Annotated in this window: 55 protein-coding genes and 3 other annotated features (2 of these 58 running past the window's edge); of the genes, 4 read left to right on the forward strand and 51 right to left on the reverse strand. The window is 45.1% G+C overall.

Going from position 1 to position 57,671, the window contains the following annotated elements; genetic code table 11:
- From uvrC to zapA, 12 genes are all read right to left on the reverse strand, one after another.
- Window positions 1-1,218 carry the 5' portion of an excinuclease ABC subunit UvrC gene (uvrC, locus tag AZ46_RS10890; RefSeq protein ID WP_029279239.1) on the reverse strand. The gene continues 567 nt to the left of window position 1, outside the view, so 1,218 of the gene's 1,785 nt are visible here — the first part of the coding sequence; the start codon lies at window positions 1,216-1,218; its stop codon lies off the left edge, out of view.
- Between the two features lie 281 nt (window positions 1,219-1,499).
- The gene (gene trxA / locus AZ46_RS10895) at window positions 1,500-1,814 is read right to left on the reverse strand and encodes a thioredoxin (protein ID WP_029279237.1); all 315 of its coding nucleotides are present in this window, start codon (window positions 1,812-1,814) and stop codon (window positions 1,500-1,502) included.
- A 164-nt stretch (window positions 1,815-1,978) separates the two neighbouring features.
- The gene (locus AZ46_RS10900) at window positions 1,979-2,956 is read right to left on the reverse strand and encodes an electron transfer flavoprotein subunit alpha/FixB family protein (RefSeq protein WP_029279235.1); all 978 of its coding nucleotides are present in this window, start codon (window positions 2,954-2,956) and stop codon (window positions 1,979-1,981) included.
- A gap of 57 nt (window positions 2,957-3,013) precedes the next feature.
- Window positions 3,014-3,787 carry an electron transfer flavoprotein subunit beta/FixA family protein gene (locus AZ46_RS10905; protein ID WP_029279233.1) on the reverse strand — a complete coding sequence of 258 codons (774 nt, stop codon included), beginning with the start codon at window positions 3,785-3,787 and terminating at the stop codon, window positions 3,014-3,016.
- Window positions 3,788-3,859: 72 nt separating this feature from the next.
- On the reverse strand, window positions 3,860-4,633 hold the full coding sequence (locus AZ46_RS10910; protein ID WP_029279231.1) for an enoyl-CoA hydratase: 774 nt from the start codon (window positions 4,631-4,633) through the stop codon (window positions 3,860-3,862).
- 42 nt (window positions 4,634-4,675) lie between these two features.
- Complete coding sequence (locus AZ46_RS10915; protein WP_029279229.1) at window positions 4,676-5,260, reverse strand: TetR/AcrR family transcriptional regulator; 585 nt, start codon at window positions 5,258-5,260, stop codon at window positions 4,676-4,678.
- A 469-nt stretch (window positions 5,261-5,729) separates the two neighbouring features.
- Window positions 5,730-7,418 carry an AMP-binding protein gene (locus tag AZ46_RS10920; protein WP_029279227.1) on the reverse strand — a complete coding sequence of 563 codons (1,689 nt, stop codon included), beginning with the start codon at window positions 7,416-7,418 and terminating at the stop codon, window positions 5,730-5,732.
- 328 nt (window positions 7,419-7,746) lie between these two features.
- Window positions 7,747-8,151, reverse strand: a complete 405-nt coding sequence (locus AZ46_RS10925) for a DUF350 domain-containing protein (protein ID WP_029279225.1) — start codon at window positions 8,149-8,151, stop codon at window positions 7,747-7,749.
- Between the two features lie 17 nt (window positions 8,152-8,168).
- The gene (locus AZ46_RS10930) at window positions 8,169-10,526 is read right to left on the reverse strand and encodes an endonuclease MutS2 (RefSeq protein WP_029279223.1); all 2,358 of its coding nucleotides are present in this window, start codon (window positions 10,524-10,526) and stop codon (window positions 8,169-8,171) included.
- A 44-nt stretch (window positions 10,527-10,570) separates the two neighbouring features.
- Entirely contained in the window at window positions 10,571-12,295 is a 1,725-nt protein-coding gene (gene polX / locus AZ46_RS10935; RefSeq protein ID WP_029279222.1) for a DNA polymerase/3'-5' exonuclease PolX, read from the reverse strand.
- Window positions 12,296-12,410: 115 nt separating this feature from the next.
- A complete protein-coding gene (locus AZ46_RS10940; RefSeq protein WP_029279220.1) occupies window positions 12,411-12,953 on the reverse strand; it encodes a CvpA family protein in 543 nt (180 codons plus the stop codon).
- Between the two features lie 8 nt (window positions 12,954-12,961).
- Window positions 12,962-13,234: a cell division protein ZapA gene (zapA, locus tag AZ46_RS10945; protein ID WP_035207236.1), complete on the reverse strand. Its 273-nt coding sequence runs from the start codon at window positions 13,232-13,234 to the stop codon at window positions 12,962-12,964.
- A 103-nt stretch (window positions 13,235-13,337) separates the two neighbouring features.
- Between zapA and rnhC the strand changes: the two genes are divergently transcribed.
- On the forward strand, window positions 13,338-14,276 hold the full coding sequence (gene rnhC, locus AZ46_RS10950; protein WP_029279216.1) for a ribonuclease HIII: 939 nt from the start codon (window positions 13,338-13,340) through the stop codon (window positions 14,274-14,276).
- Window positions 14,277-14,330: 54 nt separating this feature from the next.
- Here the strand turns inward: rnhC and pheT are convergent, their stop codons facing one another.
- From pheT to AZ46_RS10965, 3 genes are all read right to left on the reverse strand, one after another.
- Window positions 14,331-16,745, reverse strand: coding sequence for a phenylalanine--tRNA ligase subunit beta (gene pheT, locus AZ46_RS10955; protein WP_029279214.1), 2,415 nt, complete (start codon window positions 16,743-16,745; stop codon window positions 14,331-14,333).
- Window positions 16,746-16,759: 14 nt separating this feature from the next.
- Entirely contained in the window at window positions 16,760-17,794 is a 1,035-nt protein-coding gene (pheS, locus tag AZ46_RS10960; RefSeq protein ID WP_029279212.1) for a phenylalanine--tRNA ligase subunit alpha, read from the reverse strand.
- A gap of 65 nt (window positions 17,795-17,859) precedes the next feature.
- Window positions 17,860-18,103 (reverse strand) — a binding site (T-box leader).
- Between the two features lie 61 nt (window positions 18,104-18,164).
- A complete protein-coding gene (locus AZ46_RS10965) occupies window positions 18,165-18,917 on the reverse strand; it encodes a TrmH family RNA methyltransferase (RefSeq protein ID WP_029279210.1) in 753 nt (250 codons plus the stop codon).
- Window positions 18,918-19,271: 354 nt separating this feature from the next.
- Between AZ46_RS10965 and sspI the strand changes: the two genes are divergently transcribed.
- Window positions 19,272-19,484 carry a small acid-soluble spore protein SspI gene (sspI, locus tag AZ46_RS10970; protein ID WP_029279208.1) on the forward strand — a complete coding sequence of 71 codons (213 nt, stop codon included), beginning with the start codon at window positions 19,272-19,274 and terminating at the stop codon, window positions 19,482-19,484.
- A 47-nt stretch (window positions 19,485-19,531) separates the two neighbouring features.
- On the opposite strand, the gene AZ46_RS10975 is transcribed toward sspI, so the two are convergent.
- Window positions 19,532-20,617 carry a M42 family metallopeptidase gene (locus AZ46_RS10975; protein WP_029279206.1) on the reverse strand — a complete coding sequence of 362 codons (1,086 nt, stop codon included), beginning with the start codon at window positions 20,615-20,617 and terminating at the stop codon, window positions 19,532-19,534.
- 62 nt (window positions 20,618-20,679) lie between these two features.
- Window positions 20,680-21,168, reverse strand: a complete 489-nt coding sequence (locus AZ46_RS10980) for a dUTP diphosphatase (RefSeq protein ID WP_029279204.1) — start codon at window positions 21,166-21,168, stop codon at window positions 20,680-20,682.
- 128 nt (window positions 21,169-21,296) lie between these two features.
- On the opposite strand from AZ46_RS10980, the gene AZ46_RS10985 reads away from it, so the two are divergent.
- Window positions 21,297-21,692, forward strand: coding sequence for a hypothetical protein (locus AZ46_RS10985; protein ID WP_029279202.1), 396 nt, complete (start codon window positions 21,297-21,299; stop codon window positions 21,690-21,692).
- Window positions 21,693-21,714: 22 nt separating this feature from the next.
- Here AZ46_RS10985 and AZ46_RS10990 read toward each other — a convergent pair whose 3' ends face one another.
- The 26 genes from AZ46_RS10990 to AZ46_RS11115 form a co-directional block, all read right to left on the reverse strand.
- Entirely contained in the window at window positions 21,715-22,299 is a 585-nt protein-coding gene (locus AZ46_RS10990) for a TVP38/TMEM64 family protein (protein ID WP_051827309.1), read from the reverse strand.
- 61 nt (window positions 22,300-22,360) lie between these two features.
- On the reverse strand, window positions 22,361-22,630 hold the full coding sequence (locus AZ46_RS10995) for a DUF1294 domain-containing protein (RefSeq protein ID WP_029279199.1): 270 nt from the start codon (window positions 22,628-22,630) through the stop codon (window positions 22,361-22,363).
- Between the two features lie 65 nt (window positions 22,631-22,695).
- Window positions 22,696-23,055 (reverse strand): 50S ribosomal protein L20, encoded by a 360-nt coding sequence (gene rplT / locus AZ46_RS11000; RefSeq protein WP_029279197.1) that lies wholly within the window; start codon window positions 23,053-23,055, stop codon window positions 22,696-22,698.
- A gap of 27 nt (window positions 23,056-23,082) precedes the next feature.
- A complete protein-coding gene (rpmI, locus tag AZ46_RS11005; protein WP_029279195.1) occupies window positions 23,083-23,283 on the reverse strand; it encodes a 50S ribosomal protein L35 in 201 nt (66 codons plus the stop codon).
- Between the two features lie 21 nt (window positions 23,284-23,304).
- The gene (infC, locus tag AZ46_RS11010) at window positions 23,305-23,823 is read right to left on the reverse strand and encodes a translation initiation factor IF-3 (RefSeq protein WP_161781213.1); all 519 of its coding nucleotides are present in this window, start codon (window positions 23,821-23,823) and stop codon (window positions 23,305-23,307) included.
- 49 nt (window positions 23,824-23,872) lie between these two features.
- Window positions 23,873-24,002, reverse strand: a sequence feature (ribosomal protein L20 leader region).
- Window positions 24,003-24,133: 131 nt separating this feature from the next.
- The gene (thrS, locus tag AZ46_RS11015; protein WP_029279191.1) at window positions 24,134-26,062 is read right to left on the reverse strand and encodes a threonine--tRNA ligase; all 1,929 of its coding nucleotides are present in this window, start codon (window positions 26,060-26,062) and stop codon (window positions 24,134-24,136) included.
- 54 nt (window positions 26,063-26,116) lie between these two features.
- Window positions 26,117-26,358, reverse strand: a binding site (T-box leader).
- A 78-nt stretch (window positions 26,359-26,436) separates the two neighbouring features.
- On the reverse strand, window positions 26,437-27,261 hold the full coding sequence (gene ytxC, locus AZ46_RS11020) for a putative sporulation protein YtxC (protein ID WP_029279189.1): 825 nt from the start codon (window positions 27,259-27,261) through the stop codon (window positions 26,437-26,439).
- Between the two features lie 116 nt (window positions 27,262-27,377).
- Window positions 27,378-28,313 (reverse strand): primosomal protein DnaI, encoded by a 936-nt coding sequence (gene dnaI / locus AZ46_RS11025; RefSeq protein ID WP_029279187.1) that lies wholly within the window; start codon window positions 28,311-28,313, stop codon window positions 27,378-27,380.
- 21 nt (window positions 28,314-28,334) lie between these two features.
- Window positions 28,335-29,732, reverse strand: coding sequence for a replication initiation and membrane attachment family protein (locus AZ46_RS11030; RefSeq protein ID WP_029279185.1), 1,398 nt, complete (start codon window positions 29,730-29,732; stop codon window positions 28,335-28,337).
- 84 nt (window positions 29,733-29,816) lie between these two features.
- Window positions 29,817-30,275: a transcriptional regulator NrdR gene (gene nrdR, locus AZ46_RS11035; RefSeq protein ID WP_029279183.1), complete on the reverse strand. Its 459-nt coding sequence runs from the start codon at window positions 30,273-30,275 to the stop codon at window positions 29,817-29,819.
- A 114-nt stretch (window positions 30,276-30,389) separates the two neighbouring features.
- Window positions 30,390-30,788, reverse strand: coding sequence for a hypothetical protein (locus tag AZ46_RS11040; RefSeq protein WP_029279181.1), 399 nt, complete (start codon window positions 30,786-30,788; stop codon window positions 30,390-30,392).
- Between the two features lie 116 nt (window positions 30,789-30,904).
- Window positions 30,905-31,285, reverse strand: a complete 381-nt coding sequence (gene speD / locus AZ46_RS11045) for an adenosylmethionine decarboxylase (RefSeq protein ID WP_029279179.1) — start codon at window positions 31,283-31,285, stop codon at window positions 30,905-30,907.
- A gap of 704 nt (window positions 31,286-31,989) precedes the next feature.
- Window positions 31,990-33,012: a glyceraldehyde-3-phosphate dehydrogenase gene (locus AZ46_RS11050; protein WP_029279177.1), complete on the reverse strand. Its 1,023-nt coding sequence runs from the start codon at window positions 33,010-33,012 to the stop codon at window positions 31,990-31,992.
- 125 nt (window positions 33,013-33,137) lie between these two features.
- Window positions 33,138-33,743, reverse strand: a complete 606-nt coding sequence (coaE, locus tag AZ46_RS11055; protein ID WP_029279175.1) for a dephospho-CoA kinase — start codon at window positions 33,741-33,743, stop codon at window positions 33,138-33,140.
- Between the two features lie 17 nt (window positions 33,744-33,760).
- Window positions 33,761-34,396 (reverse strand): sporulation membrane protein YtaF, encoded by a 636-nt coding sequence (gene ytaF / locus AZ46_RS11060; RefSeq protein ID WP_029279173.1) that lies wholly within the window; start codon window positions 34,394-34,396, stop codon window positions 33,761-33,763.
- 61 nt (window positions 34,397-34,457) lie between these two features.
- A complete protein-coding gene (gene mutM, locus AZ46_RS11065) occupies window positions 34,458-35,282 on the reverse strand; it encodes a DNA-formamidopyrimidine glycosylase (RefSeq protein WP_029279171.1) in 825 nt (274 codons plus the stop codon).
- Window positions 35,283-35,294: 12 nt separating this feature from the next.
- Window positions 35,295-37,925, reverse strand: coding sequence for a DNA polymerase I (gene polA, locus AZ46_RS11070; RefSeq protein ID WP_029279170.1), 2,631 nt, complete (start codon window positions 37,923-37,925; stop codon window positions 35,295-35,297).
- Between the two features lie 101 nt (window positions 37,926-38,026).
- Window positions 38,027-38,962 (reverse strand): protease modulator HflC, encoded by a 936-nt coding sequence (gene hflC / locus AZ46_RS11075; protein ID WP_029279169.1) that lies wholly within the window; start codon window positions 38,960-38,962, stop codon window positions 38,027-38,029.
- The gene (gene hflK, locus AZ46_RS11080) at window positions 38,952-39,929 is read right to left on the reverse strand and encodes an FtsH protease activity modulator HflK (RefSeq protein ID WP_029279167.1); all 978 of its coding nucleotides are present in this window, start codon (window positions 39,927-39,929) and stop codon (window positions 38,952-38,954) included. Before hflK ends, hflC begins: the two co-directional genes overlap by 11 nt.
- A 200-nt stretch (window positions 39,930-40,129) precedes the next feature.
- Window positions 40,130-41,890, reverse strand: a complete 1,761-nt coding sequence (pnpS, locus tag AZ46_RS11085) for a two-component system histidine kinase PnpS (RefSeq protein ID WP_029279165.1) — start codon at window positions 41,888-41,890, stop codon at window positions 40,130-40,132.
- Window positions 41,883-42,602, reverse strand: a complete 720-nt coding sequence (locus AZ46_RS11090; RefSeq protein WP_029279163.1) for a response regulator transcription factor — start codon at window positions 42,600-42,602, stop codon at window positions 41,883-41,885. The genes pnpS and AZ46_RS11090 overlap by 8 nt, the downstream gene beginning before the upstream one ends.
- 216 nt (window positions 42,603-42,818) lie before the next feature.
- Window positions 42,819-43,292, reverse strand: coding sequence for a MaoC/PaaZ C-terminal domain-containing protein (locus AZ46_RS11095; RefSeq protein WP_029279161.1), 474 nt, complete (start codon window positions 43,290-43,292; stop codon window positions 42,819-42,821).
- Window positions 43,293-43,379: 87 nt separating this feature from the next.
- Window positions 43,380-44,318: a malate dehydrogenase gene (gene mdh / locus AZ46_RS11100; protein ID WP_029279159.1), complete on the reverse strand. Its 939-nt coding sequence runs from the start codon at window positions 44,316-44,318 to the stop codon at window positions 43,380-43,382.
- Window positions 44,319-44,397: 79 nt separating this feature from the next.
- Complete coding sequence (icd, locus tag AZ46_RS11105; RefSeq protein ID WP_029279157.1) at window positions 44,398-45,666, reverse strand: NADP-dependent isocitrate dehydrogenase; 1,269 nt, start codon at window positions 45,664-45,666, stop codon at window positions 44,398-44,400.
- Window positions 45,667-45,765: 99 nt separating this feature from the next.
- Window positions 45,766-46,884: a citrate synthase gene (gene citZ / locus AZ46_RS11110; protein ID WP_029279155.1), complete on the reverse strand. Its 1,119-nt coding sequence runs from the start codon at window positions 46,882-46,884 to the stop codon at window positions 45,766-45,768.
- A 391-nt stretch (window positions 46,885-47,275) separates the two neighbouring features.
- Window positions 47,276-47,734, reverse strand: coding sequence for a DUF441 domain-containing protein (locus AZ46_RS11115; protein WP_029279153.1), 459 nt, complete (start codon window positions 47,732-47,734; stop codon window positions 47,276-47,278).
- 52 nt (window positions 47,735-47,786) lie between these two features.
- On the opposite strand from AZ46_RS11115, the gene ytvI reads away from it, so the two are divergent.
- Window positions 47,787-48,899, forward strand: a complete 1,113-nt coding sequence (ytvI, locus tag AZ46_RS11120) for a sporulation integral membrane protein YtvI (protein ID WP_029279151.1) — start codon at window positions 47,787-47,789, stop codon at window positions 48,897-48,899.
- Between the two features lie 89 nt (window positions 48,900-48,988).
- Here the strand turns inward: ytvI and AZ46_RS11125 are convergent, their stop codons facing one another.
- The 8 genes from AZ46_RS11125 to dnaE form a co-directional block, all read right to left on the reverse strand.
- Window positions 48,989-49,375: an FxsA family protein gene (locus AZ46_RS11125; protein WP_029279149.1), complete on the reverse strand. Its 387-nt coding sequence runs from the start codon at window positions 49,373-49,375 to the stop codon at window positions 48,989-48,991.
- Between the two features lie 112 nt (window positions 49,376-49,487).
- The gene (gene pyk, locus AZ46_RS11130; protein ID WP_029279147.1) at window positions 49,488-51,248 is read right to left on the reverse strand and encodes a pyruvate kinase; all 1,761 of its coding nucleotides are present in this window, start codon (window positions 51,246-51,248) and stop codon (window positions 49,488-49,490) included.
- 54 nt (window positions 51,249-51,302) lie between these two features.
- Window positions 51,303-52,262, reverse strand: coding sequence for a 6-phosphofructokinase (gene pfkA / locus AZ46_RS11135; protein ID WP_029279145.1), 960 nt, complete (start codon window positions 52,260-52,262; stop codon window positions 51,303-51,305).
- A gap of 338 nt (window positions 52,263-52,600) precedes the next feature.
- Entirely contained in the window at window positions 52,601-53,578 is a 978-nt protein-coding gene (gene accA / locus AZ46_RS11140; RefSeq protein ID WP_029279143.1) for an acetyl-CoA carboxylase carboxyl transferase subunit alpha, read from the reverse strand.
- The gene (gene accD / locus AZ46_RS11145; protein WP_029279141.1) at window positions 53,572-54,435 is read right to left on the reverse strand and encodes an acetyl-CoA carboxylase, carboxyltransferase subunit beta; all 864 of its coding nucleotides are present in this window, start codon (window positions 54,433-54,435) and stop codon (window positions 53,572-53,574) included. The genes accA and accD overlap by 7 nt, the downstream gene beginning before the upstream one ends.
- Window positions 54,436-54,562: 127 nt before the next feature.
- Window positions 54,563-55,189, reverse strand: a complete 627-nt coding sequence (locus AZ46_RS11150; RefSeq protein WP_051865422.1) for a FadR/GntR family transcriptional regulator — start codon at window positions 55,187-55,189, stop codon at window positions 54,563-54,565.
- A gap of 10 nt (window positions 55,190-55,199) precedes the next feature.
- Window positions 55,200-56,435 carry an NADP-dependent malic enzyme gene (ystJ, locus tag AZ46_RS11155; protein WP_029279137.1) on the reverse strand — a complete coding sequence of 412 codons (1,236 nt, stop codon included), beginning with the start codon at window positions 56,433-56,435 and terminating at the stop codon, window positions 55,200-55,202.
- A 120-nt stretch (window positions 56,436-56,555) separates the two neighbouring features.
- Window positions 56,556-57,671, reverse strand: partial view of a DNA polymerase III subunit alpha gene (gene dnaE / locus AZ46_RS11160; RefSeq protein WP_029279135.1) — the end only. The gene runs 2,247 nt beyond the window's last position; only the last 1,116 of its 3,363 coding nucleotides appear in the window; its start codon lies off the right edge, out of view; it ends in the stop codon at window positions 56,556-56,558.

A 57,671-nucleotide genomic window follows, 5' to 3' on the forward strand; every position in this document is an offset into this window, starting at 1 on the left:
AGGCTTCCCGTCAATGAAAACGATCATGGCCGATACCGGATCTGTACCCTGAATGTTTGAATTATCAAAGGCTTCAATTCTTGCAGGCGTATAAATACCCATTTTTTCACCCAGCTGGTCGATCGCTTTTATCGTTCGTTCTTCATCGCGCTCAATCAGCGAGAATTTTTCTTTAAGGGCAATTTTCGCATTTTCATGTGCAAGCAGAACGAGATCCTTTTTCTTTCCCCGCTGAGGCTGCGTCGCAGTGACTCCGAGAAGCTCAGCAGCCATCTCCCGGTCAACGCTGTCCGGAAGCAGTATTTCTTTAGGAAGAATGTGATTGCTCTTTGAGTAAAACTGGCCGAGGAAGGTTAAAAACTCTTCTTCCGGTTCCTGATAAAGCGGGAACATGGCAATATCCCGTTCAATCAGCTTGCCCTGTCTTACAAAAAACACCTGAACGCACATCCACCCCTTGTCGTACGAATAACCGAACACATCGCGGTCGACAAAGTCATTCATCGTCATCTTTTGCTTTTCCATCGTGGCGTCAATATGGGCAATCTGGTCCCGGAATTCCTTCGCACGTTCAAAGTCAAGGTTCTCAGATGCAGCCAGCATTTTCTTTGAGAGTTCCTCTTTAATCTGCTTAAATCCGCCTTTAAGAAAGCGCGTCATTTCGTCCACCATCTGCCTGTTCTGTTCCTGGGTCACATTGTAGACGCAGGGTGCAAGGCATTGTCCCATGTGGTAGTAAAGGCATACACGATCAGGGAGTGTGGAGCATTTTCTTAGAGGATAGAGGCGGTCAAGCAGCTTTTTCGTTTCCCTTGCTGCCTGCACGTTTGGATAGGGACCGAAGTATTTTCCTTTATCCTTCTTTACATTTCTGGTAACGATCAGCCGCGGATGTCTTTCACCGGTGATTTTGATAAACGGATAAATTTTGTCATCCTTCAGCATGATATTGTATTTTGGATCATGCTTTTTTATCAGATTCAGCTCTAAGATTAGCGCTTCTATATTTGAAGAGGTTACAATGTATTCAAAATCCCTGATTTCACTCACAAGCCGCTGCGTTTTCCCGTCATGCGAGCCTGTAAAATAAGAACGGACACGATTCTTCAGCACTTTTGCTTTTCCGACATATATAACGGTGCCGAAACGGTCCTTCATCAAATAGCAGCCCGGCTGATCCGGCAAAACGGCCAGCTTTTCTTTTATCAATTGCTCCATTGCGGACACTCCATTAATAAGGTTTATTCCAATATTGTACCATTTTCCTGTCTGTGAGTCGTGCGGAGATATGCATGCTAATTTGCAGACGCAGTCAGAGGAGAATTCGTGCCTGTTTTACAGGCAGCGGGGCAATCATTTCCTGAGCAATAATTGACATATTTTTCGAATCGGAGAGGAGCTTTTTCTCCTTTTTGAAAGAGAAACGAAAAACCCAAGCTCGTAAGCCTGGGTTTTCATTTTGAAAGATCCAGCCGAATAATCTCAGGCAGGTTTTCGAATTATGCGTGTTTGTTAAGTAGTTCAGCTAAAGCTTCTTTAGGCTGGAATCCAACCGTTTTGTCTACAACTTCGCCGTTTTTGAATACAAGCAGAGTCGGAATGCTCATAACTCCGTATTTGCCTGCTGTTTCCTGGTTTTCATCAACATCAAGCTTAACAACTTTCACTTTGTCGCCCATTTCCTGATCAAGTTCTTCAAGAACCGGAGCAATCATTTTACAAGGTCCGCACCATGGAGCCCAAAAGTCAACGAGGACTACGCCTTCGCTAGTTTCTGCTGTGAATGTTTGATCTGTTGCATTTGTAATTGCCATTGTAATTTCCTCCTAAAATCGAGTAATAACTGAAGTATAGCATTAAAGAATTGGGTCTGCGAATTTTTTGCTCACATTTACTTTTCCCCAACTTTATGAGGAAAAACATATCCAGACTGGAGAAAATAAAAACACGACGGGCAAGGTCGTGTTTTTATGGTCTTTTAAGAATGTACTTTAAGCTTTTTGAATTCTTTTGTCAGAAGCGGAACGACTTCAAAGAGGTCACCCACAATACCGTAATCGGCCACTTTAAAGATATTTGCTTCCGGATCTTTGTTGATGGCAACAATGATTTTCGAGTTGGACATACCTGCTAAATGCTGAATGGCTCCGGAGATGCCGCAGGCAATGTACAAGTCAGGAGTGACAACTTTTCCTGTCTGGCCGATCTGCAGGGAATAATCGCAGTAATCCGCATCACATGCACCGCGGGAAGCGCCAACCGCTCCGCCAAGAACATCCGAAAGCTCTTTAAGAGGGTTAAAGCCGTCTGTGCTTTTCACTCCGCGTCCGCCTGCGACAATCACTTTTGCTTCTGAGAGATCCACGCCTTCAGTTGCTTTGCGCACCACTTCTTTTACAACTGTGCGAAGATCTTTGATATCAGCTGTTACTGAAGATACTTCGCCGCTTCTTGATTCATCCTTTTCAAGAGGAGCAATGTTATTTGGACGAATTGTAGCAAAAATTGTTCCGTCAGTCACAATTTTCTTTTCGAACGCTTTTCCTGAGTAGATTGGTCGAGTGAACACGGCATTTCCGCCTGTCACTTCTAAATCCGTTGCATCTGAGATCAGGCCTGAACCGATTTTCGCAGCGATTTTAGGCGATAAATCTTTTCCAAGAGCTGTATGGCCAAAAACCAGACCTTCAGGTTTTTCCTGTTCAATTACAGCCAGAAGAGCCTGTGAATAACCGTCAGGCGTATATGTTTTCAGCTTTGCGTCTTCCACCGTAATTACACGGTCCGCACCGTAATGGATCATTTCCTGTGCAAGTGAAGCAACGCTTTCCCCTAAAAGAACAGCTGTTACTTCCCCGCCTTCTGAAATCGTTTTGCCTGCAGCAATTGCTTCAAAAGAAACATTGCGGAGTGATTGATCACGTACTTCTCCGAGTACCAGTACTTTTCGTGCCATTATAGAGTCCCCCTGTTATACGTTTGATAGAAAGTAATTCCGTGCTGGTCCAGATTGTCAGATGACTTTCGCTTCGTTGCGAAGAAGTGATACCAGTTCTTTTACCTGGGCATCAAGCTCGCCCTGAAGCACTTTTCCTGCTTCTTTCTTTGGCGGCATATAAATTTCGATTGTTTTCGTTTTCGGTTCAACGTCATCTTCCTCTAGATCCAGATCATCCAGTTCCAGCTCTTCAAGCGGCTTTTTCTTTGCTTTCATGATTCCAGGCAAAGATGGGTAGCGCGGCTCGTTCAGTCCCTGCTGTGCTGTTACAAGCAAAGGAAGTGATGTTTCGATTACTTCTGAATCACCTTCTACATCACGGACAACGGTAGCCTGATTTCCATTGATTTCAAGCTTAGTAATTGTCGTAACATAAGGAATATCAAGAAGTTCTGCAAGACGTGGGCCTACCTGGCCTGAACCGCCGTCAATTGCAACGTTTCCGCCGAGAATCAAATCTGCATCCTTGTCTTTAAAATATTCAGCAAGAATCTTTGACGTTGTAAACTGATCTCCGTCTTCAAGATCGTCTTCCGTATTAATAAGAACAGCCTTGTCACACCCCATGGCAAGAGCTGTGCGCAGTTCCTTCTCAGCCTCTTCGCCGCCGATTGTCACAACTGTTACTTCCCCGCTGTTTGCATCGCGGATCTGAATCGCTTCTTCAATCGCATATTCATCGTAAGGATTAATAATGAACTCGGCGCCGTCTTCGTTGATTTTGCCGTTTTGAAGCGTTATTTTTTCTTCCGTATCAAACGTTTTTTTCATGATTACATAAATATTCATGTCCATCCCCCTATTTACGTTAAGCATTCAAATTGTATAGAAAAAACGTATGTAACGTTTAATCAGTGACGTTTATTCGCCTTTGAACTGCGGCTGTCTTTTCTCAAGGAAAGCACTTATGCCTTCTTTGGCGTCCGCACTTTCAAAAACGGTGCCGAAATATCCGGCTTCCTTCTTTACTCTTTCATGGTAAGGAAGAGTTTTAGAAGCGTTGATCAGATCAATGGCTGCCGCAACGGCTATCGGACTTTTCGCTGCAAATTTCTTTGCAAGCTTCATTGTCTCTTCAGCGAGAGAGTCTTCAGGAAAAGCATGGTTTGCAAGTCCATAGGACACCGCTTCCGTACCTGAGATCGGTTCGCTCGTCAGCAGCATTTCAAGCGCTTTCGCTTCTCCTACATATTTAGGGAGGCGCTGCGATCCTGCAAATCCCGGAATCAGGCCAAGCTGCAGTTCAGGCAGTCCAAGCTTTGCGTTTTCAGTGACAAGCCTTACGTGGCAGCTCATTGCGAGTTCAAGACCGCCGCCAAGGGCAGCTCCATGGATTGAAGCGATGACCGGCTTTGGAAAGGTCTCGATTCGTTCAAAAAGCTCCTGGCCGTTTGCGGCAAGTCCTGAAAATTCTTCGCCGTTTTTCACTGCCGTAAATTCCTTAATGTCAGCTCCTGCAGAGAAGAAACGTCCTTCTCCGTGAATGACAATAACTCTTACCTCTTTGTTTGATTCAAACTCATCCATCAGTGATGAAAGCTCTTTCAAAACATAGGACGATAATGCGTTTGCGGGAGGTTGGTGTATGGTTACGTCCGCAACATAATCTTCTACTTTGACTTTTAAATAACTCACAGCTCAGGCCTCCTTTTGTGCATGTTGGCGCAGAGGGTGACGCTACACCCTGCCGCAGCCGTTGATTAAAAGTTTGTGAACATTTCCCGCAAGTGCAGGCAGGTCAAACTTCAGGTCGTTCATAACCCAAGTTGTGACTGTTTCGTCAATCGTTCCGAAAATCATTTGCCTTGCAAGTCTTGCATCGAGATCCTCGCTGAATTCAGAGGTATCTTTCCCAGTCTGAATAATGGAGTCAAGGATATTCAGGTACCCTTTGAGTATCTCGTTGATTCTCAGGCGAAGTTCCTTATTGGACTGCCTGAGTTCAAGCTGGGTCACAACAGCCAGGTGATGGTCTTCTGCCAATAGAGAAAAATGCTTTTCTATCAACATATATAATTTCTCCGCAGCCGTGTCTTTTCCTGCTATTTCTTGTTGAATTTTTTCGATGAACACGCCCATCTTTTCCTGAAAGAGGGAGATAAGGATATCTTCTTTGTTCTTAAAATACAGATAGATGGTGCCATCAGCTACTCCAGCCTGCTTGGCAATCTTTGATACCTGTGCGTGATGGTAGCCGTTTTCGGCAATCACGATGACAGCTGCATCAATGATCTGGAGGTATTTTGGTCGTTTTTGCTTCAAAGTTCATTCTTCCTTTCAAATAATGAATGAATCATCATTCATATTTTCATCATAAAATGACAAAGCTCTTCTGTCAAGAAAAAGATGCAGCCCGGAAAAAGGTTATAGAAGTGTTTCTTCATCATAGCTTGAAAAGACCCCCGCAGCAACATGGGGGTCGTTCCAAGTTATTCATTTTTAAGATTGTACCCGTTCCCTTTCGCTCCAGTCACTTGCTTTCCGCGGGGAGTGCCTGAAGCTTCCTCGCTGCGCTTGCGGGATCTTCAGTGCCCTCTTCATCCCATAGAAAAGCGGAAGCGCCCGTTTTGCTCCGGCAGTCAGATAAGAAATCACCCGAAAAGTCCGGGTTTGACTTTTTGGGGGATTTTGTTCTGACAGAGGAGTTGGGCGCTGCAGCTGGACAAGGAGTCAAGTGCCTTCCGCTTCAGTCCACTGGAGTCTAAACAAATAATACGGAGCTGATGATAACTTAATTTGCATTTTTCAGCTTTTCTTTTTCCTCTTCAACTAGAGATCGCCTCAAAATCTTTCCGACAGCTGTCTTTGGAAGCTCCTGACGGAATTCATAGATTCTTGGAATTTTGTAAGCTGCCATATGTTTGCGGGCAAACTCGTCAAATTCCTGCTCGGTTGCCTCTTCTCCCTCTTTCAGGACGATGTAGGCTTTGACCGTTTCCCCTCTGTACGGGTCAGGTATGCCTGCGACGACCACTTCCTGCACTTTTTCATGCTCATAAAGCACTTCTTCGATCTCGCGCGGATAGATATTAAATCCGCCCGCTATAATCATATCTTTCTTTCTGTCGACAATATAAAAATAGCCTTCCTCATCCATATAGCCGATATCACCTGTAAGCAGCCAGCCATCCTTGATGACGGCAGCCGTCTCTTCAGGCTTTTTCCAATATCCCTTCATGATCTGGGGACCTCTGACAGCAATTTCCCCGAGCTCGTTAAACGCGGCCGGTTTTCCGGTTTCAAATGAGAGGATCACAGAATCTGTGCTGGGCCACGGCACACCGATGCTTCCTTTTTTTCTGTGTGACCAGAGGAAGTTGGAATGTGTAACAGGAGATGCTTCAGAAAGACCGTATCCCTCCACAAGTTTTCCTCCGGTTTCCCGTTCAAATTGCTCCTGAACCTCAACCGGAAGCGGAGCGGATCCGCTTATGCAGGACTCAACGGAAGAAAGGTCATATTTTTTAAGATCGGGATGATTCAACAGGGCTATATAAATAGTCGGAGCGCCAGGAAACAGGGTTGGCTTCAGCTTGTCGATTGCTTTCAGCGTATCTGTCGCATCAAACTTCGGCAGCAGAATCATCTTATATCCCTGCATAATGGACAGGTTCATGACCGCAGTCATTCCGTATACGTGAAAGAACGGCAGGATGCCGAGAACAGATTCTTCGCCGCGCCTGCACTGATACATCCAGGATGTGCACATGGACGTATTTGCCACAAGATTTTCATGCGTCAGCATAACCCCTTTTGGAAACCCTGTTGTGCCGCCTGTATATTGAAGAAGAGCCACGTCCTCTTTTGTATTCACTTCAAATGCTTCTACTTCCGTGCTCTCCCTTTTCATAATTTCTTTAAACTGGTGTGTATGTCCGCCATGCTCGATTTTGACGACAATCTGGTTCTGTTTTTTCTGCACGAACGGATAAAGCAGATTTTTAGGGAATGGAAGATAATCTTTGATGCTTGTTGCGATGATGTGTTCAAGAACTGTTAACGCTTTCATTTTTGAGACCCTTGGATAGAGAAGATCTAGCGTAATGATGTATTTGGCGTCAGAGTCATTCAGCTGATATTCAAGCTCTCTTTCCATATACAGCGGATTTGTCTGAACGACTATTCCTCCGGCAAAAAGGACGCCGTAGTAGGCAATGACTGCCTGAGGGCAGTTCGGGAGCATGATCGATACGCGCTCATCTTTTTTCAGTCCCAGCTCCTGAAGGTAGGCTGCAAGTTTCAAAGATTGTTCATGGACTTCCCTGAACGTCAGCTCCTTTCCCAAGAAGTGAATGGCGGTTTTTGCCGGAAACTCATCTGCTGCTTTTGTAAGATAGGCTTGTAGAGGCAGGTTGTCAAATTCTGTGTAGTGGGGTATTTCGTCAGGATATAGATGAAGCCATGGTTTTTGCACTTCCATTTTCATTCCTCCCTTTTGCTGCCATTATGACTTTTGGCTTATATAGAAAGTATACCAAAGATATATTCAGAATATAGAATATTTTTTATTAATTTAACTATATGAAAAAAACCTGGATTCATGTTATGAAATCCGGGTTCTCTTCTGGGACTGGTTTTTGGGAGCGTTTTGTCTGAAGACGCTCCCTTCCGCTGCAGTCCGCTAATATTCGATTACAGCCAATTTCACAAACTTAAGCAAAAAAGACCAGAAAGATAATTCCCACTGCGATGAAAAGGCCGCATACGGCGAGCAGTACTTTCGCTAATGTTTCCACTGTTTTCTCCCCTTATATCCCTGCGCCGATCACGTAGGACAATCCGATGGAAATGACCATTGAGATAAACCCTACAGCACGGTTGTCCTTTTGGATTTCATCATCGATTCTGAATTTCGGCGTTAAAAATTCATAGATAAAATAGCCCAGCAGCAGCAGGACGAATCCAAACATGCCCCAGCCGATCATTTCAAACAGCGAATCATGCTGACCGATGGAAAAACGGAAGACGTTGGCAATTCCGAAGATTTTGCCTCCTGTTGTCATCGCAACCGCTAGATTCCCTTTTTGAATTTCATCCCAGTTGTTGTACTTTGTCACAATTTCAAATATCGCCAAAAAGACAACAATGCATAAGATGACCACGCTGTAATACGCAGCTGTTTGAACGAATTCATTCTCCCAAAATTGATTCATTGAAGATCTCCTAATGTCTATTTTAATTCAACAATCGTTACACCCGTTCCGCCTTCTCCTGCTTCTCCGTAGCGTGTGCTTTTTACGTTCCTGTGTTTTTTCAGGTATTCCTGCACCCCTGTGCGAAGGGCTCCGGTACCTTTTCCGTGGATAATGGAAATCCTCGGGTAGCCTGCAAGAACAGCATCATCCATATACTTCTCAACCCTCATGAGGGCATTTTCGTAGCGTTCTCCCCTGAGGTCAAGCTCAAGTGATACGTGATAATCCTTACCCTTCACCACAGCAAGCGGCTTTGTTTCAACCGGTTTAGGCCTGCTGATGTATTGGAGGTCCTTTTCGTTCACTTTCATTTTCAGGATGCCGATCTGAACCTGCCATTCGCTCTCTCCTACTTTGGAAAGAAGATGGCCTTTTTGATTAAAGCTGATGACTTTGACTTCGTCGCCTTCTTCAAACCGGTGTTTCTGAGGAGCGGTTTTCACAGGTTTTTTGCTCTTTTCAAATTCCGGAACAGCTTCTTCCAGGCGTTTTTTTGCATCGATCAGCTCATGCTCTTTAATGCCTGTACGATGTTCTTTCTGCATTCTTCTCAGCTCGCGGATAATCGATTCTGCTTCCGCTTGTGCAGCTTCCACTTTTTCAGCTGCTTTCTTTTCTGCTTTTTCAAATAGTTTATCACGTTCTTCATTGAATTCCAGTATTTGTTTTTGCAGTTCAGCATGCAGATCCTCTGCATCTTTTCTCAGCTGCTCTGCCTCTGTAAGCTCAAAGTCCGAACGTTTTTTGCTCTCTTCAAGCGAGGCAATCATAGAATCTACTTCATTGCTGTCTTCGCTCATATGAGATTTCGCCCGGTCAATCACTGAATTCATGAGACCAAGGCGCTTTGAGATTTCAAATGCGTTGCTTCGTCCCGGCACACCAATCAGCAGCTTGTATGTCGGGCTCAGTGTTTCCACATTAAACTCGACACTTGCGTTCACGACGCCTTCGCGGTTGTATCCATAAGCTTTCAGCTCAGGATAATGGGTCGTAGCGATGACCCTTGCCCCCCTGTGATGAACTTCATCCAGGATGGATATCGCAAGCGCTGCGCCTTCCTGAGGATCTGTTCCTGCACCAAGCTCATCAAACAGCACGAGACTTTCAGAATCAACCCTTTTCAGAATATCCACAATGTTGACCATATGGGAAGAGAACGTACTCAAGCTCTGTTCAATCGACTGCTCGTCCCCGATATCGGCATACACATTTTCAAAAACAGCCATCTCCGATCCGTCAAGCGCAGGAATCTGAAGCCCTGACTGGGCCATCAGCGTGAACAGGCCGACGGTTTTAAGCGTGACGGTTTTTCCCCCTGTGTTAGGTCCTGTAATCACAATCGTGGAAAAATCTGTCCCGAGCTCAATGTCGTTTGGGACTACTTCGTCAGGATTTAAAAGAGGATGGCGCGCTTTGAACAATTTGATTCTTCCGCTGCCGTTCATTTCCGGCTTGGATGCTTTGATTTTTTTGGCGTAGCCTGCTTTTGTAAACATAAAGTCCATTTCGCTCAAAGCTTCGACATTGACTAGAAGTGCTTCAGACTCTTCGGCCACTTTAAGTGACAGATCCGTTAAAATCCGGTCAATTTCTATTTTTTCTTTCATTCGCGCCTGCTGAAGCGTGTTGTTCAAATCAACAATGACCTGAGGCTCAATGAAAAGCGTAGCTCCTGATGATGACTGGTCATGGACAATGCCGCCGTATGCGGAGCGGTATTCCTGCTTAACGGGAATGACATACCGTTCGTTCCGGATTGTAATGATGGCATCAGAAAGCATCTTTTGGGCAGATGACGACCTGATCATCGATTCTAATTTCTCTCTTATCCGTGATTCAGTTGTTCTAAGGGACGTTCGGATCGACCGCAGTGTGTCGCTTGCCCCGTCAAGCACCTCTCCGTTATCTCCAATGCAGTGCGAAATTTCCTGCTCAAGTTCCTGCAGAGGTTGTATTTGGGCTGCAAACCCGTCAAGGTGAGGCAGTTCAATCCCGCCATCAATCATATCCTCAATAAACCGCTTCATCTGTTTCCCGGCATAGAGGGTCCCTGAAATCTCTGTCAGTTCATAGGGATTCAGCATGCCGCCGATTTGAGCGCGCTTGATGCTGCTGCGGATATCGGTCAGCCCGCCAAGCGGAACATTGCCTTTAAGTCTCAGCACTTTAGCTGCTTCATCGGTTTGCTCCTGCCATGTTTTCACTTCTTCAACATTTGTTGAAGGAACCAGCTTGTCTGCTTTTTCTTTCGCCAAAGATGACGACGCATGCTTCACAAGCTGTTCTTTTACTTTATGAAATTCCAATACGTTCAACACTCGCTGCTGCACGGTATACAGCCTCCTTGCTGTCTTTTAGACCCATTAGACCGCGTTTATCTGCTGCCTTCTTTTTTCAAAAAGGATTGCAGCTTGTCCAGGTCCCAAGTATTTATCACATTTTCAGCTTTCACCCAGCCTTTAATGGCCGTTGAAACGCCTGTTTTCATATCTTCAAGCATGTCCAGGTTATGGGCGTCCGTATTGATGGCAACCTTGACTCCTGCCTCATGCGCTTTTCTGATGTGTTCTGCACTCAGATCAAGCCTGTTTGGGTTGGCATTCAGCTCAAGAACCGTATCTGTCTCTTTTGCAAGCTGAATCAGCATCTCAACATCAGGTTCATATCCATTCCGTTTGCCGATCAGTCTCCCGGTAGGATGTGCAATCATATGGACACGGTGGTGGTCCAGCGCCGTTTTCAGCCGTTTCATAATCACATCCTGAGGCTGGGAAAAACTAGAATGGATGGAAGCAATCACAAAATCCATGCCATCCAGCACATCGTCGCTGTAATCAAGCGTTCCGTCCGGCAGAATATCCATCTCTACACCTGCAAGAATCTTAAAATCATCGTACTGCTCATTCAGCTTATCAATTTCCTCCCGCTGTGCTTTTAACCGTTCGGGAGTCAGGCCGTTTGCAACCTTCAAATACTGAGAATGATCCGTAATGGCCATATAGTGATAGCCCCGGAGCCTGCACGCTTCCGCCATTTCACTGATGGTAAACGCACCATCGCTCCATGTGGAGTGCATATGGAGATCTCCTTTTATATCCTGGAGTGAAATCAGTTTTGTATCTTTGCGGTATTTTTCAACCTCTGTTCCGTCCTCCCTGATCTCGGGCGGAAAGTGAGGCAAATCAAAATGTGCATAAAACTCTTCTTCCGTTGAAAACGTCTTGATTTCGCCTGTTTCGGTATTTTCAACTCCGTACTCGCTGATCTTTTCTCCGCGCTCTTTTGCAAGCTGGCGCATTTTCACATTGTGATCTTTTGATCCCGTGAAATGATGCAGCGTTGAGGCAAATTCCTTTAATGTAACTAAACGGAAATCGACGCCAATTTCATATTCATATAAAAGCTCGACAGATACCTTCGTATCTCCGCTTGCAATGACGGAAGAAATGTTCGGCATCTTAAGAAGCTGCTCTCTGACAAACTGCGGATGATCTGTCGCGATGATAAAGTCCAGATCTTTTACTGTTTCTCTCATGCGCCTTAAGCTTCCGGCCCTGCTGTATTTCAGAATTTCCCCGCACGACTCAATATATGTCTCAATTTCATCTGCGATCGGCAGGACAAAAGAAAGCGGAAGCCTTTCAGGGCGTGTGCCCATTTCCTTGATGGCCTCAAGGATTTTTTCTTCCGTTTTCTTGCCGAAGCCTGCCAGCGCCTGCACTTTTTCTTCTTCACATGCCTGTTTAAGAGATTCAGCATCCGTAACGCCGAGCTCCTTATACAGCTTCGCTATTTTCTTTCCGCCGAGTCCCGGCAGCTTTAACAGCGGGATAAGCCCTTGAGGCACCTCTTCCTGCAGCTGCTTCAGCGTTTCTGATTCTCCGGCTTCCATATATTCTTTAATGACAGCAGCCGTCCCTTTTCCGATGCCTGCAATCTTTGTAAAATCATCAATCGCAGTAAGACTGCGGTCATCTGTTTCCAGAGCGTTTGCCGCTTTTCTGAAAGCTGCGGTTTTAAACGGATTTTCTCCTTTAAGCTCCATATGAACGGCAATAAGCTCAAGCAGTTTAATGACATCTTTTTTATGTATAGTCAACGTTTTTCACCTCATGTACGTGATCAAATCATCTAGTTAGAATGATACAAATAATTGAAGCAAATGTACAATCGTCTACTTGCGCCAAAAAAACTTCTCCTGATTGGAGGAGAAGTTATTTTGGTGCATATTGGATCCACAGTTCCTGAACTTTATCTGAAAAATACGGTGTATGGTGGACAATCACTTTGGCAATTCCCGAATCCCCCATCGCCGACTGTACTTCAGGGATGGGCAGAAGACCTCCGATAAAAAGGAGAATGAATAAAATCAAATAGACTTCTAGAAAACCAAGAATGGCACCGGCCCATTTATTCAGCTGCTTTAATACAGGAAGGTATGTAACAAAATCAAGCATAGATCCGACAATCTGAAGCACGATCTTTGTTCCGATGAACAAGATGACAAATGCAACAGCGCGGTAGTAGGCATTCTCAAGGTTTCCGCCTGTAAAGAACGAAATGCTGGAGCTGCTATCCCCAAAGCTCGGGTATGGCACCCACAGCTCAAGCTTCGGCGCCAGAACCCCGAAGTATTTATAAGCTACAATGTAGGCGATAATGAATCCTGCAAGGTGAATGAACTGAAGGATGAATCCCCGTTTCAGTCCGACGAGCAGACCCATGATCAAAATAATTAAAAGGGCAATATCAAGCATTAACTGCGTCAATCCTTTTCTGTAATTTGTCTCTCTAGTCTTTCAAATTCATCTCTTAATTTCAGGTAGTCATGAACAACATTGACCGCCGTCAGAACGGCAAGTTTATTTATATCAAGATTAGGACTTTTACTGCTGATTTCCCGCATTTTATCATCAACAATAGAAGCCACCAGACGCACATGACTTGTGCTTTCTGTGCCTACTATTGAAAATTGCTGTCCATATATATCAACTGTCGTTTTCTTTTTTGAGTGGTTATCCAACGAAAAATCCTCCATTCTTGAGAATCCTAATCTTTATCATAACATGATATTTAGTATAATGGAAAGATAATGCCAATCAATCCCCTACCCAATAATACTATAGAAGAGGTGTCTTCTCTTGTCCAATGCCGTTATAAAAATTGATCAGCAGACCATGCTGAAAATGAAAACCTATTATTCTTCCGGACTCGGATCAAAGCTTCCACCGGGTGCCGTTTTTACTGCAAAAGCAAACGGCTGCTCCATCACCGCCTACAAATCAGGGAAAGTTCTTTTCCAGGGAAATCTTGCAGCAGAAGAGGCTTCCAAATGGTCCGAACCCGAGAAAAAGGCTACTAAGAAACCTTCGCAGCAAAAGACCATTTTCAGTCCGCCGCCAAACATTTCATCTCTTTCGATCATCGGATCAGATGAAGTCGGCACGGGTGACTTTTTCGGCCCTATTACGGTCGTTGCCGCCTATGTAAAAAAGGAGCAGATTCCGCTCCTTCAAGAGCTTGGAGTAAAGGATTCAAAACACTTGAATGACACTCAGATCATTGCGATTGCGAAGGACCTTCTTAAAGTCATTCCATACTCCCTGCTGATCCTGCACAATGAAAAATACAACCAGCTCCAAAGCACGGGAATGTCCCAGGGGAAAATGAAAGCCATTTTGCATAACCAGGCGATAAACAAACTCTATGACAAGATTGCACCAGAAGAACCTGAAGGCATATTAATTGATCAATTTGCAGAGCCTTCTCTGTATTTCAAGCACTTATCTGGAAAATCCTTCAAAAGAGAAAAAACATTTTTCAGCACTAAAGCAGAAGGAATCCACCTGGCTGTTGCGGCCGCCTCGATTCTTGCACGCTATGCCTTTTTAAAGGAAATGGACCGCCTGTCAGAAAAAGCAGGAGTTACCCTTCCAAAAGGAGCGGGAGCTAAAGTAGACGAGGCTGCCGCCGCCATCATCCTGAAAAAAGGCAGCCCGGCACTGAAAGAACTTACGAAGTTTCATTTTGCAAATACCGAAAAAGCTGAAAAAATCGCCGCAAAGAAAAGAAAAAGATAAAAAAGAGCAGCCGGACCTTGATGGTCAGCTGCTCTTTTCCTGTTCTCGCTGCGATTAGCCTCTCAGCACGGCGGCAAATTTTTCCTCGACCGTGCGGAGAACTTTTTCATGCGCCTTTGTTACTTCTTCGTCTGTCAGTGTTCGCTCAGGATCAAAGTAGCGAAGAGAGAAGGCCAGTGATTTTTTATTTTCATCAAGCTTATCGCCTTCGTATAAATCAAAAATGGAAACGTCCTTCAGCAGCTTTCCTCCAGCCTCTGAAATAGCGCTCTGCAAATCGCCCGCTACAACGTCTTTATCAACAACGAGGGCAATGTCTCTCGTCATAGACGGAAAGCGCGGAATAACAGAGAATGTTAATGGTTCTGCTTCTGTTTGAAGAAGCTCCTGAAGAGCAAGTTCAAACACGTACGTCTCAGTCAGATCCATTTGCTTTTGAAGCTTCGGATGCACCTGTCCGATAAATCCTGCAGAAACGCCGTTCAAAAGAATTTCTGCTGTACGTCCAGGATGAAGACCGTCGCGTTTTGTCTGCTGGTAAGTGATGTGTTCTTTTAAGCCTAAACGATCGAACAGGCCGTCAAGAATTCCCTTTACCACATAGAAATCGACCTGTTTCTTCTCAGCCTGCCACTGGTTAAGGTGCCACAGCCCTGTTACAGCTCCGCTTAATCGTTCTTTTTCCAGAGGCTGTTCACCTGGTCCGTTTGAAATGAACACAGAGCTCATTTCATAAAGAGCAGCCTGGTCATTTTGACGGGCAAGATTGTATTTCAGCGTCTCGAGCAAATGAGGGATTAAGCTCAGGCGAAGAACGCTGCGCTCTTCACTCATCGGCATGGACAGGCGTGTCAGATCTGAAGGCTGAAGCGCAAACTGAGAAGCTTTGTCTTCACTCGTCAGTGAGTATGTGATTGCCTGATGCAAGCCGGCTCCTTCTAAGAAGCGGCGGGCCATCCGGCGTTTTTGCTGATAATCAGTCAATTTGCCCGGTGCGGATGCGCTGACAGGGAAAGTAGACGGAATGTTGTCATAGCCGTACAGTCTTGCAACTTCTTCAATCAGATCTTCTTCTATTGTAATATCTCCGCGTCTTGTAGGAACTGTAACCGTGAAGGCACCGTTATCCTCCTGCACTTCAAACCCAAGGCGTGTAAAGATGGACTGCATTTCATTCCCTGAAATATTCATGCCGAGCACACGGTTGATTTTTTCAATGTGAACGGTCACGACTGCAGGTTCAGCTTCTAGATAATTCACTTCTGCCGATCCTGAAAGCACCTCTCCCCCCGCAAGCTCTGCCATCAGCTGGGCAGCGCGTTCGGCCGCGGCACGAACCCGGTTTGGATCGACGCCTTTTTCAAAGCGCGCACTTGCTTCACTTCTTAGGCCGTGATCTTTAGACGATTTTCTCACAGTCTGGCCGTTAAAATACGCGGACTCAAGAAGAACAGTCGTTGTATCAGAATGAACTTCTGAATTCTCCCCGCCCATCACACCTGCGAGTGCAACCGGCTCCGTTCCGTTTGTAATGACAAGGTGCTCCGGAGTAAGGGTGCGTTTTTGTCCATCCAGTGTTACGATTTCTTCGCCATCTTTTGCCATGCGGACAAGGATTTCTTTTGATCCTAAGCGGTCATAGTCAAAGGCATGAAGCGGCTGACCGTATTCAATCAGTACGTAGTTTGTAATATCCACCACATTGTTGTGCGGACGAATGCCTGCGGCCATCAGTCTTGTCTGCAGCCATAGAGGAGACGGAGCGACCTTTACATTCCGAACCACTTTCGCAACATACAGCGGATTTTCTTCTTTTGCTTCAACAGCGACAGAAATGCTCTCAGATGCCTTCTCCGAACCTTCATCGTGCGTCAGGTCAGGGTACGTTACGCTTCTGCCCAAAATAGCCGCTACTTCATGCGCAACTCCAAGCATGCTCAGGCAGTCTGAACGGTTTGGGGTAAGACCAAGCTCAAGAATCTGGTCATCACGCCCAAGTTCTGCAAGAGCATCTTTTCCAGGCTCAGCATTATTTGGAAAGACAAAGATGCCTTCAGCGTATTCTTTTGCCACCGTCTTTGATTCAAAGCCCAGTTCCTGAAGAGAACAGATCATTCCGTTTGACTCTTCGCCGCGAAGCTTTGCCTTTTTGATTTTAAAATTACCAGGAAGCACCGCGCCTACTGTTGCCACAGCTACTTTTTGTCCTTTATCGACATTTGCAGCACCGCAAATAATTTGAACAGGGTTCTCGCCGCCTGTATCGACCAGACATTTGTTGAGCTTATCTGCATTCGGGTGCTGCTCTTTTTCAAGCACATGCCCGACGACTACACCGCTCATCCCTTCGTTTAAAACCTCTACACCCTCTACTTCAATCCCGCTTCGGGTGATTTTTTCTGCCAGTTCTTCTGCCGGGATTCCGCTGAGATCCACGTAATCCTGCAGCCATTTATAGGAAACAAACATTTGGAACCCTCCTTTTATGCTCTTTTAAATTGTTTAAGGAAACGCATGTCGTTCGTGTAAAAATGACGGATGTCATCAATGCCGTATTTCAGCATGGCAATTCGCTCCGGTCCCATGCCAAAAGCAAACCCGCTGTATTTCTTCGAATCAAACCCGGCCATCTCAAGAACATTCGGATGAACCATTCCTGCACCTAGAATTTCAATCCATCCCGTTCTTTTGCAAACACTGCAGCCATTGCCGCCGCAAACGAAGCATGAAACATCGACTTCAACTGAAGGCTCAGTAAACGGGAAAAAGCTTGGGCGCAGACGGATTTCGCGCTCTTCGCCGAACATCTTTTTAGCAAAAACTTCAAGTGTTCCTTTCAAATCGCTCATGCTGATGTTCTCGTCAATGACAAGTCCTTCAATTTGCGTGAACTGGTGTGAGTGTGTCGCATCATCATTATCACGGCGGTATACTTTGCCTGGACAAATGATTTTGACCGGTCCCTGCCCTTTAAATTTCTGCATCGTTCTTGCCTGGACAGGTGATGTGTGAGTCCGAAGCAGCGTTTCTTCCGTTATGTAGAAAGAATCCTGCATATCACGTGCCGGATGTCCTTTTGGAAGATTCAGCGCTTCAAAGTTGAAATAATCTGTCTCTACCTCAGGGCCTTCTTCAACGGAATAGCCCATGTTAAGGAAAAGGTCTTCGATTTCCTCAATGACAGACGTGATCGGATGATGATTCCCTGTGCGCACAGGTCGCCCTGGAAGTGTCACATCAATTGTTTCAGCTGCCAGCTTCTCTTCAACTGCCGCTTCCTCAAGTCCTTCTTGTTTAGCTGAAATGCTTGTGGCAATGCTCTCGCGCACCTCGTTGGCCAAAGCTCCCATCAGCGGGCGCTCTTCTGCAGAAAGTTTGCCCATTCCGCGAAGAACTTCTGTGATTGGCCCTTTTTTACCTAGATATGATACACGGATCTCATTCAGGCTCTTTAAATCATTTGCTGCCTGAATTTTTTCAAGCGCTTCAAGCTGAAGCTGTTTTAATTGCTCCTGCATCGTTTATTCCTCCTTTTATTTCAGATGATTCCTGATTTTTTTGAACAAAATAAAAAACCCGTCCAAAAAGGGACGAGTTGACAGTCGCGGTACCACCCTTGTTAACAGCAAAAAAACATGCTGTTCACTTCGTTCATAAATAACGGATAGGATCCGGAGCACCTTTACACCCGGGATTTTTCCGGATGGTCCTGGTGTCAGCTAAAGAGGTGAATTCATCTGCTGCTGTCAAAAAAATGCTCACAGTCACCGGCATTTTCTCCCTGATTGACGCTTTCGCAGAATACTCTTCTCTGTCAACGCTTTTTCATGGTATGTAACTGTCTTTTATTATAATGAATTCATGATGGCGATGCAACCACGCTTTTGCCTATTTCACAAGGTGATACATCAGGATTCCTGCAGCAACTCCCGCGTTTAAAGATTCAGCTTTCCCAAGGATCGGGATGTACAGATTCTGGTCGGTAAGGGACAGCCATTCCTCCTTTACCCCGCTGCCTTCATTGCCGATAAGCAAGGCAAAATGTTCTGAGGTTTCTGCTTTTCTGTAATCGGATCCGTTCTGCAGGGAGGTTCCGTAAATGGACACTTCATTCTGCTTCAGTTCTGAAATGGCTTCATCCATTTTTTTTCTTACAACCGGTATGTGGAAAATGGAGCCCTGTGAGGAACGCACGACTTTTGAATTATACGGATCAACTGTCCCATCTCCGAGAATGACGCCGTCAAGACCTGCCGCATCGGCTGTCCGGATAATGGTTCCAAGGTTCCCCGGATCCTGAAGCGCATCAATCAGTATGACTTTTTTCCATGTGCTTATGCTTCCGCTGTCCTTCTGGATGCATACGGCTGCAGCACCTTGAGGGGTTTCTGTCTCGGAAATGGCTTTCATGATTTCTTTTGTTACGTAGATGATGGAGAGATCATCGACGTCCCAGCCTTTTGGAATAACTGTGTCTTCTGAGAGGATCAGCTCTTTTATATTTGATTTATTTTTAATGGCTTCTTCTACAAGATGCATGCCTTCAATTAAAAAGGTGCCTGATGCATCACGTTCTTTTTTTGTGTGAAGTTTGCGCCATTGTTTGACTTTTTGATTTTGTATGGATTCGATTCGCTTCAATTGTCCTGCTCCTTTTAGTGTTGGGTTTTCCTGCCCATCTTTTTTCTTTTGTTAATATCACAAGCTATAGAAGAATTTGGTTCTGAACTTATACCCGTTCCTTTCCGCTCCAGAAACTTGCTTTCCGCGGGGAGGGATGGGAGCCTCCTCGGCCAGCCTGCGGGGTCTCCCATTCCCTCTTCATCCCGCAGGAGTCAAGTTTCTTCCGCTGCAATCCACTGGAGTTTAGGCATATCTTATGAAACGGCCATATTCGCTGAAAGCTTTTTTATTATTTTAACGGAAGATACATAAAATAAGCAAAGTGACGCACGATAAACAGAGATCAACTATTTTAAAAATGGAGTGAGTCATATGGATTTAAATTTACGAAATGCCATTATCTCAAATGTTTCGGGTAATGACCAGGGGCAGCTTGAGGATACGATTGTGGATGCAATCCAAAATGGTGAAGAAAAGATGCTTCCGGGACTTGGCGTTCTGTTTGAAGTGATCTGGCAGAATTCAAGTGAAGATGAAAAGAATGAAATGCTTACGATTCTTGAAGAAGGCTTGAAAAAGAAATAAATGCCGGGCGGCTGCCCGGCATTTTTTTATGGGATCTTGCGCTTTTCTTAGTCGAATGTAATAGCTTTTACAGTTTCGTCATCTAAACGCTTAATAACTTCTGTAATCAGCTTAACCGCATTTTCATAATCGTCGCGGTGAAGCATGGCTGCATGGGAATGGATGTATCTTGTTGCAATGGTGATGGAAAGTGCAGGCACACCGTTTGCTGTCATATGGATTGCACCTGAGTCTGTTCCTCCGCCTGCAATTGCATCGAACTGATATGGAATATTCATTTCATCAGCAACGCCTGTAACGAAGTCGCGAAGTCCTTTATGGGAAACCATTGATGCATCATAAAGAATAATCTGCGGCCCTTCTCCCATTTTGCTTGAAGCTTCTTTGTCAGAGATTCCAGGAGTATCGCCGGCAATCCCGACATCCACTCCAAATCCGATATCCGGCTGGATGGCATGAGCAGAAGTGCGCGCTCCGCGGAGCCCTACTTCTTCCTGAATCGTTCCTACACCGTAGACAACGTTTGGATGATCAGCATCTTTCAGGCCTTTCAGGACGTCAATGGCAATGGCACAGCCGATGCGGTTATCCCATGCCTTGGCAAGAAGCATCTTCTCATTGTTCATCACGGTAAATTCAAAATAAGGAACAGCCTGGTCTCCCGGACGAACGCCGAATTCCATTGCTTCCTCACGGCTTGAAGCGCCGATATCAATAAACATATCTTTAATATCCACCGGTTTTTTTCTAGCTTCCGGAGGCAGGATATGCGGCGGCTTAGAGCCGATTACACCTGTTACATCCCCTTTATTCGTCACGATGGTTACTCGCTGGGCAAGCATCACCTGTGACCACCATCCGCCTACTGTCTGGAAGCGGAGAAACCCTTTATCGTCAATTTGCGTGATCATAAAGCCGACTTCATCAAGGTGGCCCGCTACCATAATCTTCGGTCCGCCTTCTTTGCCGGTCTTTTTAGCAATCAGACTTCCAAGTCCGTCTGTTGTTACCTCATCGGCATAGGCTGATATGTAGTTTTTCATAACCTCTCTCGGTTCGCGTTCATTTCCGGGAATTCCCTTTGCGTCTGTCAGATCCTTCAGCATCTGAAGTGTTTCGTCTAATTTTGTCATCCCTTTACCCCTCTCGTTTATTATCTACTATTATACTAAACGCTGGAAAGTAATACAAAATGTTAATAACCCTGTTTCTGGCGGTCATGGTTCACTTCATTCTTTTTCATATAGGCATCTTCAATCTGGGCTCCCGAAAATCCAAGGGCCTGTCCAAGGTGCATATACTTGCTGAACAGCCGGATAAATTGTTCATCCTCATGGTTCTTTTCAAACTCGGCAATTGCGTTAAAAACATCGGCAAAATGAGCAGTCAGTGTCTTTTCTTCCGCATTCTGCTGCATCTCGATTCCGCTTGTTTTTCCAATCTCGATTCCAAGGGACAAAATAAAATGGACGCCGTCCACGTACTCTTCAAGAATGACATCTGTTTCCGCCGGCGGTTTCAGGCTCCAGAATTTAAAGCATCTCGTCTCATTCGCCAGTTCACCCACTTCTACATACAGGGCAAGAATCTTTTTGTGAATAAGGGATTCCTTCTCAAGGCCGTGCTGTTTTTCTATTTTCATGTCAAGGGTATGCTGCATCTTAAACAGTTTTGTTAAATTCACGATTTCACTCTCCTCTACGAGCCCATTTTATCACTGCAGGAACCATGCTTCAAAAATTTTTCATGAAATATGAAACCTTAAGGCGTGTTTATACGTATTGTAACAAAATATGTCTTGGAGGCATTGCTATGATTGTTATTTTTCTACGGCTGCTCCTGCTCGCACTCGTTGTTTTTATCCTTTATTCTTTAGCAAAATACGTGCTGAATCCTAAACGAAAGCTTGAGCTTGCACAAGAACAGAATCAGTTTTATCTGCTCGATGACCCCGGCAATGTCCGAAAGAATTTTCTGCTTACCTACAAAGGCGTCCGGTTTGAAGGCGAAAAGTATCTCGGCACGACCGATCAGGCGTTTGAAGTTGTCTCCATTTTCATCTGGACCGACACACCCAGCAAGCTTCAAGGACTTTCTTTATCAGACTTCACCTTCATCACAGACAAAGTAAAAGAAAACTATCCGCATGCAGCCATTGACTGGAAGAGTCCGGTCAGAGAATTTCTCTCAAAAGCACAAAAGCCGTGACCTTGTCGATCACGGCTTTTTGCTATTTCAGAAAAAATTCGTTCCATTTAATAATGCTTCTCCGTTCTCTGAGCAAATAGACAAATACGACAAGCGTGCAGAGGATCAGAACGGTCGCAATGAGCGACAGTCTGCCAAAGTAAGTGCCAAACGAAGTAAAACAGAAGGCCGCAGGAATATGAGTCCAGAAGGAAAGCTTTGCATATTCTTTAAACGAGCCTGATCTGTCCAGAATGCAGAGGGATAAGAGCGAAAAATTCACGAACGGAATCATCCGAAGCACGGTAATCTGCCCAACCGAAAGACGCGTATAATTTCCCATCCATTTTTTCTTAAGCCCTGAAAAACGGTCTAAGAAGGAAGGAAACTGTTTCGACAGCGTATAAAAGGTGATGCTCGCAACAGTCAGCCCGATAATGGAATAAAACGTGCCGAATTCTGTTCCGAAAAGAATGCCCCCGACAATGCAAATGGCCACAACGGGTATGAACAAAAACTGCCTCAAAATGTGCATGCCGATAAAAAACACAGGTGCCAGAAATCCCGCAGACTGGACGGTATTGACCACAGCCGAAGTAGCAAGATCGATTGTTCCCACCTCTTTCATGCAGTCCCTGATGATGCTGTGTGAGAATCGTTCCCTAAAGTGTATCGGCTGGGAGGCTGTCTTATGACAGTTTATAAAGAAAATAGACAAACAATATGAGATGGACAACCATCAGTGCCGGAAGACCTGCTGCAAACGTTCGGTGCTTTGTTTTATGGCGGTATGTATTCATCCCTATAGTAAGTCCCGCTGCTCCCCCGATAAAGGCGACAAGCCAAAGAGTGTTCTCCTTGATTCTCCACTCGCCCCGTTTCGCTTTTTTCTTATCCGCTCCCATTATGTAAAAGCCGTATACATTCAAGATCAAATAGTATGCCATCACGAGTGTCATATCATTCAACTCCATAATAAATGATAAAAAGACCATCCTCATACGGTGAGAATGGTCTTGTGGTATTAGCTGTTAAGTTTAGCTTTAGCAGCGTCTGCAAGTTGAGCGAAAGCTTTTGCATCAGTAACTGCAAGCTCAGAAAGCATTTTGCGGTTTACTTCGATGCCTGCAAGCTTCAAGCCATGCATTAAACGGCTGTAAGAAAGACCGTTCAAGCGTGCAGCAGCGTTAATACGAGTGATCCAAAGCTGACGGAAGTCGCGCTTTTTCTGACGGCGATCACGGTAAGCATACATTAATGATTTCATTACTTGCTGGTTAGCAACTTTGTATAATGTATGTTTTGAACCGAAATAACCTTTAGCTAATTTAAGAACTTTTTTACGTCTTTGACGTGAGACAGTACCGCCTTTTACTCTTGGCATGTCAATTCCCTCCTATGTGAAAACGAATTATTTAATGTTATCTAATAAATGACGGATGCGTTTGAAGTCGCCTTTGCTTACTAGCGTGCCTTTGCGAAGCTTGCGTTTTGCTTTCGTTGATTTGTTAGCAAATAAATGGCTAGTGTAAGCGTGTGAACGTTTTAATTTACCTGATCCAGTCTTTTTGAAACGCTTTGCAGCGCCGCGATGAGTTTTCATTTTTGGCATAAGGTATTCCTCCTCGTATCTTTACTTTTCAGCTTTTGGTGCAAGCACCAGGAACATACTGCGTCCATCCATTTTCGGATGAGACTCAATTGTACTTAAATCTTCACAAGCTTTAGAAAAACGGTCCAGAACACGCTGGCCAATTTCTTTATGAGTGATTGCACGTCCTTTAAAGCGGATGGAAGCTTTCACTTTATCTCCTTTTTCAAGGAACTTGCGTGCATTTTTAAGTTTTGTGTTAAAATCATGCTCATCAATCGTCGGGCTGAAGCGAACCTCTTTCATGCTGATGATCTTTTGATTTTTACGTGCTTCTTTGTCTTTCTTCTGCTGCTCAAAACGGAATTTTCCGTAGTCCATAATGCGACATACAGGAGGCTTCGCGTTTGCGGCAACTAACACTAAGTCAAGATTCGCTCTGGCAGCAATCTCAAGCGCCTCTTGGCGTGTTTTGATTCCAAGCTGGTCGCCGTTTGCACCAATCAGACGAACCTCACGAGCGCGGATTCCATCGTTTACCATCATGTCTTTGCTAATAATTAGCCACCTCCAAGGATTTTTAACTGAACAGACTCTGCTCGCACTTTTTTCAAATAAAAAAGTGCGGGCGCATAAAACACCCACACTACGATTTAGTATACTAAGTATAAAATGGTCGTAAACCTGCAGACTGCGCAATGCGTCAATCAGGTGAGAAGCGGGTGCTTCTGCTTGCTAGACAAACGTTCTATTCAATTACCATGCAAATTATATCACGGAAAAAATTCCTGTGTCAAGTCATGCTGGCTTTTATTGCAACAAAAAGAATTGTATCAAACATCTTCCGCATGTGCAATACTTTTTTACAGATTTATCTTTTAACTTCTTTCACAATGCCCTCAATAAATGCATCCAGGCTGATTGTTTCAGATTTCTGCTCGCCGTATTTACGGACATTCACAGCTGATTCGGCTGCTTCATTATCGCCCACTACAAGCATATAAGGTGTTTTCTGAATCTGTGCCTCGCGGATTTTATATCCGATTTTCTCATCGCGTGCATCAAGCTCGACGCGGAGTCCTTCAGCCTGCAGCTTTTCCTGAACGCTTTTCGCGTAATCAAGATGAACAGAAGGCGAAACCGGGATCACCTGAACCTGAGTCGGAGCAAGCCAAGTCGGGAACGCCCCTTTGTACTCTTCAATCAGGAAGGCCACAAAACGTTCCATCGTTGAGACAACCCCGCGGTGAATAACAACCGGACGGTGCTGTTTGCCGTCTTCGCCGACATAATTCAGATCAAAGCGTTCAGGCAATAAGAAGTCAAGCTGCACAGTAGAAAGCGTTTCGTCTTTTCCAAGTGCTGTGCGGACCTGGACATCAAGCTTAGGACCATAGAACGCCGCTTCTCCTTCTGCCTCAAAATAGTCATGGCCAAGCTCGTCCATCGCAGATTTAAGCATGCTCTGTGCTTTTTCCCACATCGCATCATCGTCAAAATACTTCTCTGTGTCTTCCGGATCGCGGTAGGAAAGACGGAAGGAATAGTCATTGATGCCAAAGTCTTTATAAACTTCTTCAACAAGTTTTACAACCCGGATAAATTCATCCTTGATTTGATCAGGGCGAACAAAGATATGGGCGTCATTCAGCGTCATCGCGCGGACACGCTGCAGGCCTGTAAGAGCTCCTGACATCTCATAGCGGTGCATCGTTCCAAGCTCCGCCACGCGGATCGGAAGTTCGCGGTAGCTGTGAATGTCGTGCTTGTACACCATCATGTGATGCGGGCAGTTCATCGGACGAAGAACAAGCTCCTCATTGTCCATGGACATAGCAGGGAACATGTCATCCTGATAATGATCCCAGTGGCCGGATGTTTTGTACAGCTCGACACTGCCAAGCACCGGTGTATACACATGCTGATAGCCCAGACGTTCTTCTTTATCCACAATGTAGCGTTCTACGATGCGGCGGATTGTCGCGCCTTTTGGAAGCCAGATCGGAAGGCCCTGTCCTACTTTTTGAGACGTTGTAAACAGGCTCAGTTCTTTTCCAAGCTTGCGGTGATCGCGCTCTTTCGCTTCTTCAAGCAGGCGCAGATGCTCATCAAGGTCTGCTTTTTTAATGAAAGCCGTACCGTAAATGCGTTGCAGCATTTTATTGTTGCTGTCCCCGCGCCAGTATGCGCCGGCTACACTCAAGAGCTTAAATTCTTTCAGCTTTCCTGTTGAAGGAACATGCACTCCGCGGCAGAGGTCAAAGAAATCGCCCTGTTCATAGATAGTCACTTTTTCCCCTTCAGGAATGGCATCAAGCAGTTCAAGCTTTAAGTGATCGCCGATTTCTTCATACAGAGCCTTTGCTTCTTCGCGTGTTACTTCTTTGCGCACAACCTCTATATTTTCATTGATAATCTTCTTCATTTCTTTTTCAATCGCCGGCAGATCCTCAGCTGAGATGGATTCTTCCATATCGATGTCATAGTAGAACCCGTTTTCAATAACCGGACCGATTCCAAGCTTTACATCTCCATATAATCGCTTAATTGCCTGGGCCAGTACGTGGGCAGAGCTGTGGCGGATGATTTCCAGAGCATCCGGACTGTCGAGTGTGACAATTTCAATGCTCCCGTCCTGCTCGATCGGTGTTTTCAAATCAATCAGTTCACCGTTCAGTTTACCGGCAATGGATTTTTTTCTAAGACCCGGGCTGATGGAGGCTGCAATATCTTCAGTTGAGGTGCCTGCCTGATATTCCTTTACAGCTCCGTCCGGAAAAGTAATGTTTACAATTGACATCCTGTCGTCACTCCTTGCATGTTTTCTTAAAAAATAAAAAACTCGTCCCTTAAAATAAGGGACGAGTGATTATTCGCCGTGGTTCCACCCTTGTTTCCATTCACAATACGCACAGTGAATGGCTCAAAAAAGATCTGTAACGGGATTTCCCGTCAGCACTTACTGGGGACCCGAGTCCTTTTCAAGGCTGAAGTTCAGAGGCGGTAAGCAGGTTATTCGTACTGGGAAGCTTTCAGCCGTGTCTTCCCTCTCTTTGAGCCGTGATAACTCACCCGTGTCCTCATCAAAACATTTCTTCTATTCATAACGTATTATAAAAGCATTCCGGGAGGAAATCAAGCCGATTCCGCTTTTTCCCTTCCGGAAGCTGAATTTTAAACGCCAGCCATCTTTCTCGGATAAATGCTGACTCGTTCAAGAAAGATATTCTGGATTGTCTGCACCATTCCATAATCAGGTGAATCTGTATACAGGTGTATCCTCCCAGGGGCTATAGAGACAAGGGGAGCCAACAGGGAAGCATCGATATACATCGGGTGCTGATGAACGAACGTCCTGTCAATATGCCCTGCTAAATCCTCTTTGCTGATTTCAGAAAAATGCTCGTTATAAACGGTCAGCTCTTGTTCATGAACAATGTGAATAACCTCTGCCTTTGTTTCCCTGTTCATGGCATACTCTCTTAAACTATGAATAAACGTCTGATATTCCTGTTCAAGCTTATACTCTTCAATCGCAAGCTCAATATATTTATATAAACGCTCCACATAGCTGTGGAGACGGAATTTTATAAAAGATGAAAGAGCAAATGCAAGATCAGGCTTAATAAAGTCATTCAACGCTTCATAAATCGGCGTTTCTCTCACGGGGAGCTGTTTTGCGCCGGGAATTTCCGTCCGTTCACCTTCAATGATCGCCTCTGCAATATGTATGATTTGCTGCTGCTCTTCAGGCTCATGAAAATAAAAGCGGTCCCTGATGATCGAAAGCATAAGACGTGATTCATTGTATTTAAGAATATAAGACGCAAGCGCCGGAATAAAAAGCGTTCTTGCCGCCGCATCAAAATCTCTTGCCGAAACCCCGACTCCGTTTCCGTCAATTATGCACAATTCAACGTTCCGCCGATTCTGCTTAAGGACAAGCATTGTATAAAATCTTTCTGCTTCATCCGGAGAATTAAAAAATACTTTGATCAAGGTTGTCCCCCCTTTTAGCCAATACCTGATTCCATGTATATGGCCAGAGAAGAACAATTAGAATCACAAACCTAAAAAAAGCAGCACGCCGCAGAATTTGCGGTATACTGCTTTTTCTATCTTTCGCGCCAGTTGCGGCCTTTCAGTTCGAACGGTTCTGCCAGATACTTGATTCTCTCCATAATTCTCGCTGATTTTACAGGCTCTTCTTCGCCCCGCTGTGTAACGCTTAAATGCGACTGAAGATCTTTCATGCTGAAATTGGAGGTGAAAAACGTTGGAAGGTTTTCAAGCATGCGGTATTGGAGAATTGACCCGAGAATATCATCGCGCACCCAGCTTGACATCGCCTCGGCGCCAATGTCATCAAGCATAAGCACCTTTACCTTTTTAACCGCCTCAACCTTCTCTTCCAGCGAATGATCATGCATGGAGCTTTTTAATTCCCTGAAAAATTCCGGCACATACACTAGCATGGAAGGAATCTTTTTCTTTGCCAGTTCGTTTGCAATCGCTCCTAGAATATAGGTCTTGCCGATCCCGAACGGTCCGTATAAGTACAGCCCTTTGCGGTACTTGCCCTCTTGATAGTCCCTGCTGAAGCTGAGGGCCATGTCCACAACCTTCAGCCTGCTTGCTTCCTTGAGGTCGATATCTTCAAGGGTTGCATTCAGAACGTCCCGGGGAATAAACATGGACTTGATGAGCGACTGCTGTTTTTTCCGTTCGTCATCCGCTTCTTTCGTCGGGCAGACCTCATATTTCAGGTCAATGGTTTTACCCTGAAGGATGAGCTTCGGATGATAGCCTTCTACTAGATTTTTGCATTCCCGGAGACTCGGGCAGTCGGCACAGCGCTTGCTTTGTCCAATGTATTCATAGAGTTTGATCAGGCTTCTGTTGATCATTTCTTCATTCACTTCAGAACTGTTTTCATGCAGAAACTCCTGGATATCCGGATTTTGCATGATCTGAGCCTTCATGGCACCCAGCCTCTTCTGAAAATCCTCCCGGCCTGAAAGACGCCCAAGAGATTTGTTGATGGATTCCATTTTGTTCACCTCCGCCTGAGATTAATTTTGTTCCCTGTACTGTCTGAGCTTTTCTTCAAGCCGTTTCCGTTCGAGCTCTGTTGCTTCGTCATCCTGTTCTGCGGCTGGAACTGCACGTTCTTCGCTTTGCTGTAAATACTCGGGCAGGGTTTCTTTCCGGACGATTTTTCTGCCGGAAGATGTTTTCTTTGAAGCCCAGTCCTGGTACTTTCTGTGCTCCTGCTTTGCAAGGTCCATCGCATCCTTTACAGTTGACACCTGTTTCCGGGCCCAGTGGCTCGCGATTCGCTGAACATACGTCTTTGAGAGCTTCATGTCGGTTTTGAGCATGACATAGTAGATCAGGACGTTCACAACGCCCGGATGAAGCTTTTGTTTAAACATGACTTCTTCAACAATCTGCAGGTCTGCAGCAGATGGCTCTATGCCGTCTGCCAGGTCCTTTAAAAACTGCTTCGGCGAGATGCTCTCAAGCTGTTTGATCAGCGATTCTTCCTGTGACAGTTCAGCTTGAACCGCAGGCTTTGACCTGAGATGGGAAGGCTGTACTTTTTCAGTAAGCGCAGGAAGCTTTTCTCCATGCTCAAACTGATACCAGTCTCTTGCAGCCTTTCTGAGTTCGTCTATTTGAATGGCTTCATTCGCATCAATGGCGTTCATCACAACATTCTTCATCTCCATGGCTCCAATGCCGTAAAGATAAGAAAGTTTCTTGATCGTTTCTTTTACTTTCGGCGTGATGGATTTCCTTGGAATAACAGCTTCTGAAAGCCCGGCGAAAAACAGATCAAAATCAAAAACAGTGTCCGTCATATGGGGAGAGCTGCCCTCCTTGGAACCAAGAAAGTCCCGGCCTTCTTCAGGCACCATCGATTCCTGCATTTCTCCTGAAGCGAAAGAGTGCATTTCTGTTGGCTGCAGGGACTGAAACACCTCATTAAACGGCTTCGTCACTTGGGTCAAGTTTTCCGGAAGGCTGCTGTCTGAAAAATAGGTTTTCAGCTGACTGTATTTTGACTTTCCGATCCGGTTATACAGATAGATGTTCAATACCCCGTCTTGAAAAAACTCATCCGGCATGATAGGCGGCATAAGCTCATAGATGTAGAGTCTGGAATCTCCTTCTTCTTTCAGATAGGTTTTAAGCAGTCCTATGCCCTCAAGCTTTATCCGTTCTTCATAGATCTCCCTCAGGTTGTTTTGCATAAGAGACATCAAGCCATGATGCGTCGTTTCTCTGCTCCAGATCCGGTCCTGTTCAAGCTCTGACCAGAGTGTCATATAGAGGGCATAGCTTTTTGCCCCAAGCAGAGGCTGATAAAGCAGCGTCAGAACTTTTCTGTCAAAATCCTGCAGCAGCCCGTTCATTTTAACGAGATATCTGTCTACTGGAAGTAACTGTTTCCAATGATTGTCCATAGCATTCCCTCGGTTTCATCGGCCGAAACTCGCAGCACGCCTGCGAAAAGGAAAAAAGAGCCCAAAACCATGTTCTGCGCGCTCTTATTTCACCTTTTTGATCAGCTCTGATAGTTCTTGAATAAATACGTTTATATCTTTAAACTGGCGGTAAACGGACGCAAACCGGACGTAAGCCACTTCATCCACACCGGCAAGCCTGTCCATAACCATTTCGCCAATGTCGTCGCTGTTCACTTCTGATATTCCCTGATTCCGGAGTTCTTTTTCAATATCCTGCACAATCTCCTCCAGTTTAGGAAGAGGAACAGGGCGCTTTTCACACGCTTTAATGAGACCCCGAAGAATTTTATCTTTGCTGAATTCTTCCCGGACCCCTTCTTTTTTGACAACGATGAGCGGAATCTCCTCTACCTTTTCAAACGTAGTGAAGCGGTACTGGCACTCTTCGCACTCACGACGTCTCCGAATGGATTTTCCTTCATCAACCGGACGGGAGTCCAGAACTCTCGTGCCATTATGATGACATGTAGGACATTTCATACAACCAGCTCCAATCAAAAAGCATCGGGATTTTTGTTACAGTCTGATCATGATGCCGAATCTTTTCTTCTATCTTTCCCAAAAGCCTGGACTTTCCTTCGCAAGCACCCGTTATCACTTTGGATAAAGTCCAGTGCCGATAAACGGAAGATCCTTATTCAGCTTATCGTATGCCTCACTGATCAGCTTTTTGCTGAATCCGAAATCTGTTCCGAGCTTTGAATCTGTTGAAACGTTAAAATCGATGGCCGTTTCGTAAGGCCGTACAGATATGACCGTGACAATCATCAGCGCTTTTTTAGGTTTTTCAAAAGCAAGACTGATTTCGCCGTGCTCCTCGGAAACGGAGGTTACTTTCGCTCCAGGCATTCTGCCGAGCGTTTGCTGAACGGTTTCCATTGCCTTCTTGGCGGTTGTTTTATAATAGTGGCTTCTCAATGCCTCATCGTAGTGACTTTCAGACGTTTCCTGTCCTGAAGAGAAGAAACTTTTCATTTTATGCATAATGCTCATAGTCAGGCTTGGCTCCTTTTCTAATTAGAATAAAAGGTATGTATGTAAAAGGTAATGGCATAAGAAAAAGAGGTGCATGCTGCACCTCTTTCATTTTACATGAAAATGAGTAATCATTAAAGAGCTTTTACTTGTGCCTGTTTCACTTGTACAGGACCCATGCCGCGCGGGATCTCAATGTTCTCGCGTGTTTGTGCGCAAAGAGCCTCTGCAATATAGTCTGCTGCAACATTCGGGTTTAAGTCTCCGCAAGTATATACATCAATGCTTGCATATCCATGTTCAGGGAAGCTGTGAATCGTTAAGTGAGACTCAGAGATGATAACAACTCCGCTCACACCTTGAGGAGCAAATTTATGAAAAGCTACCTCGCGCACTTCAGCACCTGATTTCAGTGCAGCATTTACAAACGTTTTTTCAATAAAGTCCATATCATTCAGTTTATCAAAGTCGCATCCCCACAGTTCAGAGATAACGTGACGTCCCATTGTTTCCATTATATGGTTCCCCCTTTAGGAATTTTAGTTTACATGAAGTTCTTCGCAATGGATTGTTGAACTACCACGGGGGAAAGTTAGTCCAGAGAGGTCCTAACCCTTTAAGTAGCCACAAGGCCGCGTTCATTAAGAAGTTCACGAAAAATAGTATACTTTCTTTAGTTTGTTTTTGCAACACACTTTTTTTAAAAAAATGATGCATCTCTTCTTTAGAGGGGCTCATAGCCCACGCTGCCGGGGGTTTTACTATTTTTTGAGCGGAGATAAATTTCGTTTTTTGGGGGAGGAAATAATTGAGTTAACTGTTTGTGTTCAGATAGGATCTTTGCAGAATTGTGCCGTTATGGCAGATTCTTTTTTGATTGAGGGTTTTTATCGGACGGAATAGGACCACCAAATCTGATTCATCTCTGCTTGAGGATTCTTATCGGACGAATCGGTGCCATCAAAATGGATTCTTCTCTGCTTGAGGGTTCTTATCGCACTGATTGGTGCCATCAAAATGGACTCTTCTCCGCTTGAGGGTTCTTATCGGACCGATTGGTGCCACCAAACCAGATTTTTCTTTGTTTGAGGGTTCTAACCTAACGGAGTCCTTGTACAGAGTTATTACTAGTTTGCTAATTCTCGCTGGTTTGCACCACACCCAAAAGCTGGAACCACAAAGAAAAGACAGCCAAAGGCTGCCTTTTCAACTTATCTATTTATACCGCCGACAACTTTTTCATTTTCGAAGCAACAAATCGAACGAGATCCACGACTCTGCATGAGTAGCCCCACTCGTTGTCATACCATGCGAGCACTTTTATTTTCCGGTCTGCCATGACGATGGTGGACAGGCCGTCAATGATTGCGGAATGAGGATTGGTGTTAAAGTCGATCGATACTAGCGGCTCTGTTGTAAAATCCAGGATTCCCTGGAGCTCACCGTCTGCAGCATCCATGAACGCAGCACTCACTTCTTCTACTGTCACGTCTCTTTTCACATCGACAACGAGGTCGACGAGCGAGACATTCGGAGTCGGGACTCTAAGTGCCATGCCATGAAGTTTGCCTTTAAGATGAGGCAGGACGAGTGACAGCGCTTTTGCAGCTCCTGTTGTTGTCGGGATTATCGACTGGCCGCATGCTCTTGCTCTGCGCAGATCTTTGTGCGGGTTATCAATGTTTTTCTGATCGTTTGTGTATGCGTGAACGGTTGTCATGAGGCCATTTTCAATGCCAAACTGTTCATCGAGCACTTTTACAACGGGTGCCAGGCAGTTTGTTGTGCATGATGCATTTGAAATGATGACGTGCTGTTCATTGTTGTAAGCCTCTTCATTTACGCCCATGACAACTGTAATGTCTTCATTTTTTCCCGGTGCTGTTAGGATGACTTTTTTTGCACCGGCCTGTACATGGTACATCGCTTTTTCACCGTCGTTGAATTTACCCGTAGCTTCAACAACTATATCAATATCCATGAGTCCCCAAGGTAAATCCCTCGGATCTCTGAAGTTAAGTAATTGGACCTTTTGTCCGTTAACAAGCAAATAATCATCAAAAGGAAGCACTTCCCCTTCGAACTTCCCGTGATTTGTATCATATTTGATCATGTGCGCCAGCGTCTCAGCCGGATAGCTTGCGTTGATGGCGACAATCGTCATGCTTTCTTCAAAGATTGCTTTTCTGAATACCATTCTCCCAATTCGACCAAAACCGTTAATGGCAATCTTCGCTTTCATACCATTACCCCTCTCGGATTATGTGATATACTAATATATGCTTATTCGCACGATTAGTATATCACATTTAAGCCCAAATAGGATGATTAAATGTTCTTTTTTCAAAAAAAAAATGAAACCAGGCTTCATTTAGAAGCGAGGTTCCATTTCTCAAGCAATGTATGAAACTGTTTTTTTGTTTCTTCGATCGTTCCGTTGTTATCGATCACTTCATCCGCCTGATCCTTCTTTTCATTCAGGGGGAGCTGTGATGCGATTCTCCATTTTGCATCTTCTTCTGATAAGCCGTTGCGTCTCATCAATCTGCTCAGCTGCACATCTGGATTCACGTATACGACCAGCGTCACATCCGCCAAGTGTGTCAGCTTGCTTTCAAACAAGAGCGGGATATCCAGAACGACGGCAGCCTCCCCGCTTGCTTCCGCCTCTTCTTTTTGCCGCAGCATTTCTTTTCTGACTGCCGGATGAACGATGCTGTTCAGTTTTTCCCGCTCGTTTGCGTTTTGAAAAATAATGCTTCCCAGCTTCTCGCGGTCAATCGATCCGTCTTCCTGAAGGATGCCGCTCCCAAATGCTTCTGCAATCAGCCGGTATGCCGGCGCGCCTTGTTCTACGACCTGTCTTGCGATGATATCTGCATCTATAACCGGGATGTTTGCTTCTTTGAACATGTTTGATACGGTGCTTTTTCCGCTTGCAATTCCGCCTGTTAAACCAATTGAGAGCGTCACTTTTTTTCCCCCTGCTTCTAAAGCTTCCAGATTCCGAGTATAATCAGCAGAACTCCCGGAAGAAATGATAGTTTTTCCATCCAGGCAAATCTTGAAAAGAGGTGCCCGGATTTGATTCCGAACATCACAAACAAAGAGCTCATAACGGCCACAAGCACGCTTGTCGCCAAAGGAGAATAGCCGAGAAGCGCCGCTCCTATTCCTGCTCCAAACGCATCAAGCGACAATGCAAATCCGAGCAGAAGGGCTTCAACCCCTGTAATTGTGCCGGATTTATCTATATCTGCTGCAGCCGGTCTGCTCAAAATGTTAATGACGATGCCAAAAGACTTGATTTCAAGGTTAAGCAGGGTCTTTTCAGATTCTTCCTTTGTCATTTCCCTGACAGGCTGAAGAAACTGATAAAGCACCCATGCGCCAATTCCTATTAAGATAATGCCTCCGAGCTTTCCGGTCAGACTGTGGGGAAGGACTGAAGCAAGCGCGTGACCGGCCCCCATTGCAAGAAGCAAAGTAACTGCTGAACAGCAGGCAATGATGAAGACCGACTTAAACGGCATGCTCATTTTCCTTAATCCATAGGTGAAACCGACTGAAAAGCTATCCAGACTTACTGCAAATGCCAATAAAAAAAGTGATGCAGCTGCAACCATAAACCATGCCCCTTCCGCAAATGCTACGGTAGTATATGACATCGGCCTATGAGGTGTTCACTTAACTCTGGCAGCTGCTGCAGTAATGGGTTCCTCTTCCTCCAACTACTGTCTTAATAAGGGGTTCGCCGCAAACCTTGCATGGTTCATTCGTTCTTCCGTATACAAACAGCTGAAGCTGGAACATGCCGATCTGTCCTTGTGTATTCACATAGGATCTGACCGTGCTTCCTCCTTTTTCAACGGCTTCACTCAGCGTGCGCACAATTTCCAGATGAAGCTTTGCTGTTTCCTCTGCGCTGAGCCCGTTTGCGGGACGCTCAGGGTGGATGCCGGACCTGAAGAGCGCCTCATCTACATAAATGTTCCCAAGGCCTACAAGCACCTTCTGGTCAAGGAGGACAGCCTTGATTTTCCGGTTCGTCTTTTTCAGCTTTTCCTGCAGGTATTCAGGGGTAAAGCTTTCCGAGAACGGTTCCGGTCCAAGATGGGACAGGGGCATATGCAGTTCTTCCTCACCTTTCGTGAAAAGGTGCATAGTGCCAAACTTTCTGACATCCTTATACCTCAGCTCCGATCCATCCGTCATTTTAAATACGACATGCGTGTGCTTGTCGATGGGTTCAGATGACTGAAACAGACCGTATTTCCCTTCCATCCTGAGATGGGAGACAATGACATAGTCATCAAGATAGAATTTGAGAAATTTCCCCCGTCTTCCGACATCCTGTATTGTCTGGCCGGCAACGGCATCCTGAAACTGCACCGTTTCTTCCGGCTTTTTAATGATTTTGGGCCAGTGGATATATACGGCCTCTATTGTTTTTCCTTTGACTAATTCAATCAGCGTCCGTCTGACGGTTTCAACCTCCGGCAGTTCAGGCATATTTTCACTTCCTTATTTTGCGTCGTACCAGGATGAACCATAAGAATAGTCCACTTTAAGAGGCACTTTCAGTTCAACCGCGTGTTCCATCACTTGAGGAACAAGCTTTTCAAGTACCGGTATTTCTTCTTTCGGCGCCTCAAAAATCAATTCATCGTGCACCTGAAGCAATAGACGTGTTTGAAGTTTTTCCTCTTTCAGCTTTGCAGCCATATCAATCATGGCTTTTTTGATGATATCGGCCGCACTTCCCTGGATTGGGGTATTCATCGCCGTTCTCTCTGCAAAGCTTCGCACATTAAAATTCCTGCTCGTAATCTCAGGTATGTAGCGCCTCCGGTGAAGAAGCGTTTTGACATATCCGTTCTGCTTGGCTTCCTGTACGATCTCTTCCATATACTCTTTGACACCGTCGAAACTTTCGAGGTAGCGTTTAATAAACTCTCCCGCCTCTTTTCGGGTAATGTTCAGACTTTGAGAAAGGCCATAGTCGCTGATGCCATATACGATACCAAAGTTAACGGCCTTTGCCTGCCTTCTCATATTCGAAGTAACGGCATCCGCTTCAACGCCGAAAACGTCCATCGCTGTTTTTGTATGAATATCAAGGTCATTTCGGAAGGCCTCAATCAGATTTCTATCACCTGCAATGTGGGCAAGAACCCGAAGTTCAATCTGCGAATAATCGGCTGCAAACATGACCCAGTCTTTTTCAGAAGGGACAAAGGCCTGACGGATTTTGCGTCCTTCTTCAAGGCGGATCGGGATGTTCTGCAGATTCGGGTCTGTCGAGCTCAGACGGCCTGTCTGGGTTAGCGTCTGTACATATCTTGTATGCACCTTCCTTGTGTCCTTGTGGACGACTTTCAAAAGTCCCTCGATATAAGTGGACTGAAGTTTGCCGAGCTGGCGGTAATGAAGGATTTCCTGCACGATTTCATGCTTGCCTGCAAGCTTTTCAAGCACGTCTGCAGACGTGGAATATCCTGTCTTTGTTTTCTTAGCAGCGGGCAGCCCAAGCTTGTCAAAGAGAATGGAGCCCAGCTGCTTTGGCGAATTGATATTAAACGCCTCGCCTGCAAGGCGGTGAATGGTTTCTTCGAGGGTCATCAGACGGTCTGTCAGCTGCCGTCCCATCTCCTCCAGACGTTCGATATCCACGCTCACACCTGTTGCTTCCATTTCCGCAAGAATAATGGAAAGCGGCATTTCAAGATGGAGATAAAGCTCAAGCTGTTCATTTTCTTCAAGTTGGAGCTGAAGCTTTTCTTTAACAGCCTTTAAGGCAAGACCTTTTCTTACAAGGTGTTCAGCAAGCTTTTCCGTTTCCGGAATGGCGCGTTTTGCCCCCTTGCCGTAAACCGTTTCATCGGACTGAACGAGGTGAATGCCGCTGTGGCGGGCCACTCCTGCTGCATCCGCAAACGACTGTGAAGGGTCCAGGATATAGGCAGCAAGCAATACGTCGAACTCAACTGCATTCAGCTCAATACCCTGCCAGTGAAGAGCAACGATGGATTGTTTGGCATCATAAACCGTTTTTCGTTTCGTCCCGTCTGCCGCCCATTTTTTGAATGCCTCGGATTTTACGGCAAGCTCTGCCGGCACATAGTAGCTGCCATTTTCATTGATCACAGCAAGTCCGATGATGCTGCTGCTGTGATAATTGTCATCAAGCACTTCTACAATCAGGACGGATTCATCAGCCAGGTGCTCCTCCGCAATTTCGACCAGCATTTCAAATTGAACATCTTCAATAGGCTCAAGATCTTCTTCTGTGTCCGCTCCCAGCTTGTCCAGGAGAGAATTGAAGCCGAGCTCTTTGTAAATACCCGCTACGGTCTTAGCCTCAAAGCCCTTATACTCTGCTTCAGACAAGGTAATTTCAAGCGGCGCCGCACAGTTGATGGTTGCAAGCTCTTTGCTCATGATCGCCTGTTCTTTGTTTTCTTCAAGCTTTTCCTTTAATTTTTTGGCCGTGACCTTGTCTAAAGATTCATAGAGCCCTTCAAGGGTTTCATGTTCCTTCAGAAGTTTGATGGCCGTTTTTTCTCCGACGCCCGGAACACCCGGAATATTGTCTGAACTGTCTCCCATAAGACCTTTCATATCGATTATCTGCGAAGGAGACAGGCCGTATTTCTCCATGACAAATTGAGGCGTATAGGAATCAACATCTGTTATTCCTTTTCTTGTAATGTCAACGGTGATGTGTTCTGAGACAAGCTGTGTCAAATCTTTATCCCCGGATATGACTTTCACTTCAAAGCCGTCTTTTTCGGCTTGTCTTGACAGAGTTCCGATAATATCATCCGCTTCATAATTCGGTAGCTCATACCGTGAAATGCTGTAGGCATCAAGCAGTTCCCTGATGAACGGAAATTGCTCCGACAGCTCAGGCGGCGTCTTCTGCCGGCCGCCCTTGTATTCCTTGAACGTTTCATGCCTGAAGGTCGTTTTTCCCGCATCAAAAGCAACCAGCATGTGAGACGGCTTTTCATCTTCAAGTATTTTCATAAGGATCATGGTAAATCCGTAAATAGCGTTTGTATGTACACCTTTGTCATTGTTCAGCAGCGGAAGGGCAAAAAAAGCCCGGTAGGCAATGCTGTTCCCGTCGATCAGCACGAGTTTTTTCGGCATAGGTAAACCTCCCTGTACAAGGATATAAAAAATCCCCTGATTTTCTTTCTCTATTCTACCATGACAGGCAGACAGAATGAAAATCAGGGGACAGGACGCTGTTAGTCAGTTCCGCCCAGCAATGTTTTGGCATAGTCAGAGTCAAACGGCATGATAATGACCGTTTCTTCGTCGATGGTCTTTTTGTAGGATTCAAGTGTTCTGTACAATTCATAGAATTCCGGGTTTTTAGAATAGGAGCTGTTGTAGATTCTCCCCGCTTCCTGTTCCCCCTGACTTCTGATAACATCTGCGTTGGCTGCTGCCTTAGCCAGCATTTCCTTTACAGTCCGGTCGGTTGCCGCGATGGCGCTGTTTTTCTTAGCATCACCCTGGGACAAATAATCCTGGGCCGTTGACTGTCTTTCAGAGATCATGCGGGTATAAACAGAAGCTTCATTGTCCTCAGGCAGGTCGGTACGTTTAATTCTGACATCTGTGACTGTAATGCCGTATCCGTCCTTTTCCAAAAGCGCATTCACAATTTCCGTTACTTTATCGTTAATGCTGCCTCTTGATGATTTTTCATCGTTAATGATTTCATCATAGTTGAGCCGGCCAAGCTCTGAACGGACGGTGGAAAAAGTGAACTCAGCCATTTTTGTTTCAGCGTTCACGAGCGTTCTCGCGTTGGCAATCATTTTCTTCGGGTCGTCTACTTTCCAGACAGCAAAATTATCAATCAGGATTCTTTTTTTGTCTTTCGTATTGATTTCCGCTTCTTCAACATCATATGTCATCTGGTATTTCGGAATTGATGAGACCGACTGGACAAAAGGAACTTTCAAGTGCAGCCCCGGCTTTTCTATGATTCTGACAACCTCGCCAAACTGGCGGACTACTTTATATTCATTTTCTTTTACAACAAACATGTTTGTGAAAAGAACAATCGCTGCAGCAAGGGTGAGTAAAAGCCAGAGTCCCGTCTTTATATATTTGCTGTACCCTCCGGAATCTCCGCGCTTTTCACTCATGTCCACCAAGTTGTCATTGGCCATTCTTTTCACTTCCTTCCTCAGTTTCAGGTTTTGGCTCTTCCTTCTTCTTCTGCAGTTCGCTAATAGGGAGATATTTCATTGTGCTGCCGTCATCTTTCATAAAATAGATCGTGGCTCCTGGAAGCACCTGATCGATCGTTTCAAGAATGAGACGCTTCTCTGTTATGCCCTCGGCTTTTTCATACTCGCTTAGAACAGCGTTGAAATTAGCTACTTCTCCGCGGGCTTTTTCAATTCTTGCCGTTTTGTCAGCTTCTGCTTTTGAGATGAGTGCATCCTCTTCCCCTTCAGCCTCCCGCGTTCGCTGATTTGAGTATTTTTTTGCTTCATTAATTTTCGTATTCATCGTTTCACGCGCGCTTGTTACGTCCGTGAAGGCTTTTCTTACCTCATCATTCGGAAGGTCTACATCCTGAAGTTTCACGGCCAGAACCGAGATGCCGATATCATACTTCTCCATCAAAGAAATCAGCAGTTCCTGAACATTTTCCTCGATTTCCACTTTTCCGGATGTGAGAGCATCGTCAATTTCAGAGCTGCCGATAATGCTTCGAAGGGATGCCGATGTGGCGTCATACAGGATTTCTTCTGGATCTTCCGAGTTAAATAAGTACTTTTCAGGATCGGTAATTTTCCACTGCACAACCATATCTGCGAGAACGATATTTTCATCCCCTGTGATCATTTTCGTGTCCTTTGGAAAGGATTTTACTTCGCCGTTTTCTTCTGAATATCCGAACTTAAGACTGAACGTTTCTTTGGACAGCTTTTCAACGGACTGAATTGGCCATGGCATTTTGAAGTGAAGACCGGGCTCACTGATGCCTTCTTCTACTTCACCAAATGTGATGATAACCGCTTGATCGGATTCATCGACCGTATACCATGTAGTAAATGCAACGATCAAAAGCACTGCAGCCAGCAGCACTGCTCCTATGATCGTGTAAATGCGCCTGATGCTGATCATTTCTCCGCCCCCTTTTTCTCTTCACAAATATTTACGTTCTTTCCATGAAAAGGTTTCATCTTTTTTTGAAGACAAAAAAAGGGACGAGAACAGGGATGTTCTCGTCCAAAAGATTGGCTCCTTGGATGAAGGGGTTTTCACTTAGTATATTATCAGCATTTTATTAAGCAGGAATAAATGTGATGTAAATATATTGTAAACTAGCCTTCGTTTTGGTTTTTATTCAGTTTAACGGTAAACGTAGTTCCTTCCCCAACGGTGCTGCTCACATAAATCCGTCCTTTGTGCGCTTCCACCAGATGCTTGACAATGGCAAGCCCGAGCCCCGTTCCGCCTGAATTCCGGCTTCTCGCTTTGTCCACTCTGTAAAAACGTTCAAAAATCCTTGGAATTTCTTCTTTTTCAATGCCGATTCCCGTATCACTCACAATAAATACCGCCTGGTCACCGCCGTCTTTAAGAATCACATTTACTTTGCCGCCCTTGGGTGTATAGTTCAATGCATTGCTGATCAGGTTGATAAAGATCTGCTTTAAGCGGTAAACATCCCCGTAAATGTGAAGACCTTCTTCCGGCATAGCAAGTGACAGCCCAATCTCTTTTTCTTCTGCTTTGCTTTTCAGGATAATGATAACCTCTTCGAGAACTTCCTTCGCATTGCAGTGCTGAAGGTTCAGCTTAAAGCCCTGCTGTTCTATTTTGGAAAGATCAAGCAGATCCTGAATAAGCGTTTGTAGACGGTCGCTTTCTTTCAAGATGATCGAGAGAAAGTACTCCAGCGTCTCCCTGTCTTCAAGTGCTCCGTCAAGCAGCGTTTCCGTAAACCCTTTAATTGATGTAATCGGTGTTTTGAGCTCATGTGATACGTTCGCAACGAAGTCTTTTCTCATCTGTTCGAGCTTTTTCAGCTCAGTGATATCATGGAAAACAAGCACAATGCCTTTCCATTCATCGTTTGTGCCTATAATCGGGGCACCGTACACTTCAAAATGCCTGCGCTCAATTTTCAGAGGGAGATGCAGCTGTTTTCTTGCTTTGATTTCAGTCATGAAGATATGCTCGACCAAATCAACAATCTCCCGGTGTTCGAACGCTTCATAATAAAGCTTGTACAGGAAGTCTGTTGATTTAATGTGAAAGAGCTCTTTGTATGCCCGGTTTACCAGGTTAATGTAGCCTCTTCCGTCGATCAGGATCAGACCGCTGCCCATATTTTCAATCAGCGTCTGCAGCCTGTCCTGCTGCATTTCCTGTGCACGGTTCATATCCTGAAGATTTCTGGCAAGAACATTAATAGACTGGCTGAGCATGCCCGTTTCATCCAGGTGATCTTCATAGGTTCTTGCTTTATAATTTCCTTTTGCAAGCTCCATCGCAACGTTCGTCGCCGATTCAATCGGCCTTGTGTAGCGCGATGTAATTCTGACAGCAAGCAGCAGAATGACAAGGAGGGCCATTCCAAGACTCGCAATCAGCAATCCCCAGATCTGCTGGTTGATTTTCTTTAAAGACGATTCCGTAGAGCTGAGGACGATATACCCCCGCTTTTCGTTGTTTTCCAAATAAGGAAGACCGTAAAAATACAGTTTGTCATTTTGTATATTTAGTTTGAAGCCTTTATTTGTATTCCGGTGCTTTAGAAGAATCTCTTTTGAAATAGAATCGTGATCCTGTTTAAAAGGGCCGGCATCATGCAGAACATTCCCGTTTCTGTCATAAATGGTGATATGAGCCTTAATCGCTTTGCTGTAGCGGTTCAGGAAGGAGTTCATCTCAGAAGATGACAGTCCCTTTTCCTTTACCAGAAGCTCAGTAATTTTTGCTTCCTCTTTCATGCGCTCCTGAAAAGAACTCATATAATAGCTGCCGAAAATTTGCCCAAGCAAAAGCCCGAGGCCGATCAGTACGGCAATGATCAGTGTAATAAGGGCAAAAATAAGGCGTGACCGGAATCTATTCATCCAGCCTAGGCTCCTCAAGCTTGTAGCCGAGTCCCCTTATAGTTTTAATATAAAGCGGTTTTTTCGTATTGCGTTCTATTTTTTCCCTTAAGTGGCTAATGTGGACATCCACGATCCGTGTATCCCCTGCAAAATCGTAGTTCCATACTGCACTCAAAAGCTGGTCGCGCGTCAGTACTCTTCCTTTGTGACGGGCAAGGTATACAAGCAATTCAAATTCCTTAGGGGTAAGCTCAAGGCGTTCATCGCCGTAATAGGCTTCATAATGTTCAGGGAGAATTCTCAAATCGCCTATCAGGATTCTCTCAGATGTATCCAATTCTTTTTCTTCAGATTCAGAAGATGTCTGCGTTCTTCTTAAAATGGCTTTCACCCTTGCCACAACTTCTCTTGGACTGAAAGGCTTTGTCATATAATCATCAGCGCCAAGCTCAAGGCCAAGCACCTTATCAAACTCATCATCTTTAGCCGTCAGCATGAGAATCGGCACCATGATTTTCTTCTGTCTAAGCTGCTTGCACACTTCGATCCCGTCCATTTTAGGCAGCATAAGATCAAGAACCATTAGGTCAGGGGACTCATTCAAACCCTTTTCAAGCCCGTCTTCTCCATCTATAGCGGTTATTACCTCATACCCTGCCTGAACCAGATTGTACTGCAGCAGAGTCAGGATTGATTGCTCATCATCTACGACCAGAATTTTCTTACTCATATAAAGCCTCCACCAAATAGTATTCCCCTAGCAATCCAACGTGTTTTCTCTCTTTTATACTTCCATTATAGAGGATAGATTCAAATGAACAAATGTTTTCTTTCAAATGATCCTTTCAGCACGCTGTCTTTCTCTATTAGAATAGCCAAAACAGGAAAAGGCATTCCAGTGACGGACAGTAAAATGCCGGCACCCTGTACAGGTGCCGGCATTGGCTTAAAAGTTTTCAAGAGCACTGCCATCCATAGAGGCAATTGCTGCAGGAGGCGCAACTGTTATTGTCCCCTGAATGACGGTCTCGTCTTTGTCATTATGCGCATGTACCTTGAGAAGGACAGTATTTTCGGACGCATTCACCTGGGTCACCTCAAACAGGAATTGAATCATGCTGTAATGATAGACCGCACGGACGAAATCAAGGTTTTGACTAAGGATGTGGCTTCCCGGTCCAGGCATATATTTGGATATCGCAGATGTGATAATGCCCGTCAGCATGATGCTAGGGACAATCGGCTTTTCATAAGGCGTGAGTGATGCATAATCATGCTGAATATAGAGCGGATTAGAATCATTTGTCAGTCCAAGATAGAGGAGCAGGTCTTTATCTTCAATTTTTTCGGTCAGCGTTAATTTCTCTCCAACCGTGATTTCATCTATCTGTCTTCCAAGTTTTCTTTTTTTTCCAAGCAGCATTATCGTCGTCCTCCAATCATTTGAAAACGTTTGCAAAATACTTGATAAAAGGGACTGGAGAGTATTCTCCAGTCCCGGCAGCGATTAAGAAAGAACCTTCATGACACTTTTGACCGAGTCAGCAGATCTTGATAATGCTTCTTTTTCATCATCATTCAAGTCGAGCTCGATAATCTGCTCAAGCCCGTTTCCGCCAAGAATGACAGGAACTCCAAGGTAGATCCCTTCGAACCCGTATTCTCCTTCTAAGTAAACGATAGCAGGAATCACACGGCGCTGATCTTTAAGAATAGCTTCTGCCATTTCTGCAAGAGATGCAGCCGGCGCATAATACGCACTTCCGTTTCCAAGAAGATTGACAATCTCACCGCCGCCTTTGCGTGTTCTCTCAACAATTGCTTCCAGGCGGTCTTTAGGGATCAGCGTTTCAAGCGGAATTCCGCCGGCATACGAATATCTCACCAGAGGAACCATGTCATCACCGTGTCCGCCAAGAACAAATCCAGTCACATCTTTTACCGACAGATTCAGCTCCTGTGCCGCAAATGTGCGGAAGCGCGCAGTGTCGAGAATACCTGACTGGCCGATGACGCGGTGTTTAGGGAAACCTGACTCTTTGAAAACCGTGTAGGTCATGGCATCGACCGGATTGGTCAAAACTAGAATGACCGCATCCGGCGAATACTTCACAATCTCCTTTGTCACGCTTTTCATGATTTTCTGGTTCGTCTGAACAAGGTCGTCGCGGCTCATTCCCGGTTTTCTTGCAATGCCTGCTGTAATGATGACAAGATCAGAATCAGCTGTATCAGCATAGTCGCTGGTCCCTGTAATCTGAGCGTCAAATCCCTGAACAGGACTTGCCTCAAGCATGTCCAAAGCTTTTCCTTTAGTCGGATTTTCCTGCTGCGGAATATCAACAATCACGACATCAGACAGTTCTTTTTGAGCTAACAAAAATGCAGTGGTTGCTCCTGTGAAACCTGCGCCGATTACGGAAACTTTTTTACGCTTCATGCCCATTAAAAACATCCCCTTTAGCATAACAGAGCTGTTTTCCAAAAGTGAAAAACAGCTCTGTGTATTGTTGATGAAGAAGATCTTACATTTTGCTGATTAAAGCATCTCCGAACTCAGAGCATTTCACTTCTTTAGCGCCGTCCATCAAACGGGCAAAGTCGTAAGTGACAACTTTCTCAGAGATGGATTTCTCCATTGCTTCTACAACAAGCTTAGCTGCCTCATTCCAGCCTAAGTGCTCAAGCATAAGGACACCTGAGAGAATAACAGAAGATGGATTTACTTTATCAAGACCTGCATATTTAGGAGCAGTTCCATGAGTCGCTTCGAAAATAGCATGTCCAGTTTCATAGTTAATATTTGCTCCAGGAGCGATTCCAATTCCGCCGACTTGCGCAGCAAGAGCATCTGAGATGTAGTCACCGTTCAGGTTCATCGTAGCAACTACGTCAAACTCGCGCGGACGTGTAAGGATCTGCTGAAGGAAGATATCAGCAATGGAATCTTTAACGATGATTTTGCCTGCATCTTCAGCTTCCTGCTGAGCCTTGTTTGCAGCGTCTTTGCCGTCTTTCTCAACGATGCGGTCATATTCAGCCCAAGTGAATACTTGATCTCCGAATTCTTTTTCAGCAAGCTCGTAGCCCCAGTTTTTGAAGGCTCCTTCTGTGTATTTCATGATGTTGCCTTTGTGAACAAGTGTTACGGACTTGCGGCCTTCTTTGATTGCATAGTTGATGGCAGCACGCACAAGACGCTGTGTGCCTTCTTCTGATACAGGCTTGATGCCGATTCCTGAAGTCTCAGGGAAACGGATTTTGTTTACGCCCATTTCATTTTTAAGGAAAGCAATCAGCTTTTCAACTTCTTCAGATCCTTTTGCATACTCAATGCCGGCATAGATATCTTCTGTATTTTCACGGAAGATCACCATGTCTGTATCTTCAGGGCGTTTGATTGGAGACGGAACACCGTTGAAGTAGCGTACTGGACGCAGGCATGTGAAAAGATCAAGCTCCTGGCGAAGAGCAACGTTCAGTGAACGGATTCCGCCGCCTACAGGAGTTGTTAAAGGTCCTTTGATTGCGATGAAATACTCGCGGATCATATCAAGCGTTTCTTCAGGCAGCCACTCGCCAGTCTGATTGAATGCTTTTTCTCCTGCAAGCACTTCTTTCCAAACGATTTTCTTTTCGCCATTGTATGCTTTGTCAACAGCTGCTTCAAGAACGCGTGAAGCTGCAGCCCAGATATCAGGACCAATGCCGTCTCCTTCGATAAATGGAATAATCGGATCGTTTGGTACGTTAAGTACTCCGTCTGTAACTGTGATTTTTTGTCCTTGTGTCATTGTAGTTACCTCCTGTTATGTAAGTGAAATTTGTTTTTTGGAAAAATGCGCAGGGACAGGCAGCATCAGCGTATGCCGATACTGCCTCGTCCGCTTAAATCAGCCGCGCTGCTCGATTGGAACGTATTTTTGCATGTCAGGGCCTGTGTAATCTGCGCGAGGGCGAATCAGGCGGTTGTTTTCGTACTGCTCAAGAATGTGTGCAAGCCATCCTGATACACGGCTGACAGCAAAGATCGGCGTGAAAAGGTCATGGTCAATTCCAAGACTGTGGTACATGGATGCTGAATAGAAATCAACATTCGGCGGAATTGATTTTTCGCTGGTTACGACCTCTTCGATTTTTGTGGACATTTCAAACCATTTTGGTTCGCCTGTCAGGTTGGTGAGCTTCTCGGACATTTCTCTGAGATGCTTGGCTCTCGGATCTCCCTGGCGATATACGCGGTGTCCGAATCCCATGATTTTTTCTTTGCGGGCAAACTTTTCGTGAAGATACGCTTCGACGTTATCCACATCGCCGATTTCCTTCAGCATCTTCATAACAGCTTCGTTTGCTCCCCCGTGAAGCGGCCCTTTTAGAGCTCCGATCGCTGCAGTGATTCCGGAATAGACGTCTGACAGTGTCGCCACACAGACACGCGCTGTGAATGTAGATGCATTTAATTCATGATCTGCATGAAGAACGAGTGCCTTGTTGAAAGCCTCAACCGCAACACTGCTTGGCTCTTCGCCTGTCAGTGTATACAGGAAGTTTTCTGCTAAACTGGCATCTGCCTTCGGTTTAATAGGCTCAAGCCCCTTGCGGATACGTGCGAATGCAGCCACAATTGTAGGCAGTTTAGCCTGCAGACGGATCGCTTTGCGGTAGTTCGCTTCCGGATCCATGACATCGGCTTCGCTGTCAAACAGCCCAAGAAGGGAAACAGCTGTGCGGAGCGCCGCCATCGGATGCACTGACTTAAGGTCGTACGATTTAAAATGGCTGACAACCTCCTGCGGAATTTCCGCATTCTCTGCAAGCTCTTTTTTAATCTGTGCAAGCTCTGCATGATCAGGAAGCTTTCTGTGCCACAATAAATATACAACCTCTTCGAAACTAGCATTCTCTGCTAAATCATCGATGTTATACCCCGCATATGTAAGAGTATCATCAATAATTGAACTTACGGATGAAGTAGTAGCAACTACTCCCTCCAGACCCCGTGTTGTTGTCATGTAAATCTCTCCTTTGCAAAAATATCCCCATTGATCCGCTCTTCTCGTCAGCAATAAAAGATAGCATTCGACAAATCCATTTTTCTTCTTATTTGCCCATTCTTCCAATTATTTAAACGACCGAGCGCTTGCTCAATACTCAAGCATTTTTAAAAAGAAAATGCTTACATTTACAGCCATTATAAGAGCCACATCGAATGTTATCTTCAATTGTGACTTAAGATGAACAAGAAGGCGTAATCATACTGCCTATATCCATTATAAACAATTATCTGATTTTTGTGAACGAAAAGAATTTCCAGAAGCAAAAAATTTGTCAGAAAAATGATATTTAAGATGAATAATAGGTTTTCAAGGCGCCTTCTCGTATATTGTATCAGAATTTATTATATTAACCAAAAAATTTAACCGTTTGCATGGCCAGATAGGCAATGCCTGCCCCGATCAGCGGCCCGACTGCCACTCCCCCAAATAATGAAACGGCGAGAATGGTGCCAAATACAAGCGCTGTTGTAATGTGCGGATCATCCTGCAGCAGAGTCAAACCGTTTTTAGCAATCAGCGCCACAGCAATTCCTGCACCCAGGGCAATCCATGCGTAGGAGGATTTCATTGCTTCTGTCAGCTGCTTAAATCCGATATCTCCTGTGGCAATCGGGACGAGAACGGCAATCGTAATAACCGTAACCCCCCAATTTATTCCTTTCGACTGAATGTGCGGAAACAGCTTTTCATCCAGTCCGGTCAGTTTTACAGCAAGAAGAAAACCTACTGCAAACATTAATGACTGATTTTTGGCAAGAAATCCAACGATGAATAATATGATTAAAAATAGGACAGGTTGATTCATTTCATTCTTCCTTTCCGGATTTTTCCCCAAAAGAGAAAAGGAGGGTATTTTATTGAATGCACAACTGGCACATGCGGCCTTCAGAGCCCTTGCAGTCACAGCAATTATCATAGCTGCAGCTGCGTCCGTCTATTATGTATCCGCCCTCGCTTATCCATTTATTATAGGTTTTTTATTAGCCTCTATTATAAATCCTTTTGTCGATCTGCTTGAGAGGCGGATGGTTCGCGGCGCTGCCGTGTTTTTGTCTATTGCGTGCTTAGTCATTGTCTTTGCAGGAATGGTCACACTTCTGATTGCAGAGATTGTAGCGGGTACGACTTATTTAGCTTCGTCTGTACCTGAGCATTTTAAAACGCTTGTTGTATATATAGAAACATTTACTTTAGACCGGATTCTGCCGGTTTATGAGGACTTTGCAGCGCTGTTTAATACTCTTGATGCCTCCCAGCAAAAAACGATTCTTGCAAACATCCAGCACACCGGTGAGCAAATCGGTTCAAACGCGGCAGAATTTCTAAAAGAAATATTAGAAAACATTCCGCTTCTGATCAGCTGGCTTCCCAATGCAGCAACTGCCGCTGTCTTTTCTCTTTTAGCCGCTTTTTTTATCAGCAAAGACTGGTACAAGTTCCAGAAATTACTCAGAAAGTATCTTCCCGTCAAAGCACGAAAAAGCGGAAGATCTGTCGCAGATGACTTAAAAAAAGCATTATTTGGTTTTATAAAGGCCCAGATTATTTTGATCAGCATTACCACTGTGACCGTCCTTATAGGGTTGCTCTTATTGAGAGTGGATTATGCAATCACGATAGCTTTGATGATTGGCCTGGTCGATCTATTGCCGTACCTTGGCACCGGTCTTGTCTTTGTTCCCTGGATCATCTACTCTGCTTTCAGCGGCGAACTCCCCTTTGCTATTGGACTTGGCGCGCTGTATCTTATTATCTTAATGCAAAGGCAGCTGATAGAACCGAAAATTCTCTCTTCTACCATTGGTCTTGATCCGCTTGCTACCCTGCTTTCTCTGTTTGTCGGCTTTAAGCTGATTGGGTTTTTAGGCCTGATTGCAGGGCCGGTTGCTCTTGTCATTTTTAACGCCCTTCAGAACGCCGGGGTTTTTGAGGATGCATGGAAGTTTATTACAGGAACGAGCCGCGATTAGGCCAATCGCCTGTTTTTCTCCTGCATACAGATAAGAAATCCCCCGAATTTTTTCGGGGGATCTTTCTTGCCGGCAAGCTTCACCCGGCTCTATCTGATAATGGTGAACCGGTTTCGTTCAATCATTTTGCTGATCTGCTTCTGAAGAAGCGGTTTAAACATTTTCCTTGTGCCGGGTATGAGCAGCATAAAACCGGTTATATCGGTGACAAAGCCCGGTGTGAGCAAAAGGAGGCCGCCTGTAAGGATGCAGAGTCCGTCGAGTATCGAGTCTCCGGGAATGTTGCCCCTGCTCATTTCTCTCTGGACTTTTTGAATGGTTTCTATGCCTTGTTTTTTGGCCAGGAAGGCGCCTCCGACTCCTGTTGCAATGATCAGCAGAATGGTCGGAATAATTCCGAGCGTTTTGCCTGAGAACAGCAAAATGCCAATCTCAAGCGCAGGGATGATGATTAGAAAAGGCAGGATATATCTCAATGTGAAATTCACCTCGCGTTATGGATAAAAAGGCTTGTGCATCTAATGGAAAAGTATATGAAACACATGCAAAAAAGAGAAGGGGTCTGCCCTTCTCTTTTTCTGTATTCACTTAAAGGACGCTTGCGTGTCCTTGATAGATCGCGCCGCGTGATCCGTCTACTGTGATTTCCTGGCCGTCTTTTAAGATGGCTGTTGCGTTTTCAACGCCGACAATAACAGGAATTCCAAGGCTTAAGCCTACAACAGCAGCATGACTTGTCAAGCCGCCTTCTTCTGTAATAAGAGCAGCTGCTTTTTCAAGCGCAGGCATCATGTCGCGGTCTGTGCTTTGAGAAACCAGAATGGCTCCCTGTGTCATTTTTGCTTCTGCATCAGCCGCTGAGCTTGCCACTACAACTTTGCCGAATGCAGTTTTGCGGCCAATGCCCTGGCCTTTAGCGATAACATCGCCGACAACATGAACTTTCATCAAGTTTGTTGTGCCTGTTTCTCCGATCGGCACACCAGCTGTGATGACAATCAGATCACCATGCTTGACTACACCTGAAAGAAGGGATTCCTGAACAGCCTGATCAAGCATTTCATCTGTTGATGAAGACTGTTCGCCGTTGCGTGAATGTACGCCCCATACAAGAGCAAGCTTGCGTGAAACAGATTCACATGATGTGACCGCAACGATTGGAGCTTTAGGACGGTATTTTGAGATCATGCGTGCAGTATGGCCGCTTTCAGTCGTTGCTACAATTGCAGCCGCCTGAAGGTTCAAGCCTGTATGTGCAACCGATTGTCCGATTGCATCTGTAATTGTCATGTCAGCCTGTTCGCTGCGCTTTGCAAGGATCTGCTTGTAATCCAGTGCCTGTTCTGCACGTGAAGCGATGTTGTTCATTGTTTGAACAGCTTCAACAGGGTATGAACCGGCTGCTGTTTCACCAGAAAGCATGATTGCATCTGTACCGTCGAAAATGGCATTTGCAACGTCACTTGCTTCTGCGCGTGTAGGGCGCGGGTTGCGCTGCATGCTGTCAAGCATTTGAGTAGCTGTGATAACAGGCTTGCCTGCTGCGTTGCACTTTTTGATCAATTCTTTTTGAACAAGAGGCACTTCTTCTGCAGGAATTTCAACGCCAAGGTCTCCGCGCGCTACCATAAGGCCGTCTGATACTTCAAGAATTTCATCGATGTTGTCGACGCCTTCCTGGTTTTCAATTTTCGGGATGATCTGGATTTGAGATGCTCCATGTTTTTCAAGCAATTCGCGGATCTCAAGAACATCTGCTGCGCGGCGCACGAATGATGCAGCGATAAAGTCCACTCCCTGCTCAATTCCGAACACAATGTCATTTGCATCTTTTTCAGTGATTCCAGGAAGTTTTACACTTACTCCCGGCACGTTGACGCCTTTTTTATTTTTAAGTGTTCCTGTGTTAAGGATCTTTGTTCTGATTTCACTCGCCTGTTTATTGATTTCAATTACTTCAAGACCGATCAGACCGTCATCAAGAAGAATGATTGAACCTGTATGAACATCGTCGATAAGACCTTCGTAAGAAATGGAGAACTTGTCTGCTGTACCAAGAACTTCAGTCATAGATACCGTTACTTCAGATCCTGCCACGAGTTCAATTGCTCCGTCCTGCATAGAATGCGTGCGGATTTCCGGTCCTTTCGTATCAAGAAGGATGGCAACATTCTTATTAAGCTTTGCAGCTGCTTCGCGGATGTTTTTGATGCGTGCTCCGTGCTCTTCAAAATCTCCGTGGGAGAAGTTCAGGCGTGATACGTTCATGCCCGCTTCCATCAATTGTGTAAGCTTCTCTACACTTTCACTTGCAGGGCCGATCGTACAAACTATTTTCGTTTTTCTCATTCGATAAATTCCTCCTGTATATAGGTATGAAAACGATACCAGTCTGATTGGAAATCAGATGGATAATTCTTTGGAAAGCTGGTACATGTTCTGATCAATCGTATGCGGTGTGTCTAGAATTTCGAGGATATCATTGTTCGTCAGCTTGTTGCTTTGAATACCGACCGCACGTCCGCCTTTGCCTTCAAGAAGAAGTTCTACAGCGTAAGCTCCCAGACGGCTTGCAAGGACTCTGTCAAATGCTGTTGGCGACCCTCCGCGCTGAATGTGGCCAAGAACGGAGACACGTGTTTCGAGGTTTGTAGCTTCTTCGATCCTTCTTCCGAAGTCAACTCCGCTTCCAACGCCTTCAGCAACAATGATGATACTGTGCTTTTTGCCGCGGTCTGTTCCGTGCTTCAGACGGGCAAGTATATCTTCCATATCATAGTCAACTTCAGGAATCAGAATCGTTTCTGCTCCGCCTGCAAGGCCGGACCATAATGCAAGATCTCCTGCATGGCGTCCCATTACTTCAATTACATATGTACGCTCATGTGAAGTTGCTGTATCACGAATTTTGTCTATTGCATCAATCACGGTATTAAGTGCCGTGTCAAATCCGATTGTAAAATCTGTGCCTGGAATGTCATTGTCAATGGTGCCTGGAACGCCTACGCACGGGAAACCGTGTTCAGTCAGTTTTTTAGCTCCCATGTAAGAACCGTCTCCGCCGATGACTACAAGGCCTTCAATGCCGTGCTTTTTCAGCTGTTCGATGCCTTTGAGCTGGCCTTCAACTGTTTTAAACTCCGGGCAGCGGGCTGTGTAGAGCTTTGTACCCCCGCGGTGGATAATATCTCCTACCGAACCGAGTTCAAGTTTTTCTATATGGCCTGCAATTAAGCCTGAATAACCATGATAAATGCCGAACACCTCTACGTCATGATAGATCGCTTTACGTACGACAGCACGCACGGCAGCGTTCATGCCAGGTGAATCTCCTCCACTGGTTAATACGCCGATTTTTTTCATTTTTCTCACCCCAAAGTAGTATGTGATATTAAAATAACATGAAGAAATGGGCAATACAATAGACAAGAAACGACAAATGTCGAAATTTCACGTTACCTTTAAACCTTTCTCATTATACAATAAAACCGCCTGTCCTGAAGGGTTTTCAGCGAATCTTTGAAAATTAAGTCAAGTAAACGCTTCCTTTTGGGATTGTCGAATAATCTCACTCACATGAACTGGCTGTTTTTCTATGAATAACCAGATTTGGCATTCTTCATTTAAGAATTCAAGGTCTGAAAAACAGTCCTTTCAAAAAAAGAAACGTGCCGCCTTCCTTCCGAAGGCTACACGTTAATCTATTTTACCCCAATAATTTCCTCTGCAAACGAAACCTGGCCGATTCTTTTAAACTTTTCATAGCGGTGCTGAATCAGCTGCTCTCCATCGAGCTTTAAAAGCTCTTTCAGCGAATCATGAATGACCCCATTCATATTTTTTGCCTGTTCAGCAACATCCCTGTGGGCGCCGCCTTTTACTTCTTTGATGATTTGATCAATAACGCCCAGTTCTTTCAGATCCGGGGCCGTGATTTTCATCGTTTCCGCTGCCTTTTTGGCAAGTCCTGAATCTTTCCACAAAAGGGCAGCAGCTCCTTCCGGGGAAATAACCGAATAGGTTGAATTCTCAAGCATATGGATGTGGTTGCCGACTCCAAGAGCAAGCGCACCGCCGCTTCCGCCCTCGCCGATAACGATGCAGATGACCGGTACGGATAACCCTGCCATTTCAAAAAGGTTCTTTGCAATGGCTTCACTTTGGCCACGTTCTTCGGCTGCTTTTCCAGGGTATGCTCCTTTTGTATCAATCAGGCAAATGATCGGACGGCCGAACTTGTCAGCCTGATGCATCAGTCTGAGTGCCTTGCGGTAGCCTTCTGGATGAGGCATTCCGAAGTTTCTGCGGATGTTTTCTTTTGTATCTTTTCCGCGCTGATGGCCAATGACCGTTACAGGGAGCCCGTTAAACTTGGCAATTCCGCCTACGATGGCTTCATCATCCCCATAATACCGGTCACCATGAAGCTCGAAAAAGTTTGTGAAGAGCTTTTCAATATAATCAAGCGTTGTCGGACGGTTCGGATGTCTTGCAATCTGAACTCTGTCCCACGGCTGAAGATTTGTGTAAATTTCTCTCTCAAGCTTTTCAAGGCGCCCTTCAAGCTTAGAGATCTCAGCAGACAAGTCCACATCTGTACTTTCCGTAAACTGTTTCAGTTCAGAGATTTTCGCCCTCAGTTCTGTGACGGGCTTTTCAAATTCCAGTTCCCCTACCATGAAGATGCACCTCCTGAGGAATGAAGCTCAAGGATATTCGAAAGAGTATCCTTCATATCGAGACGGTGGATGACCGCATCAAGCTGACCGTGTTTTAATAGAAATTCTGCTGTCTGGAAATCTTCCGGCAGATCTTCTCTGATCGTCTGTTCAATAATCCGTCTGCCGGCAAAACCGATTAGCGCTTTCGGTTCAGCAAAATTGTAGTCTCCCAAAGAGGCAAAGCTTGCTGAAACACCGCCTGTTGTCGGGTGTGTCATTACAGAAATGATCAATCCGCCGTTATCACTGAACAGTTTCAGGGCAGAGCTCGTTTTGGCCATCTGCATAAGGCTTAAAACACCTTCCTGCATTCTGGCGCCGCCTGAAGCTGTAAAGATGATGAATGGAAGCTTTCTTTCATTCGCACGCTCAATCGCTCTCGTAATCTTTTCTCCAACGACTGACCCCATGCTTCCCATCCGGAAAGTGGCATCCATGACTGCAACAACGGTCTGATTGCCGTTAATGGCTCCCTCGCCTGTTACAACCGCTTCATTCATCTTTGTTTTCTTCCGGTCTTTTTCTACTTTTTCAAGATAGCCCGGAAAATTAAGAGGGTTTTCAGAAACCATCTCTTTATCAAACTCTTTAAATGTATGTTCATCAAATAAACTCTTAATGCGCTCTTTGGCATTCATTGTATGGTGGTGGCCGCAGTTCATGCACACGCGCAGGTTTTTATTTAATTCTTTCGTATACATAATCTTTTTACAGCTTGGACATTTTGTCATAATTCCTTCAGGCACATCGTGCTTTGCCTGATCTGAAGGAATGGATGCATATTTCTTTTTCTTTGAAAATAAATCCTTTAACAAATCGCTGCCTCCTTTTCTATGAAAATGACCGGGCAATTGCCTGACCATCATCCATTTTTTTGCAGGCTGTGAATCTGCGCCGCTGATAATAAGACCGGCAGCAGGGAAGCCTTTCCGAAAAAAGATGTTATGCCTTATCGGCACTTTCTTTATGAGCTAGAGTGTAAAAAGATTGGAATACACGATTTTCGTCCTTGGAAAGCAGTCCGTCGATGATTTCTTCATAGACGGCTTGAGGTCCGGACTCATGTTTGGGCTGAATCAGCTTTACATACTCGCTGACAACCGTCCAGATACGGTACAGCAGAAAATTATCCGACAGTTTCATAAGCTCCGTCATGAATGCTGCATGGGCCATCGTCTCCTGCTTCAGCCTGTCTCTCAGTTCTTTCAGTTCCGTCTCGCGGTCTTTTGCAAGCAGGACCTGCAGGGCATTATATTCAAGAAGCTTATTCATCTCAGTAAGATCAGAAATTGCATTTTTATCCTGAAGAATAAAGGTGCCGAGAATTTCGACAAGGTCATTGTCGCGAAAATCTTTAATAAAGGTGCCTTCCCCGCGCCTTGTTTCAATGATCCCCAGGAGCTCAAGCGCCCGAAGCGCTTCTCTGACAGAGGACCGTCCTGCCTGCAGACGTTCGGCAAGCTCGCGTTCAGATGGAATCTTATCGCCCGCAGCGAGCCCGTCTTCTTTGATGATCGACCTGATTTCGCGAAGAATTTCGATATATACTTTAGGTTTAGATGCACTCATTGTACATCACTCACTTTGCATCAATAATCGCAAGCTGCTTCGTTTTTTCTGCAATTTCCTCAGGATCGGCTTTTATTCTGGCCACTCCCGTTTCCATTGCTGCCCTCGCAACAGCCGCAGCCACCGCAGGGGCAACCCGGGAATCAAATGGAGCCGGGATGACATAATCCGCCGTCAGTTCCTCAGTTGAAATCAGGGCAGCAATCGCTTCTACAGCCGCAATTTTCATTTGTTCATTTATGTGTGTAGCTCGCACATCAAGCGCTCCGCGAAAAATGCCAGGGAAAGCAAGAACGTTGTTTACCTGATTCGGGAAATCTGAACGGCCTGTTCCGATGACCATGGCGCCTGCTTCTTTCGCTTCATGAGGCATGATTTCAGGGACAGGGTTTGCCATTGCAAAGATAATCGGATCTTTTTTCATGGATGCAATCATTTCTTTCGTCAAAGCCCCTTCTACTGAAACGCCGATAAACACGTCCGCATCTTTAATGACATCGGCCAGGCTTCCCTCTGTGCGGTCGCGGTTTGTATATTTGGCCACTTCCTCTTTTACACTGTTCATTCCATAAGAGCGGCCTTCAAAGATCGACCCTTTGGAATCGCACATGATAATATCGCGCACACCGTAGCGGTAAAGCAATTTAATGATGGCAATGCCTGCCGCACCCGCTCCGTTTGCAACCACCCTGATGCTTGACATGGATTTGCCAGCAAGCTTCAATGCGTTCACAAGACCTGCCACTGTAACGATGGCTGTACCATGCTGGTCATCATGGAAAATCGGAATATTCGTTTCTTTTTTCAGGCGCTCTTCAATGACAAAGCAATTCGGTGCAGCAATATCCTCAAGATTCACGCCGCCGAAAGTAGGTTCGAGAAGTTTGACCGTTTCTACAATCTTGTCCACATCCGTTGTGTTTAAACAGATTGGAAACGCATCAACACCTGCGAAGCTTTTGAAAAGAACAGCTTTCCCTTCCATAACAGGAAGTGCTGCCTCCGGTCCGATATTTCCAAGCCCAAGGACAGCCGTTCCATCAGAAACAACGGCAACCATGTTGCCTTTCATTGTATAGTCGTACACTTTATTTTTATCTTCATAAATCGCTTTGCAAGGTTCAGCGACCCCTGGAGAATATGCTAAGCTCAGGTCTTTAGCATTTCTGACTGGTACTTTTGATTTTGATTCAAGCTTTCCTTTATGAACTAGATGCATATGTAATGCTTCTTCGCGCAATGACATGTTCTCACTCCTTAGGGTCTATTTGGAGGTGGTCAGACCACCTCCAGCCAATAATAAATCATAACATAATTTTAAGTATTGTAAAGTCCTGTCTTTTTGTCCGGCACCGGACCTTTGTGCTTATTCTTTGACGGCTGCATTTTTCTCTCCGAGTAATTTTCTAAGCTCTGAAAGACATGCAGCACTCGCTTCTGTGTTATATTCATCCGGCAGTCTGACGCTCTTTTTCTCTTTTTCATAGTAGAGAATAACAGGCGTTGTGCCGCGGTGCTTTTTAAGAGTATTCTGCACGGTTTGAAGCTTTCCTTCCGCGAGATGCAATTCCTCAATTTTTAAAAAGAGCATCTTTGCTCTTTTCTTCAGATCATCCACTGTTTCCGCATCGGAAATAATCAGCTGCGTGCGGTCGCTGCGGTTTTCCATTTTGCCTGTAAGAATGACCACATTTCCCTGATCAAGCAAATTCCGGGCCTTCGTATAAACGTTCGGAAAAGCCACCGCTTCAAGATCCCCGCTTTCATCACTCAAGGCAAGAAACGCCATGACCTCGCCTTTTTTTGTCCTGATCGTCCGCATGGCAGAAATAAACACGCCGACCTTTACTTTTTTCTGACCTCCGAGAACAGCTTCACTCAGAGGAAGAACCCCTGCACGCTGAAACAGCGGCAAATGGGCTGAAGCAGGATGGCTTGAAAAATAAAAACCAAGCGACTCTTTTTCAAACTTCAGCTTTTCTTCCGTTTTGAACGGCTCAACTTCTATATATTTCGGCTTGATGCTGAATTCTTCCTCTTCTAAAAACAAATCAAATTGATTTTCATCATCCGTTGAAAAAAGGGCAGCATGTTCAAGCGCAAGATCAAGGCTAGCAAGCAGAGTCGACCTCTCCATGCCAAACTCGTCCATGGCCCCTGAAAAAATAAGAGACTCAACAACTCGTCTGTTTACGGTCTTCATGGATACCCTTGTGCAGAAATCAAACAGATCTGAGAACGCTTTTTTCTTTCTGGCCGCGTAGATTTCTTTTACAGCATTGACGCCTACACTTTTAATCGCATTCAGACTGAAGCGGATGTTTCCGTTTTCGACAAGAAAAGGATATTCGCTTCTATTAATAGAAGGAGGAAGAACTGTGACTCCATGCTGCTTTGCCTCACGGATGTACTGGGCGGTTTTCTCATCGTTGCCGATCACGCTTGTTAAAAGAGCGGCCGTAAAATAAACCGGATAGTGGGC

Source organism: Metabacillus indicus LMG 22858 (genome assembly GCF_000708755.2).
Classification (GTDB): domain Bacteria; phylum Bacillota; class Bacilli; order Bacillales; family Bacillaceae; genus Bacillus_P; species Bacillus_P indicus.

Excerpts from the sequence above, each read along its gene's own strand:
- thrS (WP_029279191.1), bottom strand. The coding sequence starts at position 26,062 with ATGTCAATTGTAAACATTACTTTTCCGGACGGAGCTGTAAAGGAATAT.
- rplT (WP_029279197.1), bottom strand. The coding sequence starts at position 23,055 with ATGCCAAGAGTAAAAGGCGGTACTGTCTCACGTCAAAGACGTAAAAAA.
- AZ46_RS11150 (WP_051865422.1), bottom strand. The coding sequence starts at position 55,189 with ATGAGTGCATCTAAACCTAAAGTATATATCGAAATTCTTCGCGAAATC.
- hflC (WP_029279169.1), bottom strand. The coding sequence starts at position 38,962 with ATGGCCAATGACAACTTGGTGGACATGAGTGAAAAGCGCGGAGATTCC.
- ytaF (WP_029279173.1), bottom strand. The coding sequence starts at position 34,396 with ATGGTTGCAGCTGCATCACTTTTTTTATTGGCATTTGCAGTAAGTCTG.
- sspI (WP_029279208.1), top strand. The coding sequence starts at position 19,272 with ATGGATTTAAATTTACGAAATGCCATTATCTCAAATGTTTCGGGTAAT.
- AZ46_RS10920 (WP_029279227.1), bottom strand. The coding sequence starts at position 7,418 with ATGGAAGTGCAAAAACCATGGCTTCATCTATATCCTGACGAAATACCC.
- zapA (WP_035207236.1), bottom strand. The coding sequence starts at position 13,234 with ATGGAGGATTTTTCGTTGGATAACCACTCAAAAAAGAAAACGACAGTT.
- AZ46_RS11115 (WP_029279153.1), bottom strand. The coding sequence starts at position 47,734 with ATGAATCAACCTGTCCTATTTTTAATCATATTATTCATCGTTGGATTT.
- pyk (WP_029279147.1), bottom strand. The coding sequence starts at position 51,248 with ATGAGAAAAACGAAAATAGTTTGTACGATCGGCCCTGCAAGTGAAAGT.
- AZ46_RS10995 (WP_029279199.1), bottom strand. The coding sequence starts at position 22,630 with ATGACACTCGTGATGGCATACTATTTGATCTTGAATGTATACGGCTTT.
- AZ46_RS11040 (WP_029279181.1), bottom strand. The coding sequence starts at position 30,788 with ATGAGCATTATGCATAAAATGAAAAGTTTCTTCTCTTCAGGACAGGAA.
- AZ46_RS11090 (WP_029279163.1), bottom strand. The coding sequence starts at position 42,602 with ATGAGTAAGAAAATTCTGGTCGTAGATGATGAGCAATCAATCCTGACT.
- trxA (WP_029279237.1), bottom strand. The coding sequence starts at position 1,814 with ATGGCAATTACAAATGCAACAGATCAAACATTCACAGCAGAAACTAGC.
- AZ46_RS10905 (WP_029279233.1), bottom strand. The coding sequence starts at position 3,787 with ATGAATATTTATGTAATCATGAAAAAAACGTTTGATACGGAAGAAAAA.
- ystJ (WP_029279137.1), bottom strand. The coding sequence starts at position 56,435 with ATGTCATTGCGCGAAGAAGCATTACATATGCATCTAGTTCATAAAGGA.
- polA (WP_029279170.1), bottom strand. The coding sequence starts at position 37,925 with ATGCCGAAAAAACTCGTGCTGATCGACGGGAACAGCATTGCCTACCGG.
- rpmI (WP_029279195.1), bottom strand. The coding sequence starts at position 23,283 with ATGCCAAAAATGAAAACTCATCGCGGCGCTGCAAAGCGTTTCAAAAAG.
- AZ46_RS11030 (WP_029279185.1), bottom strand. The coding sequence starts at position 29,732 with ATGGACAATCATTGGAAACAGTTACTTCCAGTAGACAGATATCTCGTT.
- pheT (WP_029279214.1), bottom strand. The coding sequence starts at position 16,745 with ATGTTTGTTTCCTATAAATGGCTGCAGGATTACGTGGATCTCAGCGGA.
- AZ46_RS10975 (WP_029279206.1), bottom strand. The coding sequence starts at position 20,617 with ATGACAAAATTAGACGAAACACTTCAGATGCTGAAGGATCTGACAGAC.
- pfkA (WP_029279145.1), bottom strand. The coding sequence starts at position 52,262 with ATGAAAAAAATCGGCGTATTAACCAGTGGAGGAGATTCACCTGGCATG.
- pheS (WP_029279212.1), bottom strand. The coding sequence starts at position 17,794 with ATGCAGGAGCAATTAAAACAGCTTCAGCTTGAAGCGCTTGAAAAAATT.
- AZ46_RS10940 (WP_029279220.1), bottom strand. The coding sequence starts at position 12,953 with ATGCTTGATATTGCCCTTTTAATTATTTTGATCATGGGTCTGCTCGTC.
- speD (WP_029279179.1), bottom strand. The coding sequence starts at position 31,285 with ATGGAAACAATGGGACGTCACGTTATCTCTGAACTGTGGGGATGCGAC.
- nrdR (WP_029279183.1), bottom strand. The coding sequence starts at position 30,275 with ATGAAATGTCCTACATGTCATCATAATGGCACGAGAGTTCTGGACTCC.
- mutM (WP_029279171.1), bottom strand. The coding sequence starts at position 35,282 with ATGCCTGAACTGCCGGAGGTTGAAACCGTCAGACGGACGCTGATTGAA.
- AZ46_RS10925 (WP_029279225.1), bottom strand. The coding sequence starts at position 8,151 with ATGAATCAATTTTGGGAGAATGAATTCGTTCAAACAGCTGCGTATTAC.
- hflK (WP_029279167.1), bottom strand. The coding sequence starts at position 39,929 with ATGATCAGCATCAGGCGCATTTACACGATCATAGGAGCAGTGCTGCTG.
- AZ46_RS10985 (WP_029279202.1), top strand. The coding sequence starts at position 21,297 with ATGATTGTTATTTTTCTACGGCTGCTCCTGCTCGCACTCGTTGTTTTT.
- dnaI (WP_029279187.1), bottom strand. The coding sequence starts at position 28,313 with ATGGAATCCATCAACAAATCTCTTGGGCGTCTTTCAGGCCGGGAGGAT.
- citZ (WP_029279155.1), bottom strand. The coding sequence starts at position 46,884 with ATGACAACAACACGGGGTCTGGAGGGAGTAGTTGCTACTACTTCATCC.
- AZ46_RS10900 (WP_029279235.1), bottom strand. The coding sequence starts at position 2,956 with ATGGCACGAAAAGTACTGGTACTCGGAGAAGTACGTGATCAATCACTC.
- accA (WP_029279143.1), bottom strand. The coding sequence starts at position 53,578 with ATGGTAGGGGAACTGGAATTTGAAAAGCCCGTCACAGAACTGAGGGCG.
- mdh (WP_029279159.1), bottom strand. The coding sequence starts at position 44,318 with ATGGGCATGAAGCGTAAAAAAGTTTCCGTAATCGGCGCAGGTTTCACA.
- icd (WP_029279157.1), bottom strand. The coding sequence starts at position 45,666 with ATGACACAAGGACAAAAAATCACAGTTACAGACGGAGTACTTAACGTA.
- pnpS (WP_029279165.1), bottom strand. The coding sequence starts at position 41,890 with ATGAATAGATTCCGGTCACGCCTTATTTTTGCCCTTATTACACTGATC.
- AZ46_RS11050 (WP_029279177.1), bottom strand. The coding sequence starts at position 33,012 with ATGAAAGCGAAGATTGCCATTAACGGTTTTGGTCGAATTGGGAGAATG.
- AZ46_RS10990 (WP_051827309.1), bottom strand. The coding sequence starts at position 22,299 with ATGAAAGAGGTGGGAACAATCGATCTTGCTACTTCGGCTGTGGTCAAT.